Genomic DNA, 55937 nt, shown 5'->3' with positions numbered 1-55937 from the left:
CGCTCGCTGCACGAGCCGGAGGTGTTCGCCGAGCTGCAGGAGTCGGCGGAAACCGCGAAGGCGCCGATCGTCGAGCTGTTCCGCGACCACTGGCTGACCGTGCTGCGGATCGCCGTGTGCGCGAGCTTCGCCATGGTCAACACCATCGTCAACGTGTTCGCGCTGGCCTACGCCACCGAGGTCGAGGGCGTCGCGAAACCGACCATGCTCGCGGTCATCTCGGTCGCCAACGTGGTCGCCGTGGTGACACAGCCGGTGTACGGGCTGATCGCCGACCGGATCGGGCGCAAACCGGTGTTCGTGACCGGGCTGATCGGCGTCGGCGTGATGGTGTTCGTGTTCTTCGACGCCATCGGCACCGGCAACGTGCCGTGGATCTACGGCTCGGCCGTGCTGCTGATCGGTTTCTGCTACGCCGCGCCCAACGGCGTCTACCCGGCCTACTTCCCGGAGCAGTTCCCGGCCCGCGTCCGCTACAGCGGGATGGCGATCGGCCTGATGGTCGGGCTGCTGGCCGCCGGGTTCACCCCGCTGCTGGCCACCGCGCTCACCGCGGGCGACAAGGCGAACTGGACGCCCGTGGCGTGGATGTGCGCCGCGTTCGTGGTGGCCTCCGCGCTCGCCGCGCTGACCGGTCCGGAGACGTTCCGGATCCCGACGGCCCGGCTCGGCGATCGGGAGTCCACAGTGGAGACGCCGGCCGCCGAGGCGGTGCGTGGATGACCGTGCTGCGGGCCGGCGTGGTCGGCTGCGGCAACGTCGCCGGCAACCACGCCGCGGCCTACCGCGACCTGCCGGGTGTCGAGCTGGTGGCGTGCAGTGACGTCGACCCCTCGCGCGCCGCTGCCTTCGCCGCCCGGTACGGCGCCGCCGCGGCCACCCCGGAGGAGCTGTTCGACCTCGGCTTGGACGTGGTCAGCGTCTGCACCCCGCACCCGACGCACGAGGCGGTGGTCACCCAGGCCGCCGCGCACGGCGTGCACGTGCTGTGCGAGAAGCCGATCGCGATCGACCTCGGCGCGGCCGCTCGCATGGTGGCCGCGTGCGAGGCGGCCGGTGTGACCCTCGGGGTGTTGTTCCAGCGCCGGTTCTGGCCCGCGGCTCAGCGCATCCGCGCGGCGATCGACGACGGCACGCTCGGTGAGCCGATCCTCGGCCACGCCTCGGTCCTGCTGCACCGCGACACGTCGTACTACACGGCCGATGCATGGCGGGGCATGTGGGCGACCGACGGCGGTGGCGTGCTGATGACCCAGGCCGTGCACAACATCGACCTGCTGCAGTGGTTCCTCGGCGAGGCGGTCGAGGTGAGCGCGGCGCACGCGACCGTCAAGCACGGCGCGGCCATCGAGGTCGAGGACACCGCGGTCGCGACGCTGCGGTTCGCCTCGGGCGCGCTCGCGACCCTGTCCGCGTCGACCGCATTGACCCCCGGTCTGGGCACGCGGGTGCAGGTCACCGGGCGGACGGGCGCGACCGCGGGCCTGGCCGAGTACCCGGAGGGCAGCGAGGCCCGCATCGACGTGTGGGCCGTGCCCGGTGCGGAGGCCGTCACCTCGCCGTTCGGGCCCGGCCTGTCCGCGGACCGGCCGCTGGCGGAGATCAACGGCAGCCTCGCGCCGTTCCACGCGCTGCAGATCGCCGAATTCGCCGACGCGGTGCGGGACGGGCGCGACCCCGCCGTCACCGGACGCGAGGCCGCCAAGTCCCTCGCGATCCTCACCGCGCTGTACGCCTCGGCCCGCTCCGGCCGCCCGGAGCGGGTTCCGTCCCTGAACGAGGAGATCACCGTATGACGTCCGTCGGGCTCGCCCACCTCACGCTGCTGCGGCTCAGCCCACCCGAACTGGTCACCACCGCGGCGGAAGCCGGCTTCGACTTCGTCGGCGTCCGCGTGCGGGCGGCGACCGTGGGGGAGCGGCAGTACCCGATGGCGGCCGGGTCGCCGATGTCACGGGAAACCGTGCGCCGGCTTGACGACACCGGTCTGCGGGTGCGCGACATCGAGTTCCTGGCACTCGGCCCGGACACCCGGCCCGGCGACTGGGCGGCGACCCTGGAGGCCGGGGCCGCGCTCGGCGCGTCGACGATCAGCGTCACCGGCAGCGATCCCGACCGCGGCCGGCTCACCGACACGCTGGCGGCCCTGACCGAGGACGCGTTGGAGCTGGGCATCCGGCCCACGCTCGAACCGATCAGCTACCAGCCGGTGAGCACGGTCGCCGACGCCGCCGCGATCGCTTCTTCGGCCGGCGCGGCCCTGCTGCTCGACCCGCTGCACATCCAGCGCGGCGGCAGCACGATCGACGACGTGCGGGCGCTGGACCCGGATCTCGTGCCGGTGCTGCAACTGTGCGACGGCCCGCTGGCCGCGCCGGAACGGCTGGACCTGCCTGCCGAGCTGCCACTCGGGATGACGGCCGACGGGTCGGTGCTCCAGGTCGAGGCCCGTGTGCAGCGGCAGGTGCCCGGCGAAGGGGAGTTCCCGCTGGCCGCGCTCATCGCCGCGGCACCGGAGGGGACGCCGTTGAGCGTCGAGGTGCCGCGGGTGACCGAGCTGACCCCGCTGGAGTTCGCGAAGCGGAACCTCTCGGCGGTGCGGGCCCTGGTGAGCGCCCATGTCTGAAGTGCTCGTCCGGCACCGGGTGGCGTTGGTCGGCGCGGACATCGGCGGGTCGCTCTCGCCCGCGCTGCACGAACGCGAGGCCGCCGCGCTCGGCCTCGACTACACCTACGGCCTGCTCGACCTCGACGACCTCCCGCCGGGCTGGACGTTGCGCGACGCGGTGGGCCTGACCGGCTTCAACGTGACGCACCCGGTCAAGCAGGCGGTGATCCCGCAGCTCGACGACCTGTCCCCGGACGCCCGTGCGCTGGGCGCGGTCAACACGGTGACCATCGACGGCGGTCGGCTGACCGGGCACAACACCGACCACAGTGGATTCCTCGCCGGGCTCCGGCACGGGCTCCCGGATGCCGAACTGGGCCGGGTCGTCGTGGTGGGTGCCGGGGGAGCGGGCTCGGCCGTGGCCTACGCGCTGGCGAACGCGGGCGCGGCGGTGACGGTGGTCGATCCCGACGCGGCTCGCCGGGAGGCGCTGGTGGCCCGGCTCGGTGTTTCCGCTGCGGCGTCGGTGGTTCTGGCGGACGCCGACGGTGTCGTGAACGCGTCGCCGATCGGCATGACCGGGCATCCCGGGGTGCCGTTCGATCCCCGTCTGTTGGAACCGCGGCACTGGGTGGCCGACGTCGTGTACCGGCCGTTGGAGACCGAGCTGCTGGCCGCGGCGCGCGCGAGGGGCTGCCGGGTGCTCGACGGCGGCGCGATGCTCGTCGCGCAGGCCGCCCGGACGCTCGAGGTGCTCACCGGCGCCACTCCCGATCTCGACCGCATGCGAGGGCACCTGGACGTGCTCGTGGGAAGGACAACCGATGAGTGACGACTGGGACCACTCGGTCGACCTGCTGGTCCTCGGCACCGGCGCGGCCGGCCTTGGCGCGGCGGTCGTCGGCGCCGCGGAGGGGCTGTCGGTGCTGGCGCTGGAGAAGACCGAGTGGTTGGGCGGCACCACGGCGTACTCGGCGGGCACCTGCTGGATCCCCGGGCACCGGTACCAGTCCGATCCGGCCGCTGACCGGGCCGCCGCCAGCGGCTACCTCGACGCGCTGGTGGGCGATCGCGCGCCGCGCGAGCTGCGGGAGACGTATTTGGCGCAGGGGCCGGCGATGCTCGACTATCTCGAGCGGATCGGCGTCGGGTTCTGGCACTCGAAGACCGTCGTCGACTACCACCCGGAGATCCCCGGTTCCGGGGTCGGGCGGGCGCTGGAGCCGCGGACGTTCGACGGCCGCAAGCTCGGCAGGGCGCGGTTCGGGCGGGTGCGGCGCCCGGTGCCGGAGTTCGCGTTGTTCGGCGGGACGCTGATGGTGCGGCGGCCCGAGGTGAACCAGCTGCTGACGATCTTCGACGGCTCGGTGCGCGGGATGGCGGTCGCGCTGCGGCTCGGCGTGCGGTGGGCGTTCGACCGGCTGCGGTACCCGCGCGGCACGCGGCTGGCGATGGGCAACGCGCTGGTGGCGAACCTGTACCACCAGTTGCTGCGGCGCTCCGGTGACGTGTGGTTCACCGCGCGCACGAGCGAGCTGGTGACGGATTCGTCGGGCCGCGTGACCGGGGCGGTGGTGTCCCGGCGCGGCCGGACGGTGCGGGTCGAGGCGCGGCGCGGTGTTGTGCTGGCGGCGGGCGGGTTCTCGTCGAGCCCGGAGCTGCGTGCGCGGTACCTGCCGCAGCCGACAGCGCAGTTCACGCGGGCGGGCGAGGGCTCGACCGGCGACAGCATCTCGCTGGCCACCGCGGTGGGCGCCGCGCTTGGCGAACCGCGCGACGACAACGCGCTGTGGTTCCCGAGCTCGATCGGCCGCCGCCGGGACGGGTCGACCGCGGTGTTCCCGCACATCTGGGACCGCGCCAAGCCCGGCATCATCGCGGTCAACGCGGCCGGGCGGCGGTTCGTCGACGAATCCGTGTCCTACCACCGGTTCACACGCGCGATGTACGACTCGCACAAGTCCGTGCCGACGATCCCGGCGTGGCTGGTGGTCGACTCGCGGACGCTCGCGGCCTACGGGCTCGGGATGGTCTACCCGCACCTGCCGCGGGTGCTGCTGAAGCGGCACCTCGCATCGGGCTACCTGCACACCGGTTCGACGGTGCGGGAGCTGGCCGCGTCGATCGGGGTGGACCCGGCCGGACTGGAGGCCACGGTGGCCGGGTTCAACCGCTTCGCCCGCACGGGCGTCGACGAGGAGTTCGGCAAGGGCGAGAGCACGTTCGGCCACCAGTACGGCGACCCCGCCCACACCCCGAACGTCAACGTCGGCCCGATCGAGAAGGCCCCGTTCTACGCGATCGCCGTGGTGCCGACCCCACTGGCGACCGCACTGGGCCTGCGCACGGACGTCGATGCCCAGGTGCTCCGCGAGTCCGGTGAGCCGGTCGGCGGGCTGTACGCCTGCGGCAACGACGCCAACTCGATCATGGCCTCGGAATACCCGGGCGCCGGTTGCCAGGTCGGCGCCGGCCTGACGTTCGGCTACCTCGCCGCCCGCCACGCCGCCCACCCCTGACGCCTGCGGGTCCCACGTTGGTGGGCCCAGCACCGCGTACTCTGCGCACCATGATCAACGAGGATCGCGACATCGCGACGGACCTGGGCACGCTCCGGGTCCGCGTGCGCGGCTCCGGCGAGCCGGTCCTGATGTGGCCCAGCCTCCTGATGGACCACACGCTCTGGCAGGCGCAGGCCGACCACCTGGCACCCCGCTACACGACCGTCGCGCTCGACCCACCGGGGCACGGGGCGAGCAGCCCGCTCACCCGGACCTTCACGCTCGACGAGTGCGCCACCGCGGTCCTCGCGATCCTCGACGCGCTCGGGTTCGAGCGGACGCACTTCGTCGGCAACTCGTGGGGCGCGATGGTGGGGGCCACCTTCGCCGCGCGCCACCCGGACCGGGTGCTCACCAGCACTCTGATGAACGGCACCGCCTCCGCGGCCCCGGCCCGTCAGAAGGCCGAGTACGCGGTGCTCGTGGCGGCGGTGCGGGTCCTGCGCGGCATCCGCCCGCCGCTCACCCGGTCGGTGGTCAAGGCGTTCCTCGGGCCGACCTCGCTGCGCACCCGGCCGGAGGTCGTGGCCCGCGTCCTGGACCTGGCCCGCCGCAACGACCCGCGGTCCGTGAGGCACGCGGTGACGAGCGTCGTGTCCCGGCGGCCGGACCAGCGTGGGCTGCTCGCGTCGATCAGCACGCCCGTGCTGGTCATCGGCGGCCGGGAGGACGCGACCTTCCCGCCCGGTGAGGTGGAGGAGATGGCCGCCGCCATCCCGGGCGCCGAACTGGTCGTCATCGAGGACGCGGCCCACCTCGTCGCCGCCGAGGTGCCGGACACCGTCAACAAGCTGCTGGACGACTTCCTCAGCCGAACGTGAGCCGCCACCGCTGCGGCGGCTGCCGCGGCCGGCGACTCAACCCTTCTTCCCGAAGAGCCGTGCGAGTTGCTCCGCGTAGTGGTCCGCCACCGCGGACCCCTCGCGCCCGAACAGAGCCGGGGCGAGCTGCGGTTACACCGCCAGCGCGTTCGCCGCCGGTACAGCCCTTCCTTGCTGTCGTAGTAGTAGGCGATGAGCTGCTGGTTCACCCCGGCCCGCCGGTGATCGCCGAGACTCGCGCGCCGGCGAAACCGTGCGGAGAACTCGGCCACGGCGGCGTCGAGGATCCGGGTCTTCGTGCGTTCGGCGTCCTGTTGCAGACGGCGACCACCTACACGCCGACGTTCGCGGTCACGTTTCCGATCGGCGGCCCGCTCTGATTCCTCAGCCGAACGTCATCCGCAACCGCTGGGCGCGTTCCGAAGGCGTCTGGCGCGGACAGCTGACGCACTTGGGCGCGCTGCCGGTCCGGTAGATCAGGCAGCACGACGCCCGCCGCACCACCGGGGTGCCGCCGACCTCCACGAAGCGGGGCCGGGGGAGGTGGTCGCCCACCGCGGCGACCACCGCGTAGGCCAGCGACACCCCGCGTGCGACGTCCCCAGCCGCCTTCCCCGCCCACAGCAGGACGTTCGCGATCGAGTCCGTCGCGATCGCGCACAACGCGCGGCTTCCGGCGCCGCTGACCTCGGCCACAGCGGCGATCCCGGCGTCCAGCGACCCGGCCAGCGCCTTGCCGATTTCGTCCACATCGGACCCCAGCGGGCGCGACGAGCGGGCGTCCAGCACCCGGCCGTCGGGCACCACGTCCAGCGTCACCGCCTCCAGCGCCGGGTCCATCGCGCGCCCGGTCGCCACCAGCGGGTCCAGCGCGGGCGTCACCAGCACCGCCGACACCGAGTACCACCAGATCGTCCCCAGCACGACCGGCCCGGCCTCGCCGTACAGCCCGGCGGCCAGGCGCAGCTGCGCGGACAGCCAGTCCCGGTCGGTGATCGCGGTCGCCGGCACGGCTGTCATGCGGTCCTCCGGTACTCCGACAACGAAAACGCGAGCGTCACCGCGGCCGGCCCGGCCACACCGTCGAGCGCGGCGAGGCGCTCCGGGTGGTGCCCGGTGGGCCCCATCCGCACGGCGTTGCGGACGTCCTCCGGTTCCAGCGTCACCCGGTCCCGCAGCGACCGGCGCGACACCAGTTCGAAATGCTCCGACAACGCGGCGTCGAGACGTTCTTCCTTCCGCGGATCCACGTCGAGAACCGGCGCCACCGCCGCGAGTTCGGCCAGGTGCCCCCGTTCGGGCGACACGACGAGCAAAGTCCCGCCGGGCCGCAGCACCCGCCGGAACTCGGCGGCGTTGCGCGGCGCGAACACGTTCAGCACCACCGCGGCCGTCTCCGCCGCGACCGGCCACGGCTCCCACAGGTTCCACACCGCCGCGCCCAGACGGGCGTGCGCCTTCGCGGCGCGGCGCAGGGCGACCGCCGAAACGTCCAGCGCGAGCCCGGCCGCGTCCGGCAGCCGGTCGAGCACGCCGGCGAGGTAGTAACCCGTCCCGGCGCCCGCGTCGACCACCAGGCCGTCACCGCCGGTGCCCGCGGCGACCTGCGCCAACAGATCCCGCAACCCGCCGTAGTGTCCCGCGCCCAGGAACGCCACCCGCGCGGCGACCATCTCCGCGGTGTCGGCCGTGCCCGCGGGGATGCCGGCGTGCAACAGGTTCACGTAGCCCTGTTTCGCCAGGTCGAACGAGTGCCGCGACGGGCACCGCAGCGACCGCCCGTCGAGGGCGAAGGCGGACGCGCACAGTGGGCACCGCAACGCCGCGACGACGGCGCCGGGCAGCGTGGCGGGCCTGGTCATGCCCACATCTCATCACACCGGCGGGCTCACCCACCGTCACCGGTGACCGCTGGTATTCGACGCCGACGTTTCGTGACCGGACATATCAGCCCCGGTGGCGCGAAACGTGCTCGTAACAAGAGCGGCGGCACAGTTCACCCGCGGGAAACGTGCGAAGTGCCGTCGTGAAACACGGGAATCGAAAACTCCCCGTCAATATCTCGTGTACGGGAGGACGATGTGCTGAACGCAGGAGACACCGCATGGGTGTTGGCCAGCGCCGCGCTGGTCATGCTCATGACACCAGGGTTGGCGTTCTTCTACGGCGGCATGGTCCGCGTGAAGAGCGTCCTGAACATGCTCATGATGAACTTCATCTGCCTGGCGATCGTCGCCGTGCTGTGGACCCTCTACGGGTTCACGATGTCGTTCGGCGACGACGCGTTCAGCGGGCTGCTGGGCAACTTCAGCCACGCGGGCATGGCGGACACCTGGGGTCAGCTGGTCGGTTTCGCCACCGCGGCGACCGACACGACGCCGGAGATCCCGTGGCCGGGCGGCGACGGCATCCCGATGCTCGTGTTCGCCATGTTCCAGCTGATGTTCGCCATCATCACCCCGGCGCTGATCTCCGGCGCCATCGCCGACCGCGCCAAGTTCTGGGGCTGGGCGCTGTTCGTCGTGGTGTGGGTGACGATCGTGTACTTCCCGGTGGCGCACTGGGTGTTCGCGTTCGACGGCTTCATGAGCCCGGACGCAGCCGGCGGCTGGATCGCCAACAAGCTCAAGGCACTGGACTTCGCCGGTGGCACCGCGGTCCACATCAACGCCGGTGCGGCGGGTCTCGCGCTGGCGCTGGTTCTCGGCAAGCGCCGCGGCTGGCCGCGCGAGACCGGCCGACCGCACAACGTGCCGTTCGTCCTGCTCGGCGCGGGCCTGCTGTGGTTCGGCTGGTACGGCTTCAACGCCGGTTCCGCGCTGAGCGCCGGTGATCTCGCCGGTGTCGCCTTCACCAACACGACCGTCGCCACCGCGGCCGCCGTCCTCGGCTGGCTGATCGTGGAGCAGCTGCGGTTCGGCAAGCCGACCACGCTCGGCGCCGCGTCCGGCGCGATCGCCGGTCTGGTCGCCATCACCCCGGCCGCCGGTTTCGTCACGCCGCTCGGCTCGATCGCGATCGGTGTCATCGCCGGCGCCGTCTGCGCGCTGGCCGTCAGCCTCAAGTACAAGCTGGGCTTCGACGACTCGCTCGACGTGGTCGGCGTGCACCTCGTCGGTGGTCTCGTCGGCACGCTGCTGATCGGTTTCTTCGGCACCACCAGCGTCAACTCGCTCGGCGCCGACGGCCTCTTCTACGGCGGCGGGTTCACGCAGCTGGGCAAGCAGGCCGCCGCGGCCGGCGCCGTGCTGGTGTACTCGTTCGTCCTGACCTTCATCATCGGCGGGATCATCAAGGTCGCCGGCGGTTTCCGGGTCAGCAAGGAGGACGAGGTCAGCGGCATCGACGAGGCGCAGCACGCGGAGAGCGCGTACGACTTCGTGGGCGGCAGCATCGGCGGCCACAGTGGATCGTCCCCCGCTCCGCTGCCGACCAAGGACGGGGCGGCCCTGGAAGGAAGCAAGGCATGAAGCTGATCACCGCCATCGTCAAGCCGTTCACGCTGGACGACATCCGCGCCGCGCTGGAGCAGCTGGGCACGCTCGGCATGACCGTCAGCGAGGTGCAGGGCTACGGCAGGCAGAAGGGCCACACCGAGGTCTACCGCGGCGCCGAGTACGCCGTCGACTTCGTGGCCAAGCTGCGGGTCGAGGTGCTCACCGACGACGCCAACGTCGAGAAGGTCATCGAGGCCATCGTCAACGCCGCCCACACCGGCAAGATCGGCGACGGCAAGGTCTGGGTCACCCCGGTCGAGACCGTCGTTCGCGTCCGTACCGGCGAGCGCGGCACGGACGCGCTCTAGGGAAGCACCGGATGGTCGTCGGGGGGGAACTCGCCAAGGCGGCGAACCGGTTGCTGGAAGGCCGGCACGGCAGGCTCGGTGCGTCGGCACTGCGCGCCGCGCTGGTGGACCTGTACGAGTTCTGGCTCAGCAAGGCCGCCGCGGCGGCCGGCGTGGACACCGCCGAACCCGGTGTCGCGCTGGTCGCCGTCGGCGGCCTCGGCCGCCGCGAACTCGTGCCGTTCTCGGACCTGGACCTCGTCCTCGTCCACAACCAGCACCCCGGGATCGCCGGAATCGCCGATGCGCTGTGGTACCCGCTGTGGGACGCGCGCATCGGCCTCGACCACTCGGTCCGCACCCCGGGGGAGGCCCTCCAGGTCGCCTCGGAGGACCTGCGGACCGCGATGGGACTGCTCGACGCCCGGCACATCGCCGGGGACGCCGAGCTGACCGCCAGGCTCGCCACGGCGGCGCGCGACCAGTGGCGCCGCACCGCGCGCAAACGCCTGCCGGAACTGGCCGAATCGACCCGCAAGCGCTGGCAGCGCAGCGGGGAGATCGCCCAGTCCGCCGAACCCGACCTCAAGCACGGCCGGGGCGGCCTGCGTGACCTGGGGGTGCTGGAGGCGCTCGCCGTCGCCCAGCTCACCGACCGGCCGGGCGAGGAACTGCGCCAGGCCAGGGAACTGCTGCTGGACGTGCGCACCGAGATGCGCCGCGAACTGCGGCGCGACCGGGACGTGCTGTCCGGTGTGGACGCCGAGCTGGTGGCGGCCGAACTCGGGTTCGGCGACCGGTTCACGCTGGCGCGCAAGCTCTCCGGCGCCGGGCGCGCGGTCGGGTACGCCGTCGACGTCGCCTTGCGCGCCACGGCCGAGGTGCCACGCGGGCGCTTCTCGCGCCGGCCCAGCCGCATCCCGCTGGACGACGGCGTGGTGCTGCACGGCAACGAGGTCGCGCTGGCCAGGGACGCCGTTCCGGCCAAGGATCCCGCGCTGCTGCTGCGCGTCGCGGCCGCCTCCGCCCGCACCCGCACGCCGATTTCCCACGGCACCCTGCGCACGCTCGCCGATTCGGCGCCGGAACTGCGCACGCCGTGGCCGCCCGACGCGCGGGACTCGCTCACCGAACTGCTCGGCGCGGGCGAGGGCCTGATCGACGCCGTCGAGGCGCTGGACCGCACCGGCCTGTGGGCGCGGTTGTTCCCGGAGTGGGGCGCGGTGCGCGACCTGCCGCCACGGGAGCCGGTGCACGAGTGGACCGTCGACCGGCACCTCGTGCAGACCGCGGTCGAGGCCGCGAAGCTCACCACCACGGTGTCCCGGCCGGACCTGCTGCTGCTGGCCGCGCTCCTGCACGACATCGGCAAGGGCCGCGAGGCCGACCACTCCGAGCTGGGCGCCGCGATCTCGCTGCAGGTCGCCCGACGCATCGGGCTGCCCGACTCCGATGCCGCGCTCGTTTCGGCCGCGGTGCGCCACCACCTGCTGCTGGTGCACACCGCGACCCGGCGCGACATCGAGGAGCCGAGCACCGTCGCGCGGGTGGCCAAGACCGTCGACAACGACGTGGTCCTGCTGGAACTGCTGCACGCGCTGACCCAGGCCGATTCGCTGGCCACCGGGCCCGGCATGTGGACCGACTGGAAGGCCGGGCTGGTCGCCAACCTGGTCAACCGGTGCAGGCAAGTCGTGCAGGGCAAGGGGTTCAGCCCGCCGGAGCCGCTCGACGCGCGCCGGCGCGAGCTGGTCGCCGCGGCGGTGGCGGCCGGCCGCAGCGAAGTGCTGATCACGCACGACGGCAAGATGGCCACGGTGGTGGTCGCCGCGCCCGCGCGCACCGACCTGCTGGCGCCAGCGGCCGGGGTGCTCGCGCTGCACTCGCTGGAGGTGCACACCGCGGTGCTGCGCGGCCACGACGGTGGACGGGCCGGGATCTTCACCGCGTCCCCGAAGTTCGGTTCGCTGCCCGATCCGGCGCTGCTGCGCGAGCAGTTCGCGCGGGCGGTCGCAGGCGGGCTCGCGCTGGAGGCGAAGCTCGCGGCGAAGGAACGGGACTACCAGCCGACTCGGGTGTCGGCCAAGCCGAAGGTGCTGTGGTTCGACGACGAGACCAGCGGCCCGAACACGGTCGTGCTGGAACTGCGGGCCACCGACCGGATCGGCCTGCTGTACCGGGTCGCCGGCGCGCTGCAGTCGTGCGGCGCGGAGGTGAAGTGGGCCAAGGTCGCCACGCTCGGCGCGGCTGTCGTGGACTCCTTCGCCGTCTCCCCGCGCGGCGGGAAGCTGGACCCGGCGTGGCGGCAGCGGGTCGAACAGGCGGTGCTCGCCGCGGCGGCGTGATCCGCTCCGGGGTGTCGCCACGGTTTTCTTGATCGGGGGTGGCAGGATGTCGCTCGTGCCAGAGTCGACGATCCTGCCGCTCACGGTCGCCGCCGCGCACCTGGAGGCCTGCGCCGCGGAGCTGGACCAGGCGCCGGAAACCGATCTCGGGGAGATCGTCGCCGCCCTCAAACACCTCGTCGCCGGGCAGCGTCACCTCTCCGGCGCGCTCACCGGGCTCGCCGAACGGCTCGGCGAAGCGCGGTTCGGCGCGCTGGCCGCGATGCCGTCGGCCGAGATGGCCGCCCTCGTGGAGATACTCCAGGCAGCCGGAGCGGCGTTCGGCTATTCGGCCGACGCGCTCGGCGAGAGCGAGCCGCTGGCCGCGTTCATCGCCGCCAACGCCGGCGAGAGCACCCGCTTGTAGCAGTTGCACGACCAGCTGATCGTGGTGGACACGATGCACTGGCCTACAGGACCGCACCGACGCCCACCAGCGCGTCGCGAACGCCAAGGCGGCCGCGAACAAGGCCGCGGAGGCGAAGCGCCGCGCGGAAGGCCACGTCGAAGGCGAAGTCGGCGCCCAGGACGCAGCGCGGAAATCTTTTTGCCCGAACCCGCGTCACACACCCGCGCGACCCGGGTCACACCTCTGCGCGCACGCGGTTCCTGAGTAGATCTACCTACCGCTACTTGGGGGTCTTCACGCTGCCCCGGGCCTCGCGGAACCGGCAGTCTTGGGACATCACGCCACGGATGTCCGGAGGGACTCGCTGGTACTGGGGGTACGGCGAGCACCGGGGGACCGGCGGCCGCGGCGTGCGTGTGCGGGTGGCCCGGCGAGGGGGCGGGCCACCCGCACTTTCCCTTGCGCGGTTGGATGTCGCGCATGCTGCATCTGCTGATCGCGCGCAACCTGAGGAGCGGGGCGCACACCACGATCGACGTCGGCCGTTGGCTGGTGAGCGCCGCGTGAACACGGACGTGACGCAGAACCTGTTCGCCTTCCAGCTCAACGGCCTGGACGAACCGGTGGTCGCGAGCGCCCCCACCGTGGCGGACGACGCCCTGCGGCAGGCGTGGGCCCAGGTGCGCGCTGAACGCCAGGTCCAGCCCGGGGACGTCGCCGCCGTCTACAGCGAGTGGGAGCCCTCCGCCGAGGACCTCGGGTTCGTGGCCCTGATGTTCCCCGGCATCCGGCAGACCTACAGCTTCGACCGGCCGGGCCCGGACGGCTGGGCGGCCGCGTTCGCCGAGGCCGAGCGCGTGCTGGCGGAGCAGGCCGCGCCCGAGCCGGAGCTGCTGCCGGTGCTGTGGAGCGCGTCGTCGCCGCGCGCCGAGGTGCTCGGCGCGGTCCCGCACCACCCGCTGGTGCCCGGACGGCTGTCCGTCGCCCTCGCCCACGTCGGCCCCACGCCACGCGGCACCGTCGGCATGCACCACGTCACCACGCACGGCTACCAGGAGATGGGCTCGCCGCCGTTCGCCGAGCTGATGGCCGAGGCCGGCGCCAACCTCAAGCGCGGCCTGCGCGTCACCGGCCACCGCGGCGAGCACGGCGACCTGCTGCACCTGACCCGGGAGGACTGGCTGGCCGGTTCGGCGCTGGCGCTGGACGACTTCGGCGCGCAGATGTCCCGCAACCTCGGTTCAGAGCGGCTGGTGGTCGGCCTGCCCTGCCCGGACGAGCTCTTCGTGGCGGCCGCGGACTCGGGCTGGGCCGAGGTGATCCACGAGCAGGTGCTGGGCTCCGAGTACGACACGACCGAGCTGGTCCCGTGCGTGGTGCTGCTGGAACCCGGCGGGATGCGCCTGCTCGCCGAACGGCAGGCCTGACAGGTCACCCGCCACGAGCGGCTACCCTGGTGGGACGCCGCAGGCGGACAACCACGACCAGCTGGAGCGTGCACACCCGTGTTCGACACCCTCTCCGACCGGCTCACTTCGGTCCTGCAGAACCTGCGGGGCAAGGGGAAGCTGACCGACGCCGACATCGACGCCACCGCGCGCGAGATCCGCATCGCGCTGCTGGAGGCCGACGTCGCGCTGCCCGTCGTCCGGGAGTTCATCGCGCACGTCAAGGAACGCGCGAAGGGCGCCGAGGTCTCCGAGGCCCTCAACCCGGCGCAGCAGGTCATCAAGATCGTCAACGAGGAGCTCATCGGCATCCTCGGTGGCGAGACCCGCAGGCTGAGCCTGGCCAAGAACCCGCCGACGGTGATCATGCTCGCCGGTCTGCAGGGTTCCGGTAAGACGACGCTGGCCGGCAAGCTCGCGCTGTTCCTCAAGAAGCAGGGTCACGCGCCGCTGCTGGTCGCCTGTGACCTCCAGCGCCCCAACGCGGTCACGCAGCTGCAGGTCGTCGGTGAGCGCGCCGGGGTGCAGACGTTCGCGCCCGAGCCGGGCAACGGCGTCGGCGACCCGGTGGACGTCGCCCGCCGTGGCATCGACGAGGCCAAGCACGCGCAGCACGACATCGTGATCGTCGACACCGCCGGACGGCTGGGCGTCGACGAGGAGCTGATGAAGCAGGCCGCGGACATCCGCGACGCCGTGCAGCCGGACGAGATCCTGTTCGTCGTCGACGCGATGATCGGTCAGGACGCGGTCACCACGGCCGAGGCGTTCCGCGACGGCGTCGGTTTCACCGGTGTGGTGCTGACCAAGCTCGACGGTGACGCCCGCGGTGGTGCGGCGCTGTCCGTCCGGCAGGTCACCGGCCAGCCGATCCTGTTCGCCTCCAACGGTGAGAAGCTCGAGGACTTCGACACCTTCCACCCGGACCGGATGGCCAGCCGGATCCTCGGCATGGGCGACCTGCTCACCCTGATCGAGCAGGCGGAGCAGGCCTTCGACCAGGAGCAGGCCGAGAAGGCCGCGGCGAAGCTGGGCACCGGCCAGCTCACGCTGGAGGACTTCCTGGAGCAGATGCTCGCGGTCCGCAAGATGGGCCCGATCGGCAACCTGCTCGGCATGCTGCCCGGCGCGGGGCAGATGAAGGACCAGCTCGCGCAGGTCGACGACAAGCACCTGGACCGCCTGCAGGCGATCATCCGCGGCATGACCCCGGCCGAGCGGGCCGACCCGAAGATGATCAACGGTTCGCGTCGTCAGCGCATCGCGCAGGGTTCGGGCGTGACGGTCCGCGAGGTCAACGACCTGGTGAACCGGTTTTTCGAGGCCCGCAAGATGATGCAGCAGATGGCGGGCCGCTTCGGCTTCGGCGGTGGCAGCGCGACCAAGCGCAAGAAGGGCAAGAAGGGGAAGAAGGGCAAGGGCCCAACGCAGCCCAAGGTGCGCGGCGGGTTCCCCGGCGGCATGCCGATGCTCCCGCCCGGTGGCGCCGGCGGCGGGATGCCCGACCTGTCGCAGCTGGGCGGCGGCATGAACGACGTGCCCGGCTTCGACCCGTCCAAGTTCAAGCTGCCGAAGAACAAGTAGATGCACCTGCGCGGGGTGGTGCTGCCCGACGGTGAGCAGCGCGACGTCTGGATCAGCGACGGCCGGGTCACGTTCGCCCCGGTCGAGGGCGCGCGGACCGTGGTGGCCGACGGTTTCCTGGTGCCGGGGCTGGTGGACGCCCACTGCCACCCGGCGATCGGCCCGGGCGGGCCGACCGCCCTCGACGGCGCGGTGGTCAACGCGCTCGCCGACCGGGACGCGGGGACGCTGCTGATCCGCGACTGCGGCCAGCCGATCGACACCCGGCCCTTGCAGGAGCGCGCCGATCTGCCGCGGATCATCCGGTCCGGGCGGCACCTCGCGCTGCCCAAGCGCTACATCCCCGGGCTGGGCGTCGACCTGTCGCACCCCGACGAGCTGCCCGCGGCGGTCGCCGAGCAGGCGGCGGACGGTGACGGTTGGGTCAAGCTGGTGGGTGACTGGATCGACCGGTCGGTGGGCGATCTGGCGCCGCTGTGGCCGGACGACGTGCTCGCCGAGGCGATCAAGGTCGCCCACGAGGCCGGAGCGCGCGTGACGGCGCACGTCTTCGGTGAGGACGCGCTGCCGGGTCTGATCAACGCGGGTATCGACTGCCTGGAGCACGGCACCGGCCTGGACCCGTCGTTGCTGGCCGAGATGGCCCGCCGGGGGACGGCGTTGGTGCCGACGCTGATCAACATCGAGAACTTCCCGGGAATCGCGGACTCGGCCGGCAAGTACCCGGTGTACGCCGCCCACATGCGGGCGCTGCACGCCAGGGTCGGTGAGCTGGTCGGAAACGCGCTGGACGCCGGCGTGGCGGTCTACGCAGGCAGCGACGCGGGCGGCATGATCGCCCATGGACGGCTCGTGGACGAGCTGGAAGCGCTGCACCGCGCGGGGATGACCGCGGAGGAGGCGCTGGCCGCAGGCTCCTGGGCGGCCCGGGAGTGGCTCGGGCACCCCGGCATCACCGAAGGCGCCCCCGCGGACTTGCTGATCTACGACACCGACCCCCGCGAGGACCTGTCCGTCCTACGCAGCCCAAAACACATAATCCTGCGCGGCGCGATCATCCGCTGACGGTTCGCGCCTCCAGGGTGGGTGGACTGCATACGCCTGGTTCGCGCTGCGTCGCTGTCCCACTGCCCGGCGATGCCGGCCGCCCGGCCGCCGGGCGCACTGCTGTGCTGGCCGCCCGGCCGCCGGGCGCACTGCTGTGCTGGCCGCCCGGCCGCCGGCCGCGCTGCTGTGCTGGCCGCCCGGCCGCCGGCCACCTCGCGGCCATGCCGCCCCTGCTCGCCCTGCGATCCCGCTGCCCTGCCGCACTTGCTGGCCCCGCCACCTTCTGCGAGTGCTCTGGCCGCTGGCCGCCGGCTGCTGTAGTTCTGCCGCGCTGCTGCCGCGCTGCTGTCGCCTGGCCGAGCGGCAGCCCAGCCGCGCCCGCCGCCCCACGGCCAGCCCGGACCCACCGCCGCGGCACTCGCCCCTTACAGCCGGGTCCCCGACCGCTGGCCGCTCCGTCGCACTACCGCCGACGGGCCGCTTCGACGCGCTACCGCCCAGCCGCGGAGCACCACTGCCGTGCCGCCGAGCCCCACTGCCCTGCACGCCGCTCCTGCCAACCTGCCACCCCGCCCGCCTTGCCGCGCCCCCGCACCGCCGCGCTCCGCGCCGCTGCGCCCGCGCCGCCTGCCGCTCCGCCGCGCCGCTCCACCGTCCCGCCGCACCGGGCCCGCGCCGCCTGCGGCACCGCCGCGCCGCCTGCGGCACCGCCGCGCCGCTTCCAAGTCCTGTGGCACTTCGGCCCAGCCCGAGACCCACCGCCGCGACCGTCCCCACCCCACCGCAACCCACCCCCACATCCCCCTCCTCCGCTGACGGCCGAATTGCCGCTACCGTCGCGATCGATCCTTGATCAAGATGTCCGAGTGAAGATCATCAAGTCGCTGGGGCTGCTCTACGCGGTCCCACTGGCCCTGCTCGTCGTCGGCGTCGTCGGCGGGCTCGTCCTGGGGGAGGGCCTCTTCCTGGCGGCCTTCGCGGTGGGCGCGGCGGCCACGCTCGCCGCGGTCTTCGCGCTGGTCGTCGCCCGGATGAACGGGCGTGCGCCCGCCGACTGGAAGCGGGTCGCGGCCGCGACGGTCGTGCTGGTCGTCGCCGGTCTGCTCCCGCTGCGCACGGAGCTGTTCGGCGGCCCGGACCTGCTGACCGCCGAGGGCCTGGAGACCGGCGTCGAGGAGCTGCGCAGCGTCGCGACCACCTACGACGCGATCTACATCGAGCGCGACTTCATCCGCGGCCAGCGCGGCGACCGCGCGGTGATCTACCGCGACGGCGACCTCTCGCCGACCCCGGACGACACGGCAGGGCCGGATCCCGATTACGCGTTCGCACTGGACGAGATCGACTTTGCCGCGGTCCCTGGTCTGATCGACCTCGCGCGCCAGCGGTTCCCGGACGCCACGGACGTGCTGCGCGTCGAGGTGACCCGGCCGCGTGGGGGAGACCCGGTCGAAATCACGGTGCACGTCGGGCGGTCCGGCGCCGAGCGCCGCGGCCAGCTCGTCGCCGACGCCGGCGGCAACCCCCGCTAGTGCCGCACTTCGTCCCCGACATCAGCCACGACGCGGCGATGAAGATCATCCGCGGACTGGGACTGGTGTACGCCGTGCCGGTCGCGCTGCTCGTCGCGGGCGCGGCCGGCTGGCTGGGGTACGGCGAGGGCGCCTACCTCGCGGCGTTCGTCGCCGGCGCCGTCCTCACCCCAGCCGTCCTCGTCCGGCGACGGCGGCCACGCGCACTGCCCACCGCGCTCGCCACGGTGGTGCTGGTCGCCGTCGGCCTGCTGCCGGTGTGGATCCGGTGACACCGCTCACGCCCCGGGGTCGATTGATCGCGCCGAGCCACATAGCCTGAACTCCATGAGCGCGTCGAGGGTGGGCCAGGGCGTCGGCGAGGACGTGCGGAACCGGCCGGTCTTCGGCGCCCACTGGGGGTTCGTCGCGTTCTTCGCCGGTCTCGGCGGCTACCACCTGGTGACCGTCGTGATGACGGCGCTGCGTTCCGGGCACGCCAGCGTCGACCCCCTGGAACTGCTCGATGTCGGCCCGGTGCTGCTGCTCGCCTTCGTGCCCAGCCTCCTGCTCGGCCTGGCCCCGCTGGTCGCGTCGCGGCGCTGGGGGAGCGGGCCGCGGCGCGACTTCGGCTGGATGCCGACGCTGCGCGACGTCAAGGTGGGCCTGGCCTGCGGTGCGCTCGCCCTGCTCGCCGGGTACCTGGTGAACCTGGTGCTGCTGGGTATCTACGGCACCGACCGTGTCTCCGACAGCCCGCTCACCGACCTCGCCGAGGACGGCGGGCGGGACGAGTTCGTCTGGCTCGCGCTGGCCGCCCTCGTCGTCGTGGTCGCCACCCCGATGGCCGAGGAGCTGCTGATGCGCGGCTCCCTGTGGGGAGCGCTCGAGCACCACCGCGTCCCGCAGTGGGTGATCCTCGTGCTCACCGCGGTCGTCTTCGCCTACCTGCACGGCGAGCCGACCCGCACGCTGGCGCTGCTCGCGCAGGGGCTGGTGATCGGCGCGGCCCGGTGGCGCACCGGCCGGGTGGGAGCGAGTTTCGTCGCGCACGCGGCGAACAACCTCGCCCCCGCGTTGCTGCTGTTCACCGGGTCCTGAGCGGAACGACCATGGCGACTAGGCTCGGTAGGTGCTGGGCGAGGATCAGAGGGAGGCGCGCCGTGACGGCACATCCGGGCGAGCTCGATCCGCCTGATCTGCCGGCCACCGCGGAGCCCGCGCCGTCGCACCGCTGGGGGTTCGGCGCCTTCCTGGTCGTGGAGGCCGTCCTGCTGGCCTCCGCCGCGTTCGTCAGCGTCCTGCTCGGCCCGGCGCCGCCCGGTCAGCCGCTGCCGGCGCGGGACGTGCTGATCGGCACGATGGCCCCGACCGTCCTCGCCGCGCTGGTCGCCATCCTGATCACCAAGGTGCGCGGCAACGGCCCGCTGGCCGACCTGCGGTTGTCCTGGCGCTGGGACGACGTGAAGCTCGGCCTCAAACTCGGCTCGTTCGGGCTCGTCCTGACCACCGTGAGCGCGTTCATCTGGACCCAGGCGGTGGGCGAGGCCAACGCCGGGTCGGCGATCAGTGCCCTGGTCGAGGAACAGCCGATGTCGGTGAGCGCCGCGATCGTGATGTTCGCCTACCTGTGGCTGCTCGGGCCGATCTGCGAGGAGGTCATCTACCGCGGCCTGCTGTGGGGTGCGGTCGAGCGGCTGCACTGGGGCCAGGAGAAGTGGGCGCGGCTGGCGGCGTTCCTGCTGTCCACCGCGGTGTTCGCGGCCAGCCACCTGGAGCCGCTGCGCACCACGCTGCTGCTGGTGATCGCCATCCCGATCGGCCTGGCCCGGCTGTTCACCGGCCGCCTGCTCGGCAGCATCGTGGCCCACCAGATGAACAACTTCCTGCCCGCCGTGGCGATGCTGCTCACGGCGCTGGGCGTCATGGCGATCTAGACGCCGCCTGCGGGCCACGCGAACGGGTCTGGCAGAATAGTCGCTTGCCTGCTGCGGCCGGGCCCTCTCACCGTGCCGTGGCGACCGAAAAGCTTCGGGTACTCGTCCGGTGTCCCCACACGGATCGTGACCCGACACCCGCGAGCACGCAGAGAACCAAGGAGTACCCACACACCGTGGCCGTCAAGATCAAGCTCCAGCGCCTCGGCAAGATCCGTGCGCCGTACTACCGCATCATCGTCGCCGACGCCCGCACCCGCCGGGACGGCAAGGCGATCGAGTCGATCGGCAAGTACCACCCGAAGTCCGAGCCGAGCTTCATCGAGGTCGACTCCGAGCGCGCCCAGTACTGGCTGGGTGTCGGCGCGCAGCCGACCGAGCCGGTGCAGCGCATCCTGGAGATCACCGGTGACTGGCAGAAGTTCAAGGGCCTGCCGGGCGCCGAGGGCACGCTGAAGACCGCCGCGCCGAAGCCGACCAAGGAGGAGCTGTTCAACGCGGCCCTCGCGGCTGCCGGTGAGGAGCCCGCCAACGAGGCCACCACCCCGAAGAAGAAGTCGGCCAAGAAGGCCGACGACGAGGCGGCGAAGGACGAGGCGTGAGCTTCCTCGCCGACTCCCTCGAACACCTGGTGCGGGGGATCGTGGACAACCCGGACGACGTCCGGGTCGACCTGATCACCACCCGCCGCGGTCGCACGCTCGAGGTCCACGTCCACCCGGACGACCTGGGCAAGGTCATCGGCCGAGGCGGCCGGACAGCGACCGCGCTGCGCACCGTCATGGGCGGCATCGGTGGCCGCGGCGTCCGCGTGGACGTCGTCGACACCGACCGCTGACCCATCCGTGGACGTCGTCGTCGGGCGGGTCGCCAAGGCCCACGGTGTGCGCGGTGAACTCGCCGTGGACATCCGGACCGACTCGCCCGAGGAACGCTTCCGCGACGGCGCGACGGTGACCGCGCGTTTCCGCGACGGCACCACGCGCCCGCTGACCGTCGCAGCCGCCCGCCCCCACAGCGGGCGGCTGCTGGTCACGTTCGAGCAGGTGGTGACGCGCGAGGCCGCCGAGGCCCTGCGCGGCGCCCTGCTCCTCGCCGACACCGCCGACCTCCCGCCGTCGGACGACCCGGACGAGTTCTACGACCACGAACTCGAGGGCCTGCGCGCCGAACTGAGCGACGGCGAGGTGATCGGCACTGTCACCGAGGTCGTGCACGCCCCGCACGGCGAGCTGCTCGCGCTCGACCGCGACGGGCGCACCGTCCTCGTGCCGTTCGTGCAGGCCATCGTCCCCGTGGTGGACGTCAAGGGCGGCCGCGTCGTGGTCGATCCGCCCGAGGGCCTGCTCGACGACGCCGGCTGACGGGCTGGTTACGCTCGCGCCGTGCGGATCGACGTCGTCACCATCTTCCCCGAGTACCTGGACCCGCTGCGGGCCGCGCTGCTGGGCCGCGCCATCGAGCGCGGGCTGATCGAGGTCGGGGTGCACGATCTGCGGGACTGGACCCACGACGTGCACCGCGCCGTCGACGACGCGCCCTACGGCGGTGGTCCCGGCATGGTCATGAAGCCCCAGGTCTGGGGCGACGCGCTGGACGCGGTGTGCGGGCCGGAGACCCGGCTGGTGGTGCCGACGCCGGCGGGCCGCCCGTTCACGCAGGAAATGGCGCACGAGTACGCCCGCGAGAAGCACCTGGTGTTCGCCTGCGGCCGCTACGAGGGCATCGACCAGCGCGTGATCGACGACGCCGCGCGCCGGATGCCGGTCGACGAGGTGTCCATCGGCGACTACGTGCTGGTCGGTGGCGAAGCGGCGGTCCTCGTCATGGTCGAGGCCACGGTGCGGCTGCTGCCCGGCGTGCTGGGCAACCCGGTGTCGGCCGAGCAGGACTCCTTCTCCGACGGCCTGCTCGAAGGCCCCAGCTACACGCGCCCCGAGGTGTGGCGCGACCTGTCCGTGCCCGAGGTGCTGCGGTCGGGCAACCACGCGCTGATCGACCGCTGGCGGCGCGACCAGGCCCTCGAACGGACCCTCCTGCGCCGCCCCGATCTCCTCGACCGGTTGCCGGAAGGTACGCTGGACCAGCGCGATCTCGCCGTGCTCGACCGTGTCCGGTCCGAGCAGCGGCAGGCCGGGTGATCCGGCCGGGGACGCGTCTGCAATACTTGACAGGTTGGCCGTGCCAATGGTGCGTGCCTGCCACAAGCCCCCGGGTCGCCTGCCGTGAGTGAGCGTGCGCGTGCTCGGATGACTGCCAGACAGACGAAGGACGAGGACGGACTCCCGATGAACACCCTGGACGCCCTGGACGCTCAGTCGCTGCGTTCCGACATCCCGAACTTCCGCCCGGGTGACACGCTGAAGGTGCACGTTCGCGTCATCGAGGGAAACCGTGAGCGTGTTCAGGTTTTCCAGGGCGTCGTGATCCGCCGCCAGGGTGGCGGTATTCGCGAAACCTTCACCGTGCGCAAGGTTTCGTTCGGTGTCGGCGTGGAGCGCACTTTCCCGGTGCACAGCCCGAACATCGCGAAGATCGAGGTGCACAAGCGCGGTGACGTGCGTCGCGCCAAGCTGTACTACCTGCGTGAGCTGCGCGGCAAGGCCGCCAAGATCAAGGAGCGCCGCGAGGCCCCGACCGCGTCCTGAGGGATCGGACGTTCTCCGATAGCCTGGCGAAGTGGTCGAACCTGTGCCCTCCAGCGCCGCTGAGGACGAGCCCGAACGCCCGGATCCGGACGAGAGTGCCGATGCCGGCGCAAATGGGAAACGGCGTCGCCGTAAACCCAAGAAACAGCGCTCGTTCTGGGTCGAACTTCCGATTCTGATCGTCGTCGCGCTGGCGCTGGCATTCGTGTTCCAGCAATTCCTGGCGCGGGTCTACACGATTCCTTCGGGGTCGATGGAGACCACGCTGCACGGATGCACCGGGTGCTACGGCGACAAGGTCCTCGTCGACAAGATCACCTACGACTTCACCGACCCTGAACCGGGTGACGTCGTGGTGTTCAAGGGGCCCGAGCCGTGGGTGGAGAACGAGGTCGCGACCGAGCGGTCGGGCAACGCGGTGGTGCGGTTCTTCCAGAACATCGGTTCGGTGTTCGGGCTGGCGCCGCCGGACGAGCGCGACTTCGTCAAGCGGATCATCGCGACCGGTGGCCAGACCGTCCAGTGCTGTGACGCCCAGAACCGGGTCGTCGTCGACGGCAAGGCCCTGGACGAGCCCTACATCCACTGGGAGAATCCAGACAACCAGCGGCAGGAGCCGTTCGACCCGGTGACGGTGCCGGACGGCTACGTCTGGGTGATGGGCGACAACCGCAACGACTCGTGCGACTCGCGCTGCCAGGGCGGCGGCGGGGTCCGCGGTGCCGTCCCGGTGGACAACATCATCGGCAAGGCACGCATCATCGTGTTGCCACCCAGCCGGTGGGGCGGGGTCAGCGACCACAATCCGCAGGCCGCCGCGCAGCCGGCCGCGCTCGGCATGAGCGCTCCGGCGTGGCAGGAAGGCGTTCCGCTCGGGTTCGGGGTCGTCGCCGCGTGGCCCGCGGTGTGGGGTGGACGGCGACTGGGCTCGAAGGTGCGCGAGGCGGTCGAGCGAAAGCGGTAACCAGGTTGGGTAGGTCTTCGGCGGTTCTGGCCTCCTTCCGCCCGCCCAGGGCGATCGTCCGGGGTGAGACGGCGTGGGGTCTGCAGTCGGCGCTCGACCGGCGTGGCCTCGGCCCGGTGGCCGGGGTCGACGAGGCGGGCCGCGGGGCCTGCGCGGGTCCGCTGGTGGTCGCGTCGTGCGTGCTCCGGCCGGGGGACGCGGCCCGGCTGGCGGAGCTGAACGACTCGAAGCTGCTCACCGCGCTGGCCAGGGAGCGGGTCTACGAGCGGCTCCTGGTGCGCGCCCTGGACTATTCGATCGTCGTCATTTCACCCGAAGAGGTGGATCAGCTCGGCATCCATGTCACCAACATCGAGGGCATGCGCCGGGCGGTGGCGGGGTTGCGGGAGTGCCCCGGGTATGTGCTGACGGACGGTTTCAAGGTGCCGGGTCTGCCGGCGCCGAGCGTGCCGGTGATCAAGGGGGACCGGGCGGTCGCGTGCGTGGCGGCCGCGTCGGTGCTGGCCAAGGTGACGCGGGACCGGATCATGGCCGAGACGCACCTGGAGTACCCGATGTACGGATTCGATGTGCACAAGGGGTACACGACCGCGGACCACGGCGCGGCGCTCGTCGAACACGGGCCGTGTGAGGTACACCGGTGGTCGTACACCAATGTGGCAGCGGCGGCCGCCGCCCACGGTCTGCGACCGCCGCGGAAGGTCATGCTCACCGCTGCTGCATTGGGGCAGTCCGATGCTCCGGTGCGTGCTCTGGAGGGCACCGTGGTTCAGAATGGGAGTTCCGCCGCCGGAGACCGGTCGAACTCGCGAGGAGGGGCGCGGATTTCATGAGCGCAGAGGATCTCGAAAAGTACGAGACCGAGATGGAGCTGTCGCTGTACCGCGAGTACCGCGACATCGTCAGCCAGTTCTCGTACGTGGTGGAGACCGAGCGGCGGTTCTACCTGGCCAACGCGGTGGACGTGCAGGTCAGGGACAGCGGGGGAGACGTCTACTTCGAGGTCCGCATGTCCGACGCGTGGGTGTGGGACATGTACCGCCCGGCCCGGTTCGTCAAGAACGTCCGCGTGATCACGTTCAAGGACGTGAACGTGGAGGAGTTGGAGAAGCCGGAGCTGAGACTGCCCGAAGAGGGCCCGTTCTCCAGCTGACACCCCAAGCTCGACGAGGGACGTCCCCCAGCGGGACGTCCCTCTCTTTTTTGGCCGCCGCACCTCACCGGCCGTCCGCCCCCGGCGCTATCCACGGGCCGTCCGCCCCAGGCACTACCCACCGGCCGGCTGCCTCCCCGGCGCCACCCGTCGGCCGTCTGTCCCCTGGCGCACCCCACTAGCCGTCCGCCCCCGGCGCTACCCATGCCCGTCTGCCCCAGGCGCCCCCACCGTGCGTCCCTGGCGCCACCTACCGGCCGTCCCCCGGCGCCACCCATGGCCCATCTGCCCCCGGCGCCACCCATGGCCCATCTGCCCCCGGCGCCACCTATGGCTCGTCTGCCCTCGGCGCCACCCGTCGGCCGTCTGTCTTCCCGGCGCTACCGATCGGCGGTCTGCCCCCTGGCGCGCCCCACCAGCTGTCCGCCGCGGCGCTACCCATGGCCCGTCTGCCCTCGGCGCCATCCATGGCCGTCTGCCCCAGGCGCCCCCATCGGCCGTCTGTCTCCTCGGCGCCACCCGTCGGCCGTCCGCCCCTGGCGCTACCCATCGGCCGTCCGCCCCTGGCGCACCCCACCAGCCGTCCGCCCCCGGCGCTACCCACCAGCCGGCTGCCTCCCCGACGCTGTCCATCGCCCGTCTGCCCCAGGCGCCACCCATGGCCCGTCTGCCCCGGCGCTACCCACCGGCCGTCTGCCCCCCCGGCGCTACCCATCGGCCGTCTGCCCCCGGCGCTACCCACCGGCGGTCTGCCCCCTGGCGCGCCCCATCGGCCGTCCGCCCCCGGCGCCACTCACATCTCGCCTCTGCACGGCGCGGCCCCGCTTCCCCCGTTGACCTGGCTTACTGCGCCCTCCGCGGCTCCGGCCTCAATTCACTTCCGCCCCGGCCGTCCCCCTGCCGCCCGAATCCGGCCGTCAGCCCCACCGCGCCGTCCCCGCCCCTACCACCGGGGTCCGACATTTCCGCCCCACCGAGCCGCGACCCGCCGTGGTTTGTCCACAACACCCCACTTGTCCACAGGCCCGGCAACTCGCTCTGTCGGCGAAATCGCAGGTCATGGCACCGTCGAAGGCAGTGAACGACCACCGACCTTGGGGGACCAGCCATGACCACCGCGGCCAGACCCGCCCGCCACCTGACACTCGGCCGCCGGGGCGAGGACATCGCCGCGCGCCACCTGCAGAAGCTCGGCTTCGTCGTGCTGGCCAGGAACTGGCGCTGCCGCCAGGGCGAGCTCGACCTCATCGCCACCAACGGCCGCACCCTGGTCGTCTGCGAGGTCAAGACCCGCACCCGGGAGAGCTTCGGCGACCCCGCCGAGGCGGTCACCGAGGACAAGATCGCCCGCATCCGGCGCCTCGCCGGGCAGTGGCTCAGCATCCACCGCGTCGGCTGGTGCCGGGTCCGCTTCGACGTCATCGCGGTCTACGCGGACGGCGACGGCGAGCCCCGCGTCCGGCACATCCCGGGAGCATTCTGATGCCGCTCGGACGCGCCTGGTCGGTGGCCCTCGTCGGCCTCGACGGCCGCCTGGTCGAGGTCGAGGCCGACCTCGGCGGTGGTCTGCCCGGCATCAAGATGATCGGCCTGCCCGACGCCGGGCTGCGCGAAGCGAAGGACAGGGTCCGGTCGGCCATCCGCAACTCGGGCCAGCACTGGCCGGAGGACAAGCTCACCCTCGGCCTGTTCCCGGCGAACCTGCCCAAGCTCGGTTCGGCCTACGACCTCGCGATCGCGGTGGCCATCCTCGCGTCGGCGGGCAAGGTCCCGGCCACCCGGTTGCTCGGCACGGTCCTGCTGGGTGAGCTGGCTCTCGACGGCCGAGTGCGCGAAGTCCGCGGTGTCCTGCCCGGTCTGCTCGCGGCCCGCAAGGAAGGGATCAAGCGCGCGATTGTGCCATCCGGGACGCTGTTCGAAGCTGCGCTGGTCGATGGCCTCGAGGTCTACGGCGCGGCCAGGCTGCGGGACGTCGTGGCGTGGCTGGAGGGCGAAAACGCTCTGGCCCGGCCGGAACCACCCACCGAGAGCGAGCCGCCCAAGGGGCTGGATCTGGCGGACGTGGTCGGCCAACCCGAGGCCCGTTGGGCGCTCGAAGTGGCGGCCGCGGGCGCGCACCACCTCCTCCTCACCGGTCCGCCGGGCGTGGGGAAGACCATGCTCGCCAAGCGGCTGCCCGGTCTTCTGCCGATGCTCTCGCCGGAGGAGTCGCTCGAGGTCACCGCCGTGCATTCGATCAACGGCAAACTGACGGCCAAGGCTCCGCTGATCAAAGTTCCGCCGTTCGTCGCGCCGCATTACTCGGTGTCCGAGGCCGCCCTCATCGGTGGCGGCGCGGGCATCGCCACACCCGGGCTGATCAGCCGCGCCCACCGTGGGGTCCTCTTCTTGGACGAAGCGGCGGAATTCGGGTCGCAGCGCCTGGACTCCCTGCGCACGGTGCTGGAGGAGGGCGAGGTCAGCATCGCCCGCGCCCGCGGTTCGGTCTGCTACCCGGCGCGCTTCCAGCTCGTGATGGCCACCAACCCGTGCCCGTGCGCGCCACCCCGCGAAACAGACTGCACGTGCTCACCGACCGAGCGCCGCCGCTACCTCAGCAGATTGTCCGGCCCGCTGCTCGACCGCGTCGACCTGCGCGTGCGGCTGCGCCCGATGACGGCGATGGGCCGCCACGAGAGCGGCGAGCCCGAGCCGACGGAGGTGGTCCGCAAACGCGTGCTGGCCGCCCGCGACCGCGCCGCCGCCCGCTGGAGCGAGCACGGCTGGAAGACCAACGCGGAGGTCCCCGGTCCGGCCCTGCACCGCGAGTTCGCCCTGCCACCCACGACGACAGCCCTGCTGAACCGAAGCCTGGAACGCGGCGCGGTGACCGCCCGAGGCGTCGACAGATGCCTCCGGATCGCCTGGACCCTCGCCGACCTCGACGACGCCGACGAACCCCAAGCCGACCACGTCGCCACCGCGCTGGAGTTCCGAGACCGGAGGGCCGCATGAGCCATCGACGCTCGCTCCGCCCCGGCACAGCGAAGGCGTGTGCTGTCATCCGTGCTTCCTCGCCGGCGCGGGGGCAGGGCCGCATGAGCTCCCGAACCTCGCCCCGCGCCACCTCATCGTCTGCCTCCGCGCATGTCGCAGTCCCTGTTCCCGCTCCGGCACCTGTGAAGGGCCGCACGTGCTCTCGAACCTCACCCCGCACCTTCTCGGCACTGGCACTCCACACGCGGAGGGCAGCATGACAACCTCCCCCGAGCCCGCCAGCGACAAGCTCGACGCGGAGCGCCTCGCCCGCTCCTACCTCGTCCGCGTCGCCGAGCCGCCGGCCCCCGCGGTGGTCGACTTCGTCGCCCAGCACGGGCCCGTCGCGGCAGCCGAGGCGATCCGCGCCGGTGACTGTCCCAACCGCGTGCGCGACGAAACCGAGGCCCGCCGCACCCACGACCACGCTCAGCGCGACCTCGACGAAGGCGCTCGCCTCGGTATGCGGCTGCTGATTCCGGAGGACGACGAGTGGCCGGGCTGGCCACTCCTGTCCCTCCAACTCGCCGCCAGTCGCGGTGTGCAGGGCGTCGCCCCACCGCTCGCGTTGTGGGTGCGCGGCCAGGTCCGCTTCGACGAGGCCACCGAGCAGGCCGTGGCGATCGTCGGCGCGCGAGCCGCGACCGGGTACGGCGAGCACGTCGCCGGGGACTTCGCCGCCGCACTGGCCGGCCAGGGCATCTCGGTCTTCTCCGGCGCCGCCTACGGCGTCGACGGCGCGGCGCACCGCGGAACCCTCTTCGTCGGCGGCACCACCGTCGCGCTGCTCGGCTGCGGTCTCGACGCCGGGTACCCCGCCGGGCACGTCGTCCTGCTCGACAAGATCGCCGAGCACGGCGGTCTCGTCGTCAGCGAGTACCCGCCGGGCACACCACCGGCCCGCCACCGGTTCCTCGTCCGCAACCGCCTCATCGCGGCGCTCAGCGAGGGCACCATCGTCGTGGAGGCAGGCCGGCGCAGTGGCGCCCGCAACACCGCGACCACGGCCGGAGCGCTCGGCAAGGTCGTGATGGCCGTGCCAGGCCCGGTCACCTCCGCGTTGTCGATCGGCTGTCACGAACTGATCCGCGAGTCCGGCGCCACCCTCGTGGCCTCGGTCGACGACGTGATCGAAACCGTCGGACGGCTGGGTACTCCCCGGCCCGAGAAGGTCCGCTCGAAACGGCCGACGGACGGCCTCGGCCCGGACGCCCTGCGCGTTCACGAGGCGCTCGACCGGCGCGAGGGCAAATCCGCCGAGCAGATAGCCACCGAATCCGGGGTGCCGGTCGCCCGGGTCCGGGCGCTGCTGCCCGCCCTCGAACTCGACGAGTTCGCCGTGCGCTGCGAGAGCGGCTGGCGCCGCAGGACGAGGAGGTGATGCGATCGTCATCTGCCGCCGGTGTGGCGATGCTTGACCGCGCGCGTCCCTTCGCGCAGCGTGAACAACCATGTCCGCACGGGAATCTCGGGGCCGCAAAACGGACCTGCACGCCCTCCGGGACGCCCTGCCGCGCGCCGCCGCCGAGCTGGTCGACGCCTACGAACGGCACCTCGGGCTCGAGCGGGGGTTGTCCCCGCACACGGTGCGCGCGTACGTCGGGGACGTGGTGTCCCTGCTGGGGTTCCTCCACGGTGAGGAGCCGCGGCCGGATGTCGCCGCGCTGGAGGGCCTGGACATCGGAGCGCTGCGGGCCTGGCTCGCCGACCAGCGCAACGGGGGAGCCGGCCGGACCACCCTCGCGCGGAGGGCGGCCTCGGCCCGGACCTTCACCGCCTGGGCCCGCCGCCAGGGCGCGCTGGAGCACGACCCGGGGGCGAAGCTCGTCGCGCCACGCGTGCACCGGACCCTGCCGCCGGTGCTGCGACCGGACGAGGCCGAGGACGTCCTGACGGCCGCAGGCAGTGGCGCGGCGCAGCAGGAGCCGGTGACCTTGCGTGATCTCGCCGTCCTCGAGCTGCTCTACGCGACGGGTGTGCGGGTGTCCGAGCTGTGCGGGCTCGACGTCGATGACGTGGACTTCGGGCGCAGACTCGTCCGGGTCCTCGGCAAGGGCGGCAAGGAGCGCATGGTCCCGTTCGGCGCACCGGCCGACCGGGCGTTGCGTGGCTGGCTGGACCACGGCCGGCCGGCGGTGGCGGGTGCGGCGGCGAAGCCCCACGCGTCCGCGCTGTTCCTCGGGGTGCGGGGCGGACGGCTGGACCCGAGAACAGTCCGGCGGGTGGTGCACGAGGCTCTCGACGCGGTGCCCTCGGCGGCTGACATGGGGCCGCACGGCCTGCGGCACACCGCGGCGACGCACCTGCTGGAGGGCGGTGCCGACCTTCGCAGCGTTCAGGAGCTACTCGGTCACGCTACGCTTGCCACGACACAGCTCTACACCCACGTGACCGTCGAGCGGTTGAAGGCGATCCATGACCAAGCCCACCCCCGATCCCGATGACCTCGGAGGACGGCAGGCAGGATCGTTGACACCGCCCGTCCCGTACGAGCCCGGAGAACGACCTGAGCCCGCTACCGAGAACGGTTTCCGTGTGACGGCCGATTTGCGAGCGACCCCTGCCCGCCCTGCCCCCGAGCAGGCCGGACATCCGACGCTGCCCAGGTCCGAACCGGACAGTGGGCTTCGGAGCGACCACACCGGCGCGCACATTCCGGGCCTCGGTCCTCGGAGCGACGCGCTCGCGACAGACGCTGAAGCGCAGGCCGGGGTCAACCCTGGCGGCGACTCCCAGGCCGGTGCGGCGACACCCGGCGGCGCGGAAGCGTCTGCAGCCACTGGCCCAGTCGCCGCCAGCGAGCCACCGGCCGGTGAAACGGCGGGTGCCAGCAGCGCTCCAGCGGGCGGGGCCGCCGCCCGGAGCGCGGGGGACGGTGACTCCGCGATCCAGGCGGTGTGGCGCGAGTTCCGCGAACGGCCGGAGCAGCGGCTGCGCGAGCGTCTGGTCCTGCACTACGCGCCGCTGGTCAAGTACGTCGCCGGGCGGGTCGGCACCGGGCTGCCCACGCACGTCGACGTCAGCGACCTCATCCAGTCCGGCATCTTCGGCCTGATCGACGCCATCGAGAAGTTCGAACCCGAGCGCGGCCTGCGGTTCGAGACCTACGCGATGCAGCGCATCCGCGGCGCGATCCTCGACGACCTGCGCTCACAGGACTGGGTGCCCCGCGTCGTGCGCAGCCGCGCTCGCGAAGTGGAGCGCGCGCTCGAACGCCTCGGCGGACGCCTGCGCCGCACCCCGACCGACACCGAGGTCGCGGCCGAGCTGGGCATCAGCCTCGACGAGCTGCGCGACCTCTACAGCCAGCTCCAGCTGACCAGCGTCGTCGCGCTGGAGGACCTCATGGCGGCAGGCCGGGAGAGCGGCTCGCTGGTCGACACGCTCCCCGACGACGACGCCATCGACCCCGTCGCAGTCCTCGTCGACCGGGACAACCGCCGCCAGCTCGCCGAGGCCATCGCGCAGCTCACCGAACGCGACCGGATCGTCGTCAGCCTCTACTACTTCGAACGGCTGACGCTCGCCGAGATCGGACGCGTCCTGGGCGTCACCGAGTCGCGGGTCAGCCAGCTGCACACGCGCGCCGTCCTCCGGCTCCGGGCTCGGCTCACGGAGCAGGCCGGGGTCTAGCCGGTCCACGGCTTCAGGCGGATCGCCGAGCCGGTCTGGACCAGGGGGAGCGGGTTCAGGTACTCCTCGCCCCGCCGGACGCCCCAGTGCAGGCAGGCCTCGACCGGACAACCCGGATGCCCGGCCTCGACGACCCCGACCGGCTGTCCCCGCCACACCTGCGTGCCGACCGGTACCGACGGCGCGACCGGCTCGTAGGTGGTCCGCAGCCCGCCGTCGTGGTCGATCGAGACCACCGGCCGCCCGGCGACGAGCCCCGCGAACACCACCACGCCCGGCCCCGCGGCCAGGACCTGCTGACCGGGGGCCGCGGCCAGGTCGACACCCCGATGGCCAGGCCCGTAGGGCCCGGACGGCGCCTGGAACGGCCGGACGACCACCGGCTTCGGCGACAGCGGCCACCCGAACCGGGGGTCCAGCTGGCCCGCCATCGCGCGAGCTACTGCCGCCGGTGCAGTCTCGAACCGGGGGTCCAGCTGGCCCGCCACGGCGCGAGCTACTGCCGCCGGTCCAGTCCCGGACCGGGGGTCCAGCTGGCCCGCCATCGCGCGAGCTACTGCCGCCGGTCCAGTCTCGAACCGGGGGTCCAGCTGGCCCGCCATCGCGCGAGCTACTGCCGCCGGTCCAGTCCCGAACGGGGGATCCAGCTCGCCCGCCACCGCGCGAGCTACAGCCGCCGGTCCAGTCCCGGGCGGGGCGATCGGTGCGCCCGCCACGGGCGCCGGACCCTTCGCTGCCGACCGGTGCCGTGAACTGGCTGCGGCGGTCGTCGGCGCCTTTGCTGCCGGTCCGCGTGATGACCTGGTTGGGGCCGCAGCGGACGATTCTGTCGCGCCCGGCACCTGTAGTGCGTGGGCTGCGGCCAGTGGTCCTGCGGTGAGCGGTCGGAGGGGTGTGTCGGTCGCGGCCGCCGGCTCGGGTTTGGCCAGTGCCGGCGGTGGGGTGGCTGCGGCCGCGGTCGCCGGTTCCGCGGTGGGCGGTCTGACGGATGTGCCCGCCCTGGCCGGTGGCTGCGCTGAGTGGGCCGCGGATCCCGTGGTGGCCGATCCATGCGGTTTGGCCGCCACTACCACTGGTCTTGCCGCGCCCGGCCCCCACGGCGCCTCCAGCGCAGCCGGGACCAGGAGCCACACCACGGCACTGACCAGCACTAACCCGGGCAACCGGCGAATCACCACGATCATCGGCCCAGCCTGGCGCACATCGGGCGTCACGAACGGGCGGTGACACAATCTGTGGACAACTCCACCTCGCCTGTGGACAACCGGTGCCGGTCGAATCGTCGGCAGCGTCCGGGGCCGCGCAGCCGGTAGCACCAGGCCGCCCGTGGTGAACCCCGCGCCGCCAGGGCGTACACTGTTCGCGCGGCCTGTCACGACAGGTCGACTTCGCGTGTACGTGCACGTTCCCGCTCACGGAACCCACGGCGCCCGGCGGTCCCCGAGGAGTCATCCACGGGGTCCGGGCACCGGCACTGCACCAGGGTCGCCGGCCACCCGGCCGACGGCGACAAAACCGACCAGCGCGTCCCGCGGGGCGCGCGCTACACAGAAGAGGTGCGAATCCGGCCATGGCCGTCGTCACCATGAAGCAGCTGCTCGATTCCGGCGTGCACTTCGGGCACCAGACCCGCCGCTGGAACCCGAAGATGAAGCGCTACATCCTCACCGAGCGCAACGGCATCTACATCATCGACCTGCAGCAGACGCTGAGCTACATCGACCGTGCGTACGAGTTCATCAAGGAGACCGTCGCGCACGGCGGCACCATCATGTTCGTCGGCACGAAGAAGCAGGCCCAGGAGGCGATCGCCCGCGAGGCGCAGCGCGTGGGTATGCCCTTCGTCAACCAGCGCTGGCTCGGCGGCATGCTGACCAACTTCCAGACCGTGCACAAGCGGCTGCTGCGCCTCAAGGAGCTCGAGGCCCAGGAGCAGACCGGCGGTTTCCAGGGTCTCACCAAGCGCGAGATCCTGACGCTGACCCGCGAGAAGGAGAAGCTGGAGCGCACCCTCGGCGGTATCCGCGACATGCAGAAGGTGCCCAGCGCCGTCTGGATCGTGGACACCAAGAAGGAGCACATCGCCGTCGGCGAGGCGCGCAAGCTGAACATCCCGGTCGTCGCGGTCCTGGACACCAACTGCGACCCGGACGAGGTCGACTACCCGATCCCGGGCAACGACGACGCGATCCGCTCGGCCGCGCTGCTCACCAAGGTGGTCGCCGAGGCCGCCGCCGCCGGCCTGATGGCCCGCTCCAGCCGCAACGGCTCCGCCGCCGCCGAGGGCCAGGACAAGCCCGAGCCGGGCGTGTCCGACGAGCCGCTCGCGGAGTGGGAGCAGGACCTGCTGAAGAACAGCGAGGCCCCGGCCGAGCAGACCACCGCCTCCTGAATCTTTCCGGCACGGCCGCGCCGGACCGGCGCGGCCCCCAAACTTTCCGAGAGGAACGGACACCGCACGATGGCGAACTACACCGCGGCGGACGTCAAGCGTCTCCGCGAGCTCACCGGCTCCGGCATGATGGACTGCAAGAAGGCGCTCGAGGAGAGCGGCGGCGACTTCGACAAGGCCGTTGAGTTCCTGCGCATCAAGGGCGCCAAGGACGTCGGCAAGCGCGCCGAGCGCGCCACCGCCGAGGGCCTCGTCGCCGGCGACGGCGGCGTGCTGGTCGAGATCAACTCCGAGACCGACTTCGTCGCCAAGAACGAGCAGTTCCAGGAGCTCGCCAACAAGATCGTCAAGGTCGCGCAGACCCTGAAGACCGACGACGTCGAGAAGCTGGCCGCGGCCGAGCTCGAGGGCGGCAAGTCCGTCGGCGACGCCGTGCAGGAGCTGGCCGCCAAGATCGGCGAGAAGCTGGTCCTGCGCCGCGTGGTGGCCTTCGACGGCCAGGTCGCGACGTACCTGCACCGCCGTGGCACCGACCTGCCCCCGGCGGTCGGCGTGCTGGTCGAGTACAACGGCGAGGGCGACGGCGCCGCCGAGGCGGCCCGCAACGCGGCGCTGCAGATCGCGGCACTCAAGCCGAAGTACCTGACCCGCGAGGAGGTGCCCGCCGACCTGGTCGACAACGAGCGCCGCATCGCCGAGGAGACCGCCCGGGCCGAGGGCAAGCCCGAGCAGGCCCTGCCCAAGATCATCGAGGGCAAGGTCAACGCGTTCTACAAGGACACCGTGCTGCTGGAGCAGCCGTCGGTCCTCGACAACAAGAAGACCGTCAAGGCGCTGCTCGACGCGGCCGGCGTGACCGTCACCCGGTTCGCCCGGTTCGAGGTCGGCCAGCCGTAACACGACGGCAGTGACGTGAGGGTGCCCCGTCTCCGTGATCACGGGGACGGGGCACACTCGCGAAGGCAGGCTCCACAAGAGCACCCGAGCGGGCGGAGGCGGACATGGGCGAGGCGAAACGAGCCGACGGCGGTTACCGGCGGGTGCTGCTGAAACTGGGTGGCGAGATGTTCGGCGGGGGAGCGCTCGGCCTCGACCCCGACGTCGTCCACTCCGTGGCCGCGCAGATCGCGGACGTCGTCCGCACCGGCGTGCAGATGGCGGTCGTCATCGGCGGTGGTAACTACTTCCGCGGCGCGGAGCTGTCCCAGCGCGGCATGGACCGCGACCGCGCCGACTACATGGCCATGCTCGGCACGGTCATGAACTCCCTGGCGCTGCAGGACTTCCTGGAGAAGGAAGGCGTCCCCACGCGCGTGCAGACCGCCATCACGATGGGCCAGGTCGCCGAGCCCTACATCCCGCGACGAGCCGAGCGGCACCTCGAAAAGGGCCGTGTGGTGATCTTCGGCGCGGGAACCGGGATGCCCTACTTCTCCACCGACACCGCCGCCGCCCAGCGCTCGCTGGAGATCGGCTGCGAGGCCGTGCTCATGGCCAAGGCCGTCGACGGGGTGTTCACCGCGGACCCGAAGAGCGACCCGAGCGCGAAGATGTTCGACGAGATCAGCCACCGCGAGGTGCTCGAGCGCGGGCTCAAGGTCGCCGACGCCACCGCCTTCAGCCTCTGCATGGACAACAACATGCCCATCATCGTGTTCAACCTTCTCACCGAGGGGAACATCGCGAGGGCGGTGCGTGGTGAGAGGATCGGCACGTTGGTGAGCACCTCCGGGGCCGGACCCAGCGCCTGACCCCGAACGGACCGGGAACAACAGCACACACAACGGGAGTAGCCGTGATCGACGAGACCCTCCTCGACGCCGAGGAGAAGATGGAAAAAGCGGTGTCCTTCGCCAAGGAGGATCTGTCGTCGGTGCGGACCGGCCGGGCCAACCCGGGCATGTTCGCCCGCATCATGGTGGAGGCGTACGGGTCGACGATGCCGCTGAACCAGGTGGCCGGCGTCAACATCCCCGAGGCCCGCATGGTGATCGTCAAGCCCTACGACCAGGGGCAGCTCGGCGCCATCGAGAAGGCCATCCGCGAGTCCGACCTGGGCGTCAACCCGTCCAACGACGGTCAGATCATCCGCATCACCATCCCGCAGCTCACCGAGGAGCGGCGCAAGGAGATGGTGAAGATGGTCAAGGCCAAGGGCGAGGACGCCAAGGTCCACATCCGCGGTGTCCGCCGCAAGTCCAAGGAAGAGCTCGACCGCATCGCCAAGGACGGCGAGGCCGGTGAGGACGAGGTCGCGCGCGCGGAGAAGGAACTGCAGCACCTGACCGACAACTACGTGGCGAAGGTCGACGAGCTCGTCAAACACAAGGAAGCCGAGCTGCTCGAGGTCTGAATGCCACAGGTGAGCGAAGAACGCGAGAAGGCCCCGGTGGCTTCTCCCGAGCCGGCTGAACCGGCCAAGAAAACGTCGCGGGCCGGGCGGAACCTTCCCGCGGCGATCGGTGTCGGGCTGGCACTGGGTGCGGCGATCCTCGTGTCGCTGCTCACCGTGCGGTACCTGTTCATCGGGATCATCGCGGCGGCGATCGCCGTCGGCACGTACGAGTTCGCCCAGGCGCTGCGGCGCGCCGCGAACATCCGCCTCGCGCTGGTCCCGCTGCTGCTCGGCGGTCAGGCGATGCTGTGGCTGTCCTGGCCGTTCGGGTACGAGGGCGCGCTGATCGCGTTCGCCGTCACCGTGCTGGCGTGCCTGCTCTGGCGGTTGCCGGGCGGCCCGGTGGGTTACGTGCGGGACATCAGCGCGTCCGTGTTCACCGCCGCGTACCTGCCGTTGTTCGGCGCGTTCGCGGCAATGCTCGTCCCGCCGTCCGACGGTGTGGGCCGCGTGCTGGCGTTCCTGATCGGCGTCGTCGCGTCGGACACCGGCGGCTACATCGCCGGTGTCCTCAAGGGCAAGCACCCGATGGCGCCGTCGATCAGCCCGAAGAAGACGTGGGAAGGCTTCAGCGGCTCGCTCGTCGCGGGTGTCGTGGCGGGTTCGCTGACCCTGACGCTGCTGCTCGACGGGCAGGTCTGGCAGGGCGTGGTGTTCGGGGTCGCGATCGTGCTGACCGCGACCCTGGGCGACCTGGTCGAGTCGCTGATGAAGCGGGACCTCGGCATCAAGGACATGGGCACGCTGCTGCCGGGCCACGGCGGGCTGATGGACCGGCTCGACTCGCTCCTGCCCTCCGCCGTGGTGTCGTTCCTGCTGCTGTCGGCGTTCCTGAACTGACCGCCGTCAGCGGGACCACACGCCGAACCACTGCTCGGCGCCGTACTCCTCGTACCGCTCCACCTCGGTGAACCCCAGCTTCACGGCGAGGCGCAGCGCGCGCTCGTTGGCCGTCTGGGTGGAGAGCACCACTGGTTCGCCGGGATGCGCCCCGGCGAACCAGCCGAGCGCCGCCGCGCACGCCTCGGCCGCGTAGCCGGAGCCCCACGCCCGCGGCAGGAACAAGTAGCCGAGCTCGGCCTCGCCGGCCTCCGGGCGCACGTGCCCCGGACGGTCCGCGTCCCGCGGGTCGAGGGTGATCATCCCGATCATCGCGCCGTCGAGTTCGACCACGAACAGCCCGGGGCGCCGTCCGGGCACCTCGGGCACCGAGCGCTCCAGTTCGTCGCGTGGCCGAGAGCCGCCGAGGTAGGCCCCGACCTCCGGTGAGGCGAACAGCTCGATGAACGCCGCCCGATCCCGGGCCGCGGACTCGCGGAGGACCAGCCGGTCGGTCCTGATCGGGTCGGGTGGCCAGGCGTCGAACATGGCGGCGAACCTATCGCACGCCCGGGAAGCGACGGCTCAGTCGTCGTACGGGTCGTCCACCTCGGCGCGGCCCCAGCCCTCGCTCGTGCGCGAGTGGTCGATGATCGAGAACACCGCGCCCGCCGGATCGGCGAGGATCGCGATGCGGCCCCACGGCGTGTCGTAGGGCTCCACCAGCACGGTGCCGCCCAGCATCAGCGCATGCCCCGCCGTCGCGTCGGTGCCGCGCGCCGGGTCGACGCCGAAGTACACCATCCAGTGCGGTGGCGCCTGCGGCGGGTACTCCGGGCCCATCACGTACCGGTACAGCACCGGTTGATGTTCCAGCCGCCATTCCACGTAGTCGATGCCGCGGTTGTCGCCCACCTGCAGGCTCGTGTACGAGAAGAGCCGGGTGAAGAAGCCGTCCGCCGCCTCGCCGTCGCGCGTGTTCAGGTCGGCGCCGGAGAAGGTGTTCGGAAAGCCGGCCGCGAACGCCCAGTCCGCAGGCGGCTGCCACAGCACGAACGGCGCGCCGGAGGGCTCGATGCCGTGCAGGATGCAGCCGCGGTGCGGCAGCACGGTCGGTTCGAGCGTGACGACTCCGCCGAGCCGCTGCACCCAGTTCGACGCCGCGTGCGCGTTCTGCACCGAGATGTTGATCATCCAGGCGCTCGCCTGGTCCGGCGCCGCCTGGTAAAGGCCGCCGACGGGCACGCCGTCCAGCGTGCCGATCAGGTACCGGCCGGTGCGCGTCGCCGGATCGCGGCTGAGCAGGAAAGTCCAGCCGAACAGGCCTTCGTAGAACCGGTGGGACGCCGCCTCGTCGACGCTGGCGAGCTCGACCCAGCACGGCACCCCGGACGGCAGGACGGACGGGGCCGAAGATCCGAGAGACATACCGCCTCCGATCGGTGGGGAGGGCAGCAAGTCTATGCCGAACGTGAAGCGCTTTCCGGGCATCGTCTCGGATATCCTTGCGGTGTGTGGAAGATCGCCCGGCGTGGGCAGCGGACCACGTCCAGGGCGGACGTCCTGCCCAGCCCGAACATCTGGTACTACCCGGACACCTACGAGCTGGAGAACCGCGCGCAGGACGTCGAAGGCGACATCTGGCGGGTCCTGGCAGGCGAATGTCCCTGGCAGGGCAAGGACGTGCTGGACGTCGGCTGTGGGGACGGTTTTCACCTGCCCCGCTTCGCCGAGTCCGCGCGGTCGGTGATCGGCGTCGAACCACACGAACCGTTGGTGCGCCGGGCGGAAAGCCGGGTCGCCGGGCTGGCGTCGGTGCGGGTGCTGCGTGGTTCCGCGCAGTCGATCCCCGTACCCGACGGGAGTGTCGACATCGTGCACGCGCGCACCGCGTACTTCTTCGGCCCCGGCTGCGAACCGGGTCTGCGCGAGGCGGATCGCGTGCTGCGCCCGGGGGGTGCGCTGGCGATCGTCGATCTGGACGTGTCCAGTGAGCCGTACGGCCGGTGGATGCGGGCGGACCTGCCCGACTACGACCCGGCCGCGGTCGACGCGTTCTTCGACGGCCAGGGTTTCCGCTGCCATCGTGTGACGGCGAAGTGGCGGTTCGCCGACGCCGAAAGCCTCGCGGCGGTGCTGCGCATCGAGTTCAGCCCCGAGGTGGCCGACCGCGCGATCGAAGACGTCCTGCGGGACAACGGATCACGCGGCCGGCACGCGGCGGGCTTCACGGTGCCGGTGGGGTACCGCGTTCTCGTTCGCGACAAGCCCACCGGCCTCGTGCTGCCCGGTCACTCCTCGTCGTCCTCGTCGTCGGTGTCGATCTCGCCGAGCACGGCGTAGATCGACCGACGGGCCTCGTTGAGGATCTCCGCGGCGCGCCGCTTCTGACCCGGCGTCCCGGCCTGGGACACCTGGACCGCGGCGGCGGCCAGCATCGCACCCGCCTTGCGCAGGTCGACCTCGTTGGGGTCGACGTCCGAGGCGATCTGCTCCCACGGCGGCTTCCCGTCCTGGCTGGCGGCCGCCTCGCGCCCGGCGTCGGTCAGCTCGAACAGGCGTTTGCCGCTGTCCTCGCGGGCCACCACCAGGCCTTCGTCGGCCAGCAGTTGCAGGGTCGGGTAGACCGAGCCGGGGCTCGGCCGCCAGAAACCGCCGCTGCGCTCGGCGATCTCACTGATGATCTCGTAACCGTGCCTTGGCTGCTCGGCCAGCAGCGCGAGGATGGCGGCGCGTACGTCGCCCCGCCGTCCTCGCCGCCCGCGGTGCGGGCCACGGGGGCCGCGCCCCCGGAACTCGCCACGCGGACCGCCCGGGCCCCAGCCCGGGGGGAACTCTCCGAAACCACCGCGGGCGAACGGGCCGAAGGCGGGCCGTCCGTGCGGCGGGGGGAAATGTCCGTGTCTCATGTCGGTCTCCTTCCGTACTGTTCCGACATGCTCACGATATATCGGAAACAGTCGGAAGGCAAACCCGATGTCAGGTCACCGGGTTGTCGACCAGGATGACCTGCGGAGACGGGGTGGCGCAGGTGACCCGGATCGTCTGGGTGCTGCCGTTGATCCGGAAGTCCGCGGCCGACCTTCAGCGGGCCGGCCGGCCTGGATCGGGATGTCCTTGATCACGCGGGCGGGTCCGCGACGTTGAACTGCGCCGGGGTCGCGTTCGGTGCACCGATGTTCAGCGCGGAAATGGTGGCGTCGGCCTTGTCTATACCGGCGAACCCGGTCAGCGCGGTGAGCGCTTCCGGAGAGGTGATGCTGCTCGATTTGTGCCGCGCATTCGGGGTTTTCCACCCGGTTCGCGCACCCCGGCGCGGGTTCCCCCAGTGCTGGCGTGGGACAATGTGTGGTTGTGTCGACATTGCCGCTGCTCTTCGAGGCTCCCCGGCGCGGGATGCCGCCTCGCCACCTCGCCGACCTGACCGCCGCCGAACGCGCGGCGGCCGTCAGCGACCTCGGCGAGAAGCCGTTCCGCGCCAAGCAGCTGTCGAACCACTACTTCGCCCGCCTGACCGCCGACCCCGCCGCGATGACCGACATCCCGGCCGCGTCGCGGGAACGGCTGGTGTCCGAACTCATGCCGCCGCTGCTGACCGAGGTGCGCGCGGTGGCCTGCGACGACGGCGCGACGCGCAAGACGTTGTGGCGTGCGCACGACGGCACGCTGCTGGAGAGCGTCCTCATGCGCTATCCGGACCGGGCGACGCTGTGCATCTCCAGCCAGGCCGGCTGCGGCATGGCGTGCCCGTTCTGCGCGACCGGCCAGGCAGGGCTCACCCGCAACCTGTCCACCGCGGAGATCGTCGACCAGGTGCGCTCGGCCGCGGCGGTCATGCGGGACGGCCTGATGCCGGGCGGTCCCGGGCGGCTGTCGAACATCGTGTTCATGGGCATGGGCGAGCCGCTGGCGAACTACAAGCGGGTGCTGGCCGCGGTGCGCCGGATCACCGACCCGGCGCCGAACGGGCTGGGCATCTCGCAGCGATCGGTCACCGTCTCGACGGTCGGGCTGGCCCCGGCGATCCGGCGGCTGGCGGACGAGAAGATGCAGGTCCGGCTGGCGGTGTCGCTGCACACCCCGGACGACGAGCTGCGCGACACGCTGGTGCCGGTCAACAACCGCTGGCCGGTGGACGAGGTGCTGGAGGCGGCGCGGTACTACGCCGACTCGACGGGCCGCCGCGTGTCGATCGAGTACGCGCTGATCCGGGACGTGAACGACCAGCCGTGGCGGGCGGACCTGCTCGCGAAGCGGCTGCGCAAGCACCTGGGCCGGCTGGTGCACGTGAACCTGATCCCGCTCAACCCGACGCCCGGCTCGAAGTGGGACGCCTCGCCGAAGCCGGTGGAGCGCGAGTTCGTGCGGCGCGTCAACGAGGGCGGCGTGGCGTGCACCGTGCGGGACACCCGGGGGCAGGAGATCGCCGCCGCGTGCGGGCAGCTGGCCGCCGAGGGCTGATCGCCCGCAGGTCCGGGTCCCGGGCGCCGAAGACGATGAAGCCCCTCACGACGAGGTCGTGAGGGGCTTTCCGGAAGAGCCGTCAGCGGCGCCAGGCCGTGCGCTTCTTCTTGATGTCCACCAGCAGTCCGATCACGATGCCGGCCGCGATGGCGATCAGCCACACGTTCTCGGTGTTGTTCTCGTGGTTGTTGTAGATCATCGCCAGCAGCGCGACGACCGTGATCCAGCCCGCGATGCGCGCGCCCTTCGGGAACCCGCCGTGCCAGCCCCACTCGGCCGACGGCTCGTCCCGCGGGTCCACCTTCGCCGGAGCGGCCTGCTGCCGCTTCTCGACCGCCTTGCTCGCCACGATCACTCCTCCAGGCCCTGCACGAACGTCCAACCGGATGATTCCACACCGCGACCCGCCCCGCGCCGATGACCCGCTCGGACGGGTTCGCGACAATGACCCCGATGAACGCACCCCGCACCGTGCTCGTGCTCGGCTCGACCGGCTCGATCGGCACCCAGGCCCTCGACGTCGCGGCCCGCAACCAGCACCTCTTCCGCATCTCGGGCCTCGCCGCGGGCGGGTCCGACCCGGCGCTGCTGGCGGCGCAGGCGCTGGCCCACGAAGTGGACGCCGTGGCCGTGACGAAGCCCACGGTCGTCGAGGACCTGCAGCTCGCGCTGTACGCCGAGGCCCAGAAGCGCGGCTACTCGCGGGGCGAGTTCAAGATGCCGCGCATTTTCGCCGGCCGCGACGCCGTCGTCCAGCTGATCGGCGCGGTCGGGGTCGACGTCGTGCTCAACGGCCTGCCCGGCTCCCAGGGCCTCGAACCGACGCTCAAGGCCCTCGAAACCGGCGCGACCCTCGCCCTGGCGAACAAGGAGTCGCTGATCGCTGGCGGGCCGCTCGTGCTCAAGCAGGCCAAGCCCGGCCAGCTGGTCCCGGTCGACTCCGAGCACTCCGCGATGGCGCAGGCCCTGCGCGGCGGCCGCGCCGAGGAGGTCGATCGGTTCGTGCTGACCGCCTCCGGCGGGCCGTTCCGCGGCCGCAAGCGGGCCGACCTGGCGAACGTCACGGTCGAGGATGCGCTGGCCCACCCCACCTGGGCGATGGGCCGCCTGGTCACCATCAACTCGGCCACCCTGGTCAACAAGGGCCTGGAGCTGATCGAGGCGAGCCTGCTCTTCGGCGTCCCGTGCGACAAGATCGACGTGGTCGTCCACCCGCAGTCGATCGTGCACTCGATGATCACCTTCACCGACGGCTCGACGCTGGCCCAGGCCAGCCCGCCGGACATGCGCCTGCCCATCGCGCTGGCGCTGAACTGGCCGGACCGGGTGCCCGGCGCGGCCCCGGCCTGCCGCTGGGACCAGGCCGCGCAGTGGACGTTCGAGCCGCTGGACAACGAGGCTTTCCCGGCCGTCGAGCTGGCCCGCCACGTCGGGACCGTCGGCGGCTGCCTGCCCGCGGTCTACAACGCGGCCAACGAGGTGTGCGTCGAGGCGTTCCTGACGCAGAACGCGGGCTTCACGGCGATTGTGGACACTGTTACCGAGGTGGTGGAGGCCGCCGACGAGTGGCGTCGCGAGCCGGGCGACGTCGCGGAGGTACTGGCGGCCGAGGAGTGGGCGCGAGCCCGGGCCGCCGAAATCATGACCGGAGGGAAGTAGCGGGTGGCCTACGTTTTCGGAGTCGTGCTGTTCGCGCTGGGCATCTGCGTGTCCGTCGCACTGCACGAGGCGGGTCACATGCTGACCGCCAAGGCGTTCGGCATGAAGGTCCGCCGCTACTTCGTCGGGTTCGGCCCGAAGGTGTTCTCCTTCCGCCGCGGCGAGACGGAGTACGGCCTGAAGTGGATCCCGCTCGGCGGGTTCTGCGACATCGCCGGCATGACCGCGCTGGACGAGGTGACGCCGGACGAGGCGCCGCGGGCAATGTGGCGCTTCAAGACCTGGAAGCGCACCGTCGTGATGGCCGCCGGGTCGGTCACGCACTTCATCCTCGGCTTCGTCGTCCTGTACCTGATGGCCGCCACGATGGGCCTGCCCAACGCGGTCGTCGGCAAGCCGCAGATCTCGTCCGTCTCCGAGTGCGTGCGCAGCGCGACCACCGACGAGGAGTACGCGAACCCGGTGTGCCGGCCGGGCGACGCCGCGCCGGCCAAGAACGGCGGCATCCAGCCCGGCGACGAGATCGTCTCGGTCAACGGCCAGCGCACCGAGACCTACGCCGACGTCACGGCCCTGATCCAGAACCTGTCCGGTCCCACCCGCTTCGAGGTCGACCGGAACGGCCAGATCGTGCCGCTGACCGTCGACGTCGTGCGCGTCGACCGCCCGGTCACCGACCCGGCCAACCCCAGCGGCCCGGAGAAGATCGTCACCGTCGGCTCGATCGGCGTGACCTTCCCGCGCACGCTGGAGTACAACGCGATCACCGCGATCGGCGGTGCGGCGTCGTTCACCGGCGACATGTTCGTGCAGACCTGGCAGCGGCTGATCGAGTTCCCGGAGCGCATCCCGGCGGTGGTGTCCTCGATCTTCGGCGGCGAGCGCGACCCGAACACGCCGGTCAGCGTGGTCGGCGCCAGCCGCATCGGCGGCGAGGCCGTCGAGGCCGGGCTGTGGTCGCTGTTCCTGCTGCTGCTGGCGAGCCTGAACTTCTTCGTCGGCGTGTTCAACCTGCTGCCGCTGCTGCCGCTGGACGGCGGGCACATCGCGATCGTCTGGTACGAACGCGTCCGCGACTGGATCCGCAAGCTGCGCGGCAAGGCCGCGGGCGGCCCGGTCGACTACTCGAAGCTGTCCGCGGTCACCGTGGTGCTGGTGCTGATCGGCGGCGCCGTAACCCTGCTCACCGTCACCGCCGACATCGTCAACCCGATCAGGCTGCAGTAACGCCCGGTCTTCGCAGGTCAGGGCCCCACGCGGGGTAACTCACTCCGGCTGGTCACCACCGGGCCGGGCCCGGCCTGTGAGTAAGCTGGACACGTCAGCAGCCCGTCTCACGCCGTAGAGGATTCGATGAGCGTCGAGCTTGGTATGCCCGCCCTCCCCGCCCCCGTGCTGTCCGAGCGCCGCAGGACGCGCCAGCTCATGGTGGGCAACGTCGGCGTGGGCAGTGAACACCCGATCTCGGTGCAGTCCATGACGACCACCCTGACCGCGGACGTGAACGCGACGCTGCAGCAGATCGCGCAGCTCACCGCGGCCGGCTGCGACATCGTGCGCGTGGCCTGCCCGTCCGCGGACGACGCCGAGGCGTTGCCCGCGATCGCGAAGAAGTCGCAGATCCCGGTCATCGCGGACATCCACTTCCAGCCCAAGTACGTGTTCGCCGCGATCGAGGCCGGCTGCGCCGCGGTGCGCGTGAACCCGGGCAACATCAAGAAGTTCGACGACAAGGTCAAGGAGATCGCCCAGGCGGCGAAGGACCACGGCACGCCCATCCGGATCGGGGTCAACGCCGGTTCGCTGGACCCGCGGCTGATGAAGAAGTACGGCAAGGCGACGCCGGAGGCGCTGGCCGAGTCGGCGCTGTGGGAGGCGTCGCTGTTCGCCGAGCACGACTTCCACGACATCAAGATCTCGGTCAAGCACAACGACCCGGTGATCATGGTCCGGGCGTACGAGATCCTCGCCGAGCAGTGCGACTATCCGCTGCACCTCGGCGTCACCGAGGCCGGCCCGGCGTTCCAGGGCACGATCAAGTCGGCGGTGGCGTTCGGCGCGCTGCTGCGGCAGGGCATCGGCGACACCATCCGCGTGTCGCTGTCCGCGCCGCCGGTCGAGGAGGTCAAGGTCGGCATCCAGATCCTGCAGTCGCTGAACCTGCGGCCGCGGAAGCTGGAGATCGTGTCGTGCCCGTCGTGCGGGCGGGCGCAGGTGGACGTCTACAAGCTGGCCGACGAGGTCACCGCGGGCCTGGAGGGCATGGAGGTCCCGCTGCGCGTCGCGGTGATGGGCTGCGTGGTGAACGGCCCGGGCGAGGCGCGCGAGGCAGACCTCGGCGTGGCGAGCGGCAACGGCAAGGGCCAGATCTTCGTCAAGGGCGAGGTCATCAAGACGGTGCCGGAGCACCAGATCGTCGAGACGCTGATCGAAGAGGCGATGCGGATCGCCGAGGAGGCGGGGGACGCGGAAGGAAGCGGTTCGCCCGTCGTCACGGTGAGCTAGCCTCCTGGCAGAGGGACCCGGCAGAACGGGAGTGGGTCGATGAGCACCGCGTTCGCACGTCCCGAGACGGCCTGGAACCGAGCGCTGGACATCTGGCGTGAACTCCAGGTGCCGGAGGGCCGGCGCCCGGAGCTCGCCGCCGAGGGGATCCGCATGACCCCGCCACCCACCGGACAGCACAACCTGATCGCGAGCTCGGTGCACGACGCGCTCGCGTCGGCCGAGCTGGATGGTTGCGGCATCTTCCAACGGCTGGATGTCGGTATCCGCGCGACCGGGAGCATCTACGTGCCGGACCTCTGCGTGGTACCGCGGGACGCCGTCCCGGACAACTCTGATCCGGTCCCCGCCGAGCACACGGTCCTCGTCGTCGAGCCGGTCCAGGGCGGCTACAGCCGCACCGTGCGGGTCCCTTTCGGGCAGCCGGTCGAGGTCGGCGAGCCGTTCGCGGTCCGGTCGGAGACCACCGAGTTCTGAGCCCATGCCCGCCGACTGGGAGGTTCGCGCGCCGCACCCGGAGTTGCGGTCCGCGATCACGCGCTACATCGGCTACACGCAGCGCGGCGTGGCCCTCCGCACCCACCGCGGGCTGCCTTCCCGGCATGTCACGCTCGTCATCAGCCTCGCCGAGCCGATCCGCTTCACCGGCATGCCCCGCCCGGACCAGTCGCCGGGCCGCTTCACCGCCGCGGTCGGCGGCATGCACACCGCGCCCGCCCTCATCGCCCAGGACGCCTTCCAGTCGGGCATCCACGTCGAGATCGACCCGCTCGCCGTGCCCGCCCTGTTCCAGGTCTCCGCGGCCGACCTGTCCGGTTGCGTCGTCGACCTCGGCGAGCTGGGCCCGAAGCGCCTCGCCGAGCGGCTCGCGGAGGCGCCCACCTGGGACGACCGCTTCGGCATCCTCGACGACGCCTTCCGCGGCGCCCTCGCCGACCGCCGGCCCGCCCGGGAGGTCGGCTGGGCGTGGCGCCGCCTCACCGCGGCGGGCGGGCTGATCCGCGTCGAGGACCTCGCCGCCGAGGTCGGCTGGAGCCGCCGCCACTTCGCCGAACGCTTCCGCCGCGAGCTGGGCCTGCCGCCCAAGCAGGCCGCCCGCGTGCTGCGCTTCGAACGCGCCATCAGCAGGCTCCGCGAGGCGCCCACGGACCTCGCCACCCTCGCCGCCGACTGCGGCTTCTACGACCAGGCCCACCTGTCCAACGAGTGGCGCGCACTGGCCGGGTGCACGCCCCGCACCTGGATCACCGAGGAGCTCCCGTTCCTCCAAGACCAGGGCGCCGCGACGGACGCAGACTCGCAGACATGAGCGAAAACCCACCCACCGTCTGGCCCGCCTTCCGCTACGACGACGCGCGCGCCGCCCTGACGTTCCTCACCGAGGTGTTCGGCTTCCGCGAGGCGCTCGTCGTGCCGGGGGAGGACGGGCAGATCGCCCACGCCGAGCTGCGCTGGCCCGAGGGCGGCGGCGTCATGTTCGGCAGCACCAGCCACACCGACGGGGTCCACGGCGACACGAAGAACGCCGGTTCCGCGTATGTGGTCACCGACCACGTCGACGAGATCCACGACCGCGTGCGCCGGGCCGGCGCGGAGATCGTCGCGCCCCTCCACGACACCGACTACGGCTCGCACACGTTCACCGCCCGCGATCCGGAGGGCAACCTGTGGACCTTCGGGACCTACCGCGGGGCCCCTTGATCCCCCACGATTTCCCGATCCACCACTCCATCTGGCAATCTGGTGGATGTGTTGCGGCTTGCCGGTGCACGGCTGCTCAGTGATCGGGATCATCCCGTGGTCCGCGCCGTGCTCGCGGCGGACCCGGTGGCCAGTTGCATGGTCAGCGCGCGCGTCGAGGTGGCCGGTCTGGACCCCTGGCGCCTCGGCGGCGAGCTGTGGGCCGCCGACTACCGCGGCGCCCGCGGTGGCCGGCTGCCCGGTCTGTGCTTCTCCGGCCCGAACCTGATCCCGTTGCGCGGCAACGCCGCGGCCCTGCGGTCCTTCGCCGACCGGGCCCTGCGCAAGCAGCGCGTGTGCTCGTCGCTGGTCGGCCCGGCCGAGCAGGTCCTCGGGTTGTGGGACGAGCTGGCGGGGGAGTGGGGCCCGGCGCGCGAGGTCCGCGAGGACCAGCCGCTGATGGCGATGGACGCCCAGCCTGCGGTGGAGCCGGACCCGCTGGTGCGGCCGGTGCGCCCGGACGAGCTGGAGCGGTACCTGCCTGCCGCGATCTCGATGTTCATCGAGGAGGTCGGCGTCGACCCGCGCGCCGGTGACGGTGGCGTGAGCTACCGCGCCCGCGTCGCGGAACTGATCTCCAGCGGCCGCGCCTTCGCCCGGTTCGAGAACGGCGAGGTCGTGTTCAAGGCCGAGATCGGCGCGATGTCCCGCAGCGTCGGCCAGATCCAGGGGGTCTGGGTGCGGCCGGACCGGCGCGGCCACGGCCTGGGCACGTCCGGCACGGCGGCCGTGGTGAGCCGGCTCGTCAACGGGCTCGGCCGCACCGCCAGCCTGTACGTGAACAGCTTCAACAGCCCCGCGCTCGCCGCGTACCGGCGCATCGGGTTCAGCCAGGTCGGCCGGTACGCGACCGTGCTGTTCTGACCGGGCTCACGGCCGCGCCGCTCGCGGGGGTCGTAGGGTGGAGTCATGTCCCTGCGTGCTCCGTTGACCCCTGGCGTCCAGACGCCGCGCCGCCCCGTGCCAGCCAGCATTCCGCGCCCCGAATACGTGGACAAGCCGGCGCCGAAGCGGGACACCGGCAACGGAGTGCGCACGCCCGAGGTCATCGAGGCCATGCGCGTGGCGGGCAAGATCGCCGCGCAGGCGCTGGAGGAGGGCGGCAAGGCCGTCAAGCCGGGCAACACCACCGACGACGTCGACAAGGTGGTGCACGAGTTCCTGCTCGACCACAACGCCTACCCGTCGACCCTCGGCTACCGCGGCTTCCCGAAGTCCTGCTGCACCTCGCTCAACGAGGTCATCTGCCACGGCATCCCGGACTCGACGGTGATCCAGGACGGCGACATCTGCAACATCGACGTCACCGCCTACATCGGCGGCGTGCACGGCGACACGAACGCCACGTTCTGCGCCGGTGACGTGTCGGAGGAGGTGCGGCTGCTGGTCGAGCGCACCCACGAGGCGACGATGCGTGCGATCAAGGCCGTGCGGCCGGGCCGCCAGCTGAACGTGATCGGCCGCGTCATCGAGTCCTACGCCAAGCGCTTCGGCTACGGCGTGGTGCGCGACTTCACCGGCCACGGCGTCGGCCCGGCCTTCCACACCGCGCCGACCGTGCTGCACTACGAGGACCCGTCGGTGACCACGGTGATCGAGGAGGGCATGACCTTCACGATCGAGCCGATGATCACCCTGGGCGCCATCGACTACGACATCTGGGACGACGACTGGACGGTCACCACCAAGGACAAGAGCTGGACGGCCCAGTTCGAGCACACCCTGGTGGTGACCGCGACCGGCGCGGAGATCCTCACGCTTCCCTGATCAAGGAGTCCAGGAAGCCCGCGGCCTCGGCCATCGCGCGCTCGGCGTCGCGCGCCGCGATGGCCTCCAGCAGGCCGCGGTGGCCGATCGCCTCCGACTCCGGCAGGCGGGTGTCCGTCGTGGCCGCGACGCTCGCGGTCACGGCCTCCAGGATCCCGCGGTAGAGCTCGGTGAGCAGGTCGTTGTGGGCGGCCCGCACGACGGCGAGGTGGAACTCGGTGTCGGCGCGCACGTACGTCTCGATCTCCTCGACGCGGTAGGCCGCGTCGCGCCGATCCAGCAGTTCGGTTATGGCGGCCAGTTCCTCGTCGGTGCGGACGGTCGCCGCCAGCCGCGCGGCCTCGACCTCCAGCGCGCGCCGCACGCCGAGCACCTCGCGCAGCTCCGAGCCGCAGAGCCGGCGGATCGCGCCAGAGACCTCACTCGTCGCGCGCACGTAGGTGCCGTCGCCCTGACGCACCTCCAGCAGCCCGCTGTGCGCGAGCGCGCGCACAGCTTCGCGAACCGTGTTGCGACCCACACCGAGGCTTTCGGCGAGCGCCGCCTCGGTGGGTATCCGTTGCCCGATCGGCCATTCGCCCTGTGCGATGGCGTCCCTGAGCTGCCCGATCACCTGGTCGACGAGACCGGTCCGGCGGGTCGTGGCGAGTGGCACGGGGATATCCCTTCACCCGATCATCCTACGTTTGTCATACTAGCCTCTGTGACGGTCAATGATGAGGCATCGGTGCAGGAGAAGACGCGGGTCCCCGCGTCCAGGGTGCTCATCGGCACCGGGCTGCTCGGCGTGGCGGTCCTGCTGGCCGCGCTGAACCTGCGGCCTGCGGTGACCAGTGTCGGCGCGGTGCTCGACGAGATGCAGGACACGCTGGGGGCCTCCGCGACGTGGGCCGGCGCGCTGACGACCATGCCCGGCCTGTGCTTCGCGCTCGCCGGCCTGACCGCTCCGCTGGTCGCCCGCCGACTGGGGATCGCGGCGGCCGTAGCGCTCGCGCTCGCGTTGCTCGCCGGCGGCCTGATGCTGCGGGTGCTCGACGGACCGCTGGTGGTGCTGGGCGGGACGCTGATCGGCACCGCGGGGATCGCGCTCGCGAACGTGCTGATCCCGGTCGTGGTCAAGGAGTCCTTCGCGACGCGGATCGGCCTGATGACCGGCCTCTACACCGGCGCGCTGCAAGCAGGCGGCGCGCTTGGCTCCGCCCTGACCCCGCCGCTGGACAGCGCGTTCGGCGGGTGGCGGCCCGGGCTCGGCAGCTGGGCGGTGCTGGCCGTGGCGGCGCTCGTGCTGTGGCTGGTCGCCGCGCGCACCCGGCCCGGCGGGCCGACGTCCGCTGAGAACGCGACCGCCGCGCGGTCGCTGTTCCGCAGCCCGCTGGCCTGGGTCGTGACGATCTTCTTCGGCATGCAGGCCTGCCTGGCCTACATCGTGATGGGCTGGCTGCCGCAGGTGCTGATGGACGCTGGCGTCAATCGCGCCGACGCGGGTCTGCTGATGGGCCTGGTGTCGCTGCTCGGCCTGCCGGTGAGCCTGATCGTGCCGCCGCTGGCCGCGAAGCGGGGCAGTCAGAGTGGGTGGATCCTGCTGCTCGGCGTGTTCGGCATCGCGGGCGTGATCGGCCTGATGGTCGCGCCGGAGGCCGCGCCGCTGCTGTGGTCGATCTTCCTGGGCATCGGGATGGCCGTGTTCTCGCTCGCGCTGACCACGATCGCGCTGCGGGCCCGCACGGGCGCGGAGACGGCGAAGCTGTCCGCGATGGCGCAGGGGATCGGCTACCTGCTGGCCGCGGTGGGCCCGTTCCTGTTCGGCCTGCTGCACGACGTGACGCACGGGTGGAGCGTGCCGTTCGCGATGCTGCTGGCCGTGGTGGCAGGGCAGATGGTGTTCGGCTTCTTCGCGGGCCGGCCGCGCTACGTCTGACCTCCGGCGCACTTCCGTCGCGGAAGCGCGCCGGGCGGGCGCTCAGAGCGGCAGGTTCAGCAGCGCGTTCTCGATCAGCTCCGGCATCGCCGGGTGGATCCAGTACTGGCCGCGCGCCATGGACTTCGCGTCGAGGCCGAAGCTCATCGCCTGGATCAGCGGCTGGATCACCGTCGGCGCCTGCGGGCCGATGATGTGCGCCCCGATCAGCTGCCCGGTCGACGGGTCGGCCAGCAGCTTCGCGAAACCGCTGGTGTCCTCCATCGCCCAGCCGTACGCGATGCCCGCGTAGTCCTGTTTGGACGTCACGTACTCGACGCCCCGCTCCCGCGCCTCCTGCTCGGTCAGGCCCACCGAGGCGATCTGCGGCGACGTGAACACCGCGTGCGGCACGAACCGGTGGTCGGCCGTGATCGGCGACTCCGGGTTCAGCAGGTTGTGCTGCACGACCCGCGCCTCGTGGTTCGCCACGTGCTTCAGCTCGTACGGCGACGAGATGTCGCCCAGCGCGTAGATGCCTTCGACCGCGGTCTCCTGGTGGTCGTCGACCACCACGTGCCCCGTCTCGGTCGTCGTCACGCCGGTCGCGGCGACGTCCAGCAGGTCGGTGTTCGGACGGCGCCCGATGGCGATCAGCAGCTCGTCCGCCTCGACGGTCTCGGCGCCGGCCGGCCCCTCCAGCTCCACCGCGACACCCGTGCCCGACGGCCGCACCCGCACCGCCTTCCGGTTGAGCCGCACGTCGAACCGCTGTGCCGCCAGCTCGGTGAACCGCTCGCTGATGTCGAAGTCCTCGCTGCGCAGCAACGCGCCGGACCGGGCCACCAGCGTGACCTCGACCCCGAACGAGCGGAACACGTGCGCGAACTCCGCGGCGATGAACCCGCTGCCGATGATCACCATCCGCGCGGGCAGCGCGTCGAGCCGCATCACCGTGTCCGACGTGTGGTAACGCACGTCCTCCAGTCCCGGCAGGTCCGGCACCACCGGCCGCCCGCCCGCGGCGAGCACGAACTTGTCCGCGGTAACGACCTCGTCCGGCCGCCCGTCCGCGAACGACACCGTCAGCTCCTTGTGCCCGGTGAACCGCCCCTGGCCCTCGTACACGGTGACGCCGGCGTTGTCCTCGTGGCTCTTCCGGTACTCGCGCCCGCCCTCGGCGATCGGGTCGATGCGGCCGAAGATCCGGTCGCGCACGTCGGTCCAGCGCACCTTGTCCAGCGTCTCGTCGACGCCGAACCGGCTGGCCACCGACGGCGTCGCGGCCACGTCCGCGGCGTGCACGAACATCTTCGTCGGAATGCACCCGACGTTCAGGCACGTGCCGCCGAACACGCCCTTCTCCACGATCGCCGTCTTCCAGCCCGCGAAACGGGGGTCGAGGATCGAGTTCCCCGAGCCGGTTCCGACGATCACCAGGTCGTAGTGGGGCACGTGATTACCTCCCAAGCAGTCCGCACCGGTACAACCGGGCCGGACCCGAAATCTGTTCCCGTTCCTACCCGCCGGTCGCCGTGAAATGCATCCGGTCCACCGGCTCCCGCCACGCGCCGCCCCAGTCCCAGCCGACCGCGGCGAACGCCCGCACGGTCGCGTCGCCCACCTCCACCATCCCCGGCCGCACCCACGAGCGGTCCAGGTACGCCGAGGCGAGTTCCGGCAGCACCACGTCGCCCTTGCTGTAGGGGTTGCAGAACGGGTTCAGGTCGATCGCCAGACCGTACGCGTGCGCCGACCAGTTCGTCTGACCGCGCACCGGGCGGCACACGAAGGCGCTGGTGTTGTTGCCGTCCCCGGTCGGCGGCGCGTCGAGTTCGGCGGGCGAGGTGACCCGCATCTCCTCGATCGGGAACCGCGCCGCGAACAGCTGCCCGAACACGCGGGTCACGTCCTCCGCGACGGAGGCGCCGACGAGCATCTCGCCGGTGTGCGGCTTCCCGTCGAAGCCCCAGAACGACATCGTCAGGTACCGCAGCGCGGACGCGGCCACCGGGCACGCCTGCTGCCAGGTGCTGCGGGCCAGCACGTCGGCCGGGACCGCGCTGACCGCGGACGCGTAGCGGCCGTCCGCGGGCGGCGGGAGGAAGTCCCGCGTCGGCAGGCGGCGGTCGCGCAGGACGGCCGGGGTCGGCTGGACCTCGCCGAAGCCGTCCGGGCGGCGGGGCAGCGTCGTCGCGCCGACGGTCCACGCCGGCTCGGAGGTGGTGGTCGGCGGTGCCGTGGTCGTGGTGGTGGCCGCCGGGGGCGTCGGCGAGGGCACGGGCGGGGGTGGCGGCTCGGGTGGGGCGCCGCACGCCACGAGCCCGAGCGCCAGCAGGAGCGCCACGATTCCTCGCACGTCTCCAGCTTCGCAGAGCCGGAGTCCACCCGATCCAGTGACACCGGTTCCGGGCCCTTGTCGATTACTGTATGTGCGGCAATCTCACGCCCCGAAGTCGGTTCCGACGATCGGGTGCGGCACCGGGGGACATCGAGCTTTTTCCGAAGGGAGCGCGCATGGCTAAGCACCGCCGACGCGACCGCAAGTTCCGCCTGGCGCTGACGGCGGTCATCACCGCCGCCGCGTTCGTGCCGGTGGTGGCGGCGGCCATGCCGAGCACCGGTGCCCGCCCGAACATCGTCGGCGGCACCGAGGCGTCCACCAGCAGCTACCCGTTCGCGGTGTACCTCACCGACAAGAGCGGCAACCAGTTCTGCGGCGGCGTCATCGTCAGCGCGACGGCGGTGGCCACCGCCGCCCACTGCGCCAACGCCGTGAAGCGTGCGGACCTGCGGGTCGTCGCGGGCCGCACGGACAAGCGCACGAACGACGGCAAGACCGTGTCGGTGCGCGAGGTGTGGGTGCCCGACTCGTTCTCCGACCCCGGCAAGGGCGACGACGTCGCGGTGCTCAAGCTCGCGCAGAGCCTGCCGTACCGGCCGGTGGAGCTGCCCGGCGACGACTCGCTGTACGCCGAGGGCACCCAGGCGACGGTGCTGGGCTGGGGCCGCACCTCCGACGGCGGCCCGCGCTCGGACGTGCTGCGCAAGGCCGAGGTGCCGCTGCTCAGCGACTCCGGCTGCCGCGCCAGCTACTCGAACTACGACTCCCGGTCGATGGTGTGCGCGGGCTACCCGGACGGCAAGATCGACGCCTGCCAGGGCGACTCGGGCGGTCCGCTGGTCGTCGGCGGCACGCTCATCGGGCTCGTGTCGTGGGGCGACGGCTGCGCCCAGGCGGGCAAACCGGGTGTTTACACCCGCGTGCTCACCTACGTGAACGAGATTCGCAGCGAAGCCGAGTCGTCGCGGCTCGTGTTCTGGTAGTCAGGAGTCCGTGAACCCCGACAGAGGCGTCCGCGGACCGGACCTGACCACGCAGCAGCTGTACGACATCCTCCGGCTCCGGGTGGAGGTGTTCGTCGTGGAGCAGACCTGCCCGTACCCCGAGCTGGACGGGCGTGACCTGCTCCCGACGACCCGCCACTTCTGGATCGACGGGCCCGATGGCATCGAGTCCTACCTGCGGGTGCTCGACGACGGGGACGGCGTCCAGCGCATCGGCCGGGTCGTCACCGCGAAGCACGCCCGGGGCCGGGGCCTCGCCGCACGCCTGATGACCGCCGCGCTGATCTCGGTCGGGGACGCGGACAGCGTGCTCGACGCGCAGACCTACGCCCGCGGTTTCTACGAGAAGTTCGGGTATGTCGCGGAGGGCGACGAGTTCGACGAGGACGGCATCCCGCACATCACGATGCGGCGCCGGCTGGCGCCGATTCGCTGACCACCTTCACCGCGGTGTCCACATCGGACTCCGTCAGGTCGGCCCGGACGGTGAGGCGCAGCCGGGAAATCCCGTCCGGGACCGACGGCGGGCGGAAGCAGCCGACCCGCACACCCTGCTCGGCGCAGCGGTCCGCCCACTCGACGGCCGATTCGGCCGAGGGCGCCTGAACCGAGATGACCGCGGCCTCCGGGTTGCTCACCCGGAACCCGGCCGCGCGCAGCTGGGCGGACAGCGTGATCGCGTTGGTCAGGACCTTCTCCGGCAGGTCGGGCTCGGACTTGAGCACCCCGAGCGCGGCCAGCGCCGCGGCCGCGCTGGCCGGCGCGAGCCCGGTGTCGAAGATGAAGCTGCGGGCCGTGTCGACGAGGTGCCGGATCACCCGGCGCGGCCCGAGAACGGCGCCGCCCTGCGCGCCGAGCGCCTTGGACAGCGAGATCGTCGTGACGACGTCCGGCTCGCCCGCCAGCCCGGCGGCGTGCACCGCGCCCCGGCCGCCGTCACCGAGCACGCCGAACCCGTGCGCGTCGTCGACCAGCAGCGCCGCGCCGTGCTCGCGGCACACCTGGGACAGCTCGGGCAGCGGCGCGAGGTCGCCGTCGACGGAGAACACCGAGTCGGTGACCACCAGCGCCCGCGGCTTGCGGCGGGTCGCCAGCGCGTGCTTGATCGCCGCCGGATCGCAGTGGCTGATCGCCGCGACGTCGGTGCGGGACAGGCGGCAGCCCTCGATCAGCGACGTGTGGATGTGCTTGTCGCTGACGATCGCCGACTCCGCCCCGGACAGCGCCGTGACGGCGCCCAGGTTGGCCGTGAAGCCCGAGGAGAACACCAGCGCGGCCTGGGCGCCGCAGAAGCGCGCCAGCTCGTACTCGAGTTCGGTGTGCAACTCGGTGGAGCCGGTGTCCAGGCGGGAACCGGTGGCGCCCGCACCCCAGCGGAGCGCGGCGGCCGCGGCGGCCCCCGCGACGCGCTTGTCGCGGGCCAGGCCGAGATAGTCGTTGCCGGCGAGGTCCAGCTCCGTCGAGGAGGCTCCCCGCGGCCGCAGCCTGCGGGTCAGCCCGGCCG

The 55937-nt window shown here is 72.0% G+C and carries 61 protein-coding genes (2 of these 61 cut by a window edge); 49 read left to right on the top strand and 12 right to left on the bottom strand.

From position 1 onward, the window contains the following. The 7 genes from AMYTH_RS0119995 to AMYTH_RS48935 form a co-directional block, all read left to right on the top strand. Positions 1–723, top strand: the 3' portion of a protein-coding gene (locus tag AMYTH_RS0119995; protein WP_027931805.1) for an MFS transporter. 624 nt of this gene lie to the left of the window's left edge; only the last 723 of its 1347 coding nucleotides appear in the window; its start codon lies beyond the left edge, outside the window; the stop codon is at positions 721–723. Further along, positions 720–1796 (top strand): Gfo/Idh/MocA family protein, encoded by a 1077-nt coding sequence (locus AMYTH_RS0119990; protein ID WP_027931804.1) that lies wholly within the window; start codon positions 720–722, stop codon positions 1794–1796. The genes AMYTH_RS0119995 and AMYTH_RS0119990 overlap by 4 nt, the downstream gene beginning before the upstream one ends. Continuing rightward, positions 1793–2626, top strand: coding sequence for a sugar phosphate isomerase/epimerase family protein (locus AMYTH_RS45330; RefSeq protein ID WP_037322616.1), 834 nt, complete (start codon positions 1793–1795; stop codon positions 2624–2626). The genes AMYTH_RS0119990 and AMYTH_RS45330 overlap by 4 nt, the downstream gene beginning before the upstream one ends. Next, on the top strand, positions 2619–3440 hold the full coding sequence (locus AMYTH_RS0119980; protein ID WP_027931803.1) for a shikimate dehydrogenase: 822 nt from the start codon (positions 2619–2621) through the stop codon (positions 3438–3440). Before AMYTH_RS45330 ends, AMYTH_RS0119980 begins: the two co-directional genes overlap by 8 nt. Next, the gene (locus tag AMYTH_RS0119975) at positions 3433–5127 is read left to right on the top strand and encodes an FAD-binding protein (protein ID WP_027931802.1); all 1695 of its coding nucleotides are present in this window, start codon (positions 3433–3435) and stop codon (positions 5125–5127) included. The genes AMYTH_RS0119980 and AMYTH_RS0119975 overlap by 8 nt, the downstream gene beginning before the upstream one ends. Positions 5128–5177: 50 nt before the next feature. Further along, entirely contained in the window at positions 5178–5990 is an 813-nt protein-coding gene (locus AMYTH_RS0119970) for an alpha/beta fold hydrolase (RefSeq protein ID WP_037322615.1), read from the top strand. Positions 5991–6211: 221 nt separating this feature from the next. Continuing rightward, positions 6212–6370, top strand: coding sequence for a hypothetical protein (locus AMYTH_RS48935; protein WP_157360632.1), 159 nt, complete (start codon positions 6212–6214; stop codon positions 6368–6370). 4 nt (positions 6371–6374) lie between these two features. Here AMYTH_RS48935 and AMYTH_RS0119960 read toward each other — a convergent pair whose 3' ends face one another. Next, positions 6375–7010, bottom strand: a complete 636-nt coding sequence (locus tag AMYTH_RS0119960) for a (2Fe-2S)-binding protein (protein ID WP_027931800.1) — start codon at positions 7008–7010, stop codon at positions 6375–6377. After that, the gene (locus AMYTH_RS0119955) at positions 7007–7852 is read right to left on the bottom strand and encodes a putative RNA methyltransferase (RefSeq protein WP_027931799.1); all 846 of its coding nucleotides are present in this window, start codon (positions 7850–7852) and stop codon (positions 7007–7009) included. The genes AMYTH_RS0119960 and AMYTH_RS0119955 overlap by 4 nt, the downstream gene beginning before the upstream one ends. 219 nt (positions 7853–8071) lie before the next feature. Here AMYTH_RS0119955 and AMYTH_RS0119950 point away from each other — a divergent pair, with 219 nt between their 5' ends. The 24 genes from AMYTH_RS0119950 to AMYTH_RS50385 all read left to right on the top strand — a co-directional run bounded on the left by AMYTH_RS0119950 (position 8072) and on the right by AMYTH_RS50385 (position 31447). Further along, positions 8072–9460 (top strand): ammonium transporter, encoded by a 1389-nt coding sequence (locus AMYTH_RS0119950; protein WP_051362758.1) that lies wholly within the window; start codon positions 8072–8074, stop codon positions 9458–9460. Further along, on the top strand, positions 9457–9795 hold the full coding sequence (locus AMYTH_RS0119945) for a P-II family nitrogen regulator (protein ID WP_017987570.1): 339 nt from the start codon (positions 9457–9459) through the stop codon (positions 9793–9795). Before AMYTH_RS0119950 ends, AMYTH_RS0119945 begins: the two co-directional genes overlap by 4 nt. Before the next feature lie 11 nt (positions 9796–9806). Beyond that, complete coding sequence (locus tag AMYTH_RS0119940; protein WP_027931797.1) at positions 9807–12119, top strand: [protein-PII] uridylyltransferase; 2313 nt, start codon at positions 9807–9809, stop codon at positions 12117–12119. A gap of 46 nt (positions 12120–12165) precedes the next feature. Continuing rightward, entirely contained in the window at positions 12166–12525 is a 360-nt protein-coding gene (locus tag AMYTH_RS0119935) for a hypothetical protein (protein WP_027931796.1), read from the top strand. 545 nt (positions 12526–13070) lie between these two features. Then, positions 13071–13934: a hypothetical protein gene (locus tag AMYTH_RS0119925; protein ID WP_027931795.1), complete on the top strand. Its 864-nt coding sequence runs from the start codon at positions 13071–13073 to the stop codon at positions 13932–13934. A gap of 78 nt (positions 13935–14012) precedes the next feature. Next, positions 14013–15539: a signal recognition particle protein gene (gene ffh, locus AMYTH_RS0119920; protein ID WP_017987574.1), complete on the top strand. Its 1527-nt coding sequence runs from the start codon at positions 14013–14015 to the stop codon at positions 15537–15539. Next, on the top strand, positions 15540–16604 hold the full coding sequence (locus AMYTH_RS0119915) for an amidohydrolase family protein (RefSeq protein ID WP_027931794.1): 1065 nt from the start codon (positions 15540–15542) through the stop codon (positions 16602–16604). An 848-nt stretch (positions 16605–17452) separates the two neighbouring features. Beyond that, the gene (locus AMYTH_RS0119910; protein ID WP_027931793.1) at positions 17453–18118 is read left to right on the top strand and encodes a hypothetical protein; all 666 of its coding nucleotides are present in this window, start codon (positions 17453–17455) and stop codon (positions 18116–18118) included. Continuing rightward, positions 18118–18390, top strand: a complete 273-nt coding sequence (locus AMYTH_RS0119905) for a hypothetical protein (protein ID WP_027931792.1) — start codon at positions 18118–18120, stop codon at positions 18388–18390. Before AMYTH_RS0119910 ends, AMYTH_RS0119905 begins: the two co-directional genes overlap by 1 nt. Positions 18391–18445: 55 nt before the next feature. Next, complete coding sequence (locus tag AMYTH_RS0119900) at positions 18446–19198, top strand: CPBP family intramembrane glutamic endopeptidase (protein WP_051362757.1); 753 nt, start codon at positions 18446–18448, stop codon at positions 19196–19198. A gap of 62 nt (positions 19199–19260) precedes the next feature. After that, positions 19261–20034, top strand: coding sequence for a CPBP family intramembrane glutamic endopeptidase (locus AMYTH_RS0119895; protein WP_020418153.1), 774 nt, complete (start codon positions 19261–19263; stop codon positions 20032–20034). A 176-nt stretch (positions 20035–20210) separates the two neighbouring features. Continuing rightward, entirely contained in the window at positions 20211–20636 is a 426-nt protein-coding gene (rpsP, locus tag AMYTH_RS0119890; protein ID WP_017987578.1) for a 30S ribosomal protein S16, read from the top strand. Further along, entirely contained in the window at positions 20633–20872 is a 240-nt protein-coding gene (locus tag AMYTH_RS0119885; RefSeq protein ID WP_017987579.1) for an RNA-binding protein, read from the top strand. Before rpsP ends, AMYTH_RS0119885 begins: the two co-directional genes overlap by 4 nt. Before the next feature lie 7 nt (positions 20873–20879). Continuing rightward, on the top strand, positions 20880–21398 hold the full coding sequence (gene rimM, locus AMYTH_RS0119880; RefSeq protein WP_017987580.1) for a ribosome maturation factor RimM: 519 nt from the start codon (positions 20880–20882) through the stop codon (positions 21396–21398). Positions 21399–21419: 21 nt separating this feature from the next. After that, positions 21420–22175, top strand: coding sequence for a tRNA (guanosine(37)-N1)-methyltransferase TrmD (trmD, locus tag AMYTH_RS0119875; protein WP_027931790.1), 756 nt, complete (start codon positions 21420–21422; stop codon positions 22173–22175). A 147-nt stretch (positions 22176–22322) separates the two neighbouring features. After that, positions 22323–22682: a 50S ribosomal protein L19 gene (gene rplS / locus AMYTH_RS0119870; RefSeq protein ID WP_017987582.1), complete on the top strand. Its 360-nt coding sequence runs from the start codon at positions 22323–22325 to the stop codon at positions 22680–22682. Between the two features lie 31 nt (positions 22683–22713). Next, positions 22714–23646 (top strand): signal peptidase I, encoded by a 933-nt coding sequence (gene lepB, locus AMYTH_RS0119865; RefSeq protein ID WP_027931789.1) that lies wholly within the window; start codon positions 22714–22716, stop codon positions 23644–23646. A 53-nt stretch (positions 23647–23699) separates the two neighbouring features. Beyond that, positions 23700–24479 (top strand): ribonuclease HII, encoded by a 780-nt coding sequence (locus tag AMYTH_RS0119860; RefSeq protein ID WP_027931788.1) that lies wholly within the window; start codon positions 23700–23702, stop codon positions 24477–24479. After that, entirely contained in the window at positions 24476–24799 is a 324-nt protein-coding gene (locus tag AMYTH_RS0119855; protein WP_017987585.1) for a DUF2469 domain-containing protein, read from the top strand. The genes AMYTH_RS0119860 and AMYTH_RS0119855 overlap by 4 nt, the downstream gene beginning before the upstream one ends. Before the next feature lie 1108 nt (positions 24800–25907). Continuing rightward, positions 25908–26282, top strand: a complete 375-nt coding sequence (locus AMYTH_RS0119850) for a YraN family protein (protein ID WP_027931787.1) — start codon at positions 25908–25910, stop codon at positions 26280–26282. Then, entirely contained in the window at positions 26282–27793 is a 1512-nt protein-coding gene (locus tag AMYTH_RS0119845) for a YifB family Mg chelatase-like AAA ATPase (RefSeq protein ID WP_027931786.1), read from the top strand. The genes AMYTH_RS0119850 and AMYTH_RS0119845 overlap by 1 nt, the downstream gene beginning before the upstream one ends. Positions 27794–28031: 238 nt before the next feature. Further along, positions 28032–29195, top strand: a complete 1164-nt coding sequence (dprA, locus tag AMYTH_RS0119840; protein ID WP_027931785.1) for a DNA-processing protein DprA — start codon at positions 28032–28034, stop codon at positions 29193–29195. Positions 29196–29265: 70 nt separating this feature from the next. Then, positions 29266–30258: a tyrosine recombinase XerC gene (locus AMYTH_RS0119835; RefSeq protein ID WP_027931784.1), complete on the top strand. Its 993-nt coding sequence runs from the start codon at positions 29266–29268 to the stop codon at positions 30256–30258. Positions 30259–30466: 208 nt separating this feature from the next. Next, positions 30467–31447 (top strand): FliA/WhiG family RNA polymerase sigma factor, encoded by a 981-nt coding sequence (locus AMYTH_RS50385; RefSeq protein WP_410468335.1) that lies wholly within the window; start codon positions 30467–30469, stop codon positions 31445–31447. Here AMYTH_RS50385 and AMYTH_RS0119825 read toward each other — a convergent pair. Further along, a complete protein-coding gene (locus AMYTH_RS0119825) occupies positions 31444–31878 on the bottom strand; it encodes a murein hydrolase activator EnvC family protein (RefSeq protein WP_027931782.1) in 435 nt (144 codons plus the stop codon). The two genes, AMYTH_RS50385 and AMYTH_RS0119825, sit on opposite strands and share 4 nt — an antisense overlap. A gap of 1139 nt (positions 31879–33017) precedes the next feature. Here AMYTH_RS0119825 and rpsB point away from each other — a divergent pair. The 5 genes from rpsB (at position 33018) to AMYTH_RS0119800 (ending at position 37074) form a co-directional block, all read left to right on the top strand. Next, entirely contained in the window at positions 33018–33839 is an 822-nt protein-coding gene (rpsB, locus tag AMYTH_RS0119820; RefSeq protein WP_017987592.1) for a 30S ribosomal protein S2, read from the top strand. 69 nt (positions 33840–33908) lie between these two features. Then, positions 33909–34736: a translation elongation factor Ts gene (gene tsf / locus AMYTH_RS0119815; protein ID WP_017987593.1), complete on the top strand. Its 828-nt coding sequence runs from the start codon at positions 33909–33911 to the stop codon at positions 34734–34736. Positions 34737–34840: 104 nt separating this feature from the next. Beyond that, entirely contained in the window at positions 34841–35590 is a 750-nt protein-coding gene (gene pyrH, locus AMYTH_RS0119810) for a UMP kinase (protein ID WP_017987594.1), read from the top strand. A 44-nt stretch (positions 35591–35634) separates the two neighbouring features. Beyond that, positions 35635–36192, top strand: a complete 558-nt coding sequence (frr, locus tag AMYTH_RS0119805) for a ribosome recycling factor (RefSeq protein ID WP_017987595.1) — start codon at positions 35635–35637, stop codon at positions 36190–36192. Next, positions 36193–37074, top strand: a complete 882-nt coding sequence (locus AMYTH_RS0119800) for a phosphatidate cytidylyltransferase (protein ID WP_027931781.1) — start codon at positions 36193–36195, stop codon at positions 37072–37074. A 6-nt stretch (positions 37075–37080) separates the two neighbouring features. Here the strand turns inward: AMYTH_RS0119800 and AMYTH_RS0119795 are convergent, their stop codons facing one another. Then, positions 37081–37602: a GNAT family N-acetyltransferase gene (locus AMYTH_RS0119795; protein ID WP_027931780.1), complete on the bottom strand. Its 522-nt coding sequence runs from the start codon at positions 37600–37602 to the stop codon at positions 37081–37083. Positions 37603–37638: 36 nt separating this feature from the next. After that, positions 37639–38481 (bottom strand): VOC family protein, encoded by an 843-nt coding sequence (locus AMYTH_RS0119790; RefSeq protein ID WP_027931779.1) that lies wholly within the window; start codon positions 38479–38481, stop codon positions 37639–37641. 84 nt (positions 38482–38565) lie between these two features. On the opposite strand from AMYTH_RS0119790, the gene AMYTH_RS0119785 reads away from it, so the two are divergent. Further along, complete coding sequence (locus tag AMYTH_RS0119785; protein ID WP_027931778.1) at positions 38566–39396, top strand: class I SAM-dependent methyltransferase; 831 nt, start codon at positions 38566–38568, stop codon at positions 39394–39396. Here the strand turns inward: AMYTH_RS0119785 and AMYTH_RS0119780 are convergent. Next, positions 39345–39962, bottom strand: a complete 618-nt coding sequence (locus AMYTH_RS0119780; protein WP_027931777.1) for a PadR family transcriptional regulator — start codon at positions 39960–39962, stop codon at positions 39345–39347. The genes AMYTH_RS0119785 and AMYTH_RS0119780 overlap by 52 nt on opposite strands. A 212-nt stretch (positions 39963–40174) precedes the next feature. Beyond that, the gene (locus AMYTH_RS48930; RefSeq protein WP_157360631.1) at positions 40175–40417 is read right to left on the bottom strand and encodes a hypothetical protein; all 243 of its coding nucleotides are present in this window, start codon (positions 40415–40417) and stop codon (positions 40175–40177) included. Here AMYTH_RS48930 and rlmN point away from each other — a divergent pair. Then, complete coding sequence (gene rlmN, locus AMYTH_RS0119775) at positions 40408–41514, top strand: 23S rRNA (adenine(2503)-C(2))-methyltransferase RlmN (protein WP_027931776.1); 1107 nt, start codon at positions 40408–40410, stop codon at positions 41512–41514. The genes AMYTH_RS48930 and rlmN overlap by 10 nt on opposite strands. Before the next feature lie 82 nt (positions 41515–41596). Here the strand turns inward: rlmN and AMYTH_RS0119770 are convergent, their stop codons facing one another. Next, positions 41597–41872 (bottom strand): DUF2631 domain-containing protein, encoded by a 276-nt coding sequence (locus AMYTH_RS0119770; RefSeq protein ID WP_037322613.1) that lies wholly within the window; start codon positions 41870–41872, stop codon positions 41597–41599. Positions 41873–41970: 98 nt separating this feature from the next. Between AMYTH_RS0119770 and dxr the strand changes: the two genes are divergently transcribed. From dxr to map, 8 genes are all read left to right on the top strand, one after another. After that, entirely contained in the window at positions 41971–43176 is a 1206-nt protein-coding gene (gene dxr, locus AMYTH_RS0119765; RefSeq protein ID WP_027931774.1) for a 1-deoxy-D-xylulose-5-phosphate reductoisomerase, read from the top strand. Between the two features lie 3 nt (positions 43177–43179). Beyond that, entirely contained in the window at positions 43180–44403 is a 1224-nt protein-coding gene (locus tag AMYTH_RS0119760; RefSeq protein ID WP_027931773.1) for a M50 family metallopeptidase, read from the top strand. A gap of 126 nt (positions 44404–44529) precedes the next feature. Next, positions 44530–45681, top strand: coding sequence for a flavodoxin-dependent (E)-4-hydroxy-3-methylbut-2-enyl-diphosphate synthase (ispG, locus tag AMYTH_RS0119755; RefSeq protein ID WP_026153926.1), 1152 nt, complete (start codon positions 44530–44532; stop codon positions 45679–45681). A 39-nt stretch (positions 45682–45720) separates the two neighbouring features. Next, positions 45721–46158, top strand: a complete 438-nt coding sequence (locus tag AMYTH_RS0119750; protein WP_027931772.1) for a Uma2 family endonuclease — start codon at positions 45721–45723, stop codon at positions 46156–46158. A 4-nt stretch (positions 46159–46162) separates the two neighbouring features. Then, positions 46163–46990 (top strand): helix-turn-helix domain-containing protein, encoded by an 828-nt coding sequence (locus tag AMYTH_RS0119745; protein ID WP_027931771.1) that lies wholly within the window; start codon positions 46163–46165, stop codon positions 46988–46990. Continuing rightward, complete coding sequence (locus AMYTH_RS0119740) at positions 46987–47382, top strand: VOC family protein (RefSeq protein WP_027931770.1); 396 nt, start codon at positions 46987–46989, stop codon at positions 47380–47382. The genes AMYTH_RS0119745 and AMYTH_RS0119740 overlap by 4 nt, the downstream gene beginning before the upstream one ends. 48 nt (positions 47383–47430) lie before the next feature. Then, positions 47431–48285: a GNAT family N-acetyltransferase gene (locus AMYTH_RS0119735; RefSeq protein WP_027931769.1), complete on the top strand. Its 855-nt coding sequence runs from the start codon at positions 47431–47433 to the stop codon at positions 48283–48285. 45 nt (positions 48286–48330) lie between these two features. Then, a complete protein-coding gene (gene map, locus AMYTH_RS0119730) occupies positions 48331–49188 on the top strand; it encodes a type I methionyl aminopeptidase (protein WP_027931768.1) in 858 nt (285 codons plus the stop codon). On the opposite strand, the gene AMYTH_RS0119725 is transcribed toward map, so the two are convergent. Next, positions 49175–49843: a FadR/GntR family transcriptional regulator gene (locus AMYTH_RS0119725; protein WP_027931767.1), complete on the bottom strand. Its 669-nt coding sequence runs from the start codon at positions 49841–49843 to the stop codon at positions 49175–49177. The two genes, map and AMYTH_RS0119725, sit on opposite strands and share 14 nt — an antisense overlap. A 48-nt stretch (positions 49844–49891) precedes the next feature. Here AMYTH_RS0119725 and AMYTH_RS0119720 point away from each other — a divergent pair, with 48 nt between their 5' ends. Next, entirely contained in the window at positions 49892–51106 is a 1215-nt protein-coding gene (locus AMYTH_RS0119720) for a CynX/NimT family MFS transporter (RefSeq protein ID WP_027931766.1), read from the top strand. A gap of 42 nt (positions 51107–51148) precedes the next feature. Here AMYTH_RS0119720 and AMYTH_RS0119715 read toward each other — a convergent pair whose 3' ends face one another. Beyond that, positions 51149–52540 carry a mycothione reductase gene (locus AMYTH_RS0119715; protein ID WP_027931765.1) on the bottom strand — a complete coding sequence of 464 codons (1392 nt, stop codon included), beginning with the start codon at positions 52538–52540 and terminating at the stop codon, positions 51149–51151. 64 nt (positions 52541–52604) lie between these two features. Next, positions 52605–53432 carry a M15 family metallopeptidase gene (locus AMYTH_RS0119710; RefSeq protein ID WP_027931764.1) on the bottom strand — a complete coding sequence of 276 codons (828 nt, stop codon included), beginning with the start codon at positions 53430–53432 and terminating at the stop codon, positions 52605–52607. Between the two features lie 170 nt (positions 53433–53602). Here AMYTH_RS0119710 and AMYTH_RS0119705 point away from each other — a divergent pair, with 170 nt between their 5' ends. Together AMYTH_RS0119705 and AMYTH_RS0119700 are read left to right on the top strand one after the other, a co-directional pair. After that, complete coding sequence (locus AMYTH_RS0119705) at positions 53603–54412, top strand: serine protease (protein WP_027931763.1); 810 nt, start codon at positions 53603–53605, stop codon at positions 54410–54412. 10 nt (positions 54413–54422) lie between these two features. Beyond that, positions 54423–54869: a GNAT family N-acetyltransferase gene (locus tag AMYTH_RS0119700; protein WP_020418188.1), complete on the top strand. Its 447-nt coding sequence runs from the start codon at positions 54423–54425 to the stop codon at positions 54867–54869. Here AMYTH_RS0119700 and AMYTH_RS0119695 read toward each other — a convergent pair. Next, a protein-coding gene (locus AMYTH_RS0119695) for an 8-amino-7-oxononanoate synthase (protein WP_027931762.1) crosses the window boundary here: on the bottom strand, positions 54835–55937 show its 3' portion. Its footprint extends 73 nt past the window's final position; only the last 1103 of its 1176 coding nucleotides appear in the window; the start codon falls outside the window, past its right edge; its stop codon occupies positions 54835–54837. The genes AMYTH_RS0119700 and AMYTH_RS0119695 overlap by 35 nt on opposite strands.

Origin of the sequence: Amycolatopsis thermoflava N1165, assembly GCF_000473265.1 — a bacterium.
Lineage (GTDB): Bacteria > Actinomycetota > Actinomycetes > Mycobacteriales > Pseudonocardiaceae > Amycolatopsis_E > Amycolatopsis_E thermoflava.
Note: the sequence above shows the minus strand (reverse complement) of the source record. Positions and strands in the feature narration are given on the sequence as shown.

Bases quoted from the DNA above. Each gene is read 5' to 3' on its own strand.
- AMYTH_RS48930 (WP_157360631.1), bottom strand. From the start codon at position 40,417: ATGTCGACACAACCACACATTGTCCCACGCCAGCACTGGGGGAACCCG.
- rplS (WP_017987582.1), top strand. From the start codon at position 22,323: ATGAACACCCTGGACGCCCTGGACGCTCAGTCGCTGCGTTCCGACATC.
- AMYTH_RS0119780 (WP_027931777.1), bottom strand. From the start codon at position 39,962: ATGAGACACGGACATTTCCCCCCGCCGCACGGACGGCCCGCCTTCGGC.
- AMYTH_RS0119970 (WP_037322615.1), top strand. From the start codon at position 5,178: ATGATCAACGAGGATCGCGACATCGCGACGGACCTGGGCACGCTCCGG.
- AMYTH_RS0119940 (WP_027931797.1), top strand. From the start codon at position 9,807: ATGGTCGTCGGGGGGGAACTCGCCAAGGCGGCGAACCGGTTGCTGGAA.
- AMYTH_RS45330 (WP_037322616.1), top strand. From the start codon at position 1,793: ATGACGTCCGTCGGGCTCGCCCACCTCACGCTGCTGCGGCTCAGCCCA.
- AMYTH_RS0119915 (WP_027931794.1), top strand. From the start codon at position 15,540: ATGCACCTGCGCGGGGTGGTGCTGCCCGACGGTGAGCAGCGCGACGTC.
- AMYTH_RS0119740 (WP_027931770.1), top strand. From the start codon at position 46,987: ATGAGCGAAAACCCACCCACCGTCTGGCCCGCCTTCCGCTACGACGAC.
- AMYTH_RS0119935 (WP_027931796.1), top strand. From the start codon at position 12,166: ATGTCGCTCGTGCCAGAGTCGACGATCCTGCCGCTCACGGTCGCCGCC.
- AMYTH_RS0119960 (WP_027931800.1), bottom strand. From the start codon at position 7,010: ATGACAGCCGTGCCGGCGACCGCGATCACCGACCGGGACTGGCTGTCC.
- dxr (WP_027931774.1), top strand. From the start codon at position 41,971: ATGAACGCACCCCGCACCGTGCTCGTGCTCGGCTCGACCGGCTCGATC.
- AMYTH_RS0119855 (WP_017987585.1), top strand. From the start codon at position 24,476: ATGAGCGCAGAGGATCTCGAAAAGTACGAGACCGAGATGGAGCTGTCG.
- AMYTH_RS0119800 (WP_027931781.1), top strand. From the start codon at position 36,193: ATGCCACAGGTGAGCGAAGAACGCGAGAAGGCCCCGGTGGCTTCTCCC.
- tsf (WP_017987593.1), top strand. From the start codon at position 33,909: ATGGCGAACTACACCGCGGCGGACGTCAAGCGTCTCCGCGAGCTCACC.
- AMYTH_RS0119790 (WP_027931779.1), bottom strand. From the start codon at position 38,481: ATGTCTCTCGGATCTTCGGCCCCGTCCGTCCTGCCGTCCGGGGTGCCG.
- AMYTH_RS0119850 (WP_027931787.1), top strand. From the start codon at position 25,908: ATGACCACCGCGGCCAGACCCGCCCGCCACCTGACACTCGGCCGCCGG.
- AMYTH_RS0119795 (WP_027931780.1), bottom strand. From the start codon at position 37,602: ATGTTCGACGCCTGGCCACCCGACCCGATCAGGACCGACCGGCTGGTC.
- map (WP_027931768.1), top strand. From the start codon at position 48,331: ATGTCCCTGCGTGCTCCGTTGACCCCTGGCGTCCAGACGCCGCGCCGC.
- AMYTH_RS0119835 (WP_027931784.1), top strand. From the start codon at position 29,266: ATGTCCGCACGGGAATCTCGGGGCCGCAAAACGGACCTGCACGCCCTC.
- AMYTH_RS0119705 (WP_027931763.1), top strand. From the start codon at position 53,603: ATGGCTAAGCACCGCCGACGCGACCGCAAGTTCCGCCTGGCGCTGACG.
- AMYTH_RS0119750 (WP_027931772.1), top strand. From the start codon at position 45,721: ATGAGCACCGCGTTCGCACGTCCCGAGACGGCCTGGAACCGAGCGCTG.
- dprA (WP_027931785.1), top strand. From the start codon at position 28,032: ATGACAACCTCCCCCGAGCCCGCCAGCGACAAGCTCGACGCGGAGCGC.
- pyrH (WP_017987594.1), top strand. From the start codon at position 34,841: ATGGGCGAGGCGAAACGAGCCGACGGCGGTTACCGGCGGGTGCTGCTG.
- AMYTH_RS0119825 (WP_027931782.1), bottom strand. From the start codon at position 31,878: ATGGCGGGCCAGCTGGACCCCCGGTTCGGGTGGCCGCTGTCGCCGAAG.
- AMYTH_RS0119980 (WP_027931803.1), top strand. From the start codon at position 2,619: ATGTCTGAAGTGCTCGTCCGGCACCGGGTGGCGTTGGTCGGCGCGGAC.
- AMYTH_RS0119845 (WP_027931786.1), top strand. From the start codon at position 26,282: ATGCCGCTCGGACGCGCCTGGTCGGTGGCCCTCGTCGGCCTCGACGGC.
- AMYTH_RS0119955 (WP_027931799.1), bottom strand. From the start codon at position 7,852: ATGACCAGGCCCGCCACGCTGCCCGGCGCCGTCGTCGCGGCGTTGCGG.
- AMYTH_RS0119900 (WP_051362757.1), top strand. From the start codon at position 18,446: ATGAGCGCGTCGAGGGTGGGCCAGGGCGTCGGCGAGGACGTGCGGAAC.
- rpsB (WP_017987592.1), top strand. From the start codon at position 33,018: ATGGCCGTCGTCACCATGAAGCAGCTGCTCGATTCCGGCGTGCACTTC.
- AMYTH_RS0119990 (WP_027931804.1), top strand. From the start codon at position 720: ATGACCGTGCTGCGGGCCGGCGTGGTCGGCTGCGGCAACGTCGCCGGC.
- AMYTH_RS0119945 (WP_017987570.1), top strand. From the start codon at position 9,457: ATGAAGCTGATCACCGCCATCGTCAAGCCGTTCACGCTGGACGACATC.
- ispG (WP_026153926.1), top strand. From the start codon at position 44,530: ATGAGCGTCGAGCTTGGTATGCCCGCCCTCCCCGCCCCCGTGCTGTCC.
- AMYTH_RS0119745 (WP_027931771.1), top strand. From the start codon at position 46,163: ATGCCCGCCGACTGGGAGGTTCGCGCGCCGCACCCGGAGTTGCGGTCC.
- AMYTH_RS0119975 (WP_027931802.1), top strand. From the start codon at position 3,433: ATGAGTGACGACTGGGACCACTCGGTCGACCTGCTGGTCCTCGGCACC.